Genomic DNA, 57409 nt, shown 5'->3' with positions numbered 1-57409 from the left:
GGCCTGCTGCGCGCGGGCCTCAAGGTGCTCGGCAACGTGCGCGACGATGTCGCCAAGCGCCAGGCCAATGTGATCGAGGGCCTGCTGGGCATCGGCCAGGGCAAGTTCGATCCGGCGGCGGCCAAGGCCGCGGTTCCCCGTGGCTTTCCGAGCCTCGACAGCTTCGGCCTGCGCAAGTTCGAGGACGTGTTCGACCAGCGCGTGGCCACCGCCCTGCAGCGCCTGGGCATGCCCAGCGCGGAAGAAGTGCAGGCACTGCGCGAAGAAGTGATCCGGCTGCGCGAACGCCTCGCGCAACTCGAGCCCAGGAACGCCGGCCCGCGCGGCAGCGGCAAGCGCTGAGCCTCGGCCCAGCGAAGCACCGACGCACGCAGCAGCATCAGCCGGTTGTGGCCAGTTCCAACACCACGCGCGATCGCATCCTGCAGGCCAGCCTCGCGCTGTTCAACGCGCAAGGCCTGGCGGCCGTGTCCACGCACAAGATCGCGGCCGAGCTCGGCATGAGCCCGGGCAACCTGCACTATCACTTCAAGGCCAAGCAGCTGATCGTCGAATGGCTGTTCCGGCGTTTCGAGCAGCGGCTCGAAGTGCTCGACGGCTCCTCGGGTTCGATCGCCGCCATCGACGACCTCTGGCTGGCGCTGCACCTGCGCTTCGAAGCCATCGACCAGTACCGGTTCATCTATCGCGACATGGCCTTCCTGGCCGGCGAATACCCTGCGCTCGGCCAGCGCGCGCAGGCGCTCACCGCACAGAACCTGCTGGCGGCCCAGGCGCTGTGCGAAGGGCTGGTGGCCTCGGGCGTGATCGAAACCAGCGCCGAGCAGGCCCGCATCCTGGCCTTGCAGATGGTCTTCACCACCACCTGCTGGCTCTCGTTCGAACGCCTGGTGCCGGGGCGCGATGCGCTCGCGCAGGCCGACCCGGGGTTGGCGGCGTTCTACACGCTGACCTTGATTTCCCCGTATGTTTCCAGCGAATCGAGGGCTTACCTCGATTACCTGCGGGGCAAATACCTCGGATAAAGATCGCTGTTGTCCGACGGGACGGTGAAACTTCGGTTCGCCATGCTCGTCCTATAGAACAAAGAACAGCAAGGAAAGCCGCCCCATGACCTCCGCCACCCGAGACCCCATCGCGCCGCCGTCGGGCCTGCTGCTGCTGGCCGAGGCGCGCGCACTCTGGGAAACGGGCGCCGGCATCGCCATGTGGCCGCTGCTGCAGCTCGCGCCGCGCGGCGACGGCCATCCGGTGCTCGTGCTGCCTGGCCTCGTGGCGGGCGACGGCTCGACGCTGGTGCTGCGCCGCTACCTGTGCAGCCGCGGCTACGACGCGCACGGCTGGGGCCTGGGCCGCAATTTCGGCCCGCGCGAAGGCGTGGAGGACGGCATGCTCGCGCTGCTGAAGTCGCTCTCTGAAAAGAGCGGCCAGAAGGTCAGCGTGATCGGCTGGAGCCTGGGCGGCGTCTATGCGCGGCTGCTGGCATCGGCGCAGCCGGAACTGGTGCGCAACGTCATCACCCTGGGCAGCCCGTTCTCCGGCAGCCCGCGCGCCACCAACGCATGGCGCGTGTACGAGGGCGTGAGCGGCCAGAGCTCGCACGACCCGCGCCGCATGAAGTTCGTGCAGCCCACGCGCCGCCGGTGCCCACGACCTCGATCTTCAGCCGCACCGACGGCGTCGTCGCGTGGCGCTGCAGCCTCGAGAAGCCGGGGCCGCAGGCGGAAAACATCGAGGTGGTGGCGAGCCATCTGGGGCTCGGCGCGCATCCGGCGGTGCTCTATGCGGTGGCCGATCGGCTTGCGCAGCCGGAGAACGGCTGGAAGCCGTTCAACCGCGGCCTGCTGGGGCCGCTGGTCTATCCCGATCCGGGCCGCAAGGCCTGAGTTTCCGCGGGGTCAGGCTCCGGCCCAGACGTCGAGCACGTAGCGCTGCTCGGCAATCATCCTGTCCATCCACGCCGCGCCGTCGTGGCCATGCTCTCGCGCCAGGTCGGCCAGCGTGCGCCGCACGTCGGGCTCCATGCGCGAACCGTCGCCGCACACGTAGATCACCGCGCCGGCTTCGAGCAGCTTCCACACGGCCGCGCCCTGCTCGCGGATCAGGTCCTGCACATAGACCTTGCGTTCGCCGGCGCGCGAGAAGGCCGTGTGCAGCTTCATCAGGCCGCGGTGCGACCAAGCCTCGAGCTCTTCGGCATAGATGAAATCCTGCTCGGGATGCCGGCAGCCGAAGAACAGCATCGCATCGCCCAGCGCTTCCTTGCGCTCGGCCTGCGCCGCGCGCTCCTGCAGGAAGCCGCGGAACGGCGCCAGGCCGGTGCCGGGGCCGATCATGACGAGCGGGCGCTGCGCATCCTCGGGCAGGCGAAAGCCCTCGGCCGTGGTTTCGCGGATCACGCCGTGCACCGTGTCGCCCGCTTCGGCGCGCGCCAGGTAGTTGGAGCACACGCCCTCGAAGCTGCCGTTGCCCGAAAGCGCCGGCGCGCTCACCACGCCCACGGTGACGCTGCAGCGCCCCGGCGTCATCGTCGGCGACGAAGAGATCGAGTAGTAGCGCGGCGAGAGCGGCGACAGCATTTCGAGGAACACCGCGAACGGCAGCTGGCAGGCACGGTGTTCCTCGAGCAGGTCGAGCAATGACTTGCGCCTGTGCAGCACCTCGGCCTTGTAGGCTGCCTGCGAGGCTTCGTCGCTGCCCGAGAGTGCGGCGAGTTTTGGCCTGGTGGCCGGGCACTCGGTATAGGCCGCGAGCGTGGCGATCTGCTTGCGCGTGGCCACGTCCTGCAGCTCGACATAGTCGCCGAGCAGGCGGTCGACCGCCATCACCTGGTCGACCGGCAGGGCCGTCTTGCGGCCCGGATCGGCATGCAGCCGCACATGCGCGGAGCGGTCGAACCCGAAGCGCGCCATGGCGCGCTCCACCTGGGCCGGGCTGTTGCGCGGCACCACGCTCAGGTGGTCGCCGGCGCGGTAGTTCACGCCTTCGGGCAGCATCAACTCGACGTGGCGCGTGGAGCGGCCCGCTTCGCTGTAGCTGCCGGGGTTCTTCTGCAGCTCGCGGTTCTCGATCACGCGCAGCGCCACCGCGCCCAGTGCATCGACGAGCGCGTTCTTCTGCGGCGGCGGCAGTTCCTCGAGCGTGTAGAGCGGCTCGGCCTCGGCGGGCGTATCGGCGCCGGACTGGATGCCGAAGGCCTTCACCAGCTCGGGCCAGAGCGCGTCGCTCCAGTCCTGGAAGGCGCCGTCCATGTCTTCGCGCGCATCGCCCTCGCCGCGCGGATGCACGCGCGTGGCGCCGAGTGCGTCGAGCCGCTCGTCGATGCGCCGCGGCACCGCCTGGTAGGTGGCGGCCCAGTCGGTGTTGCCGCAGCCGAACACGCTGAAGCGCACGCCATTGAGCGAATCGTCGGCCTTGTCGAGCCAGCGGTGGAACTCGGCGGCGTTGTCGGGCGCCACGCCGTTGTACGAGGCGCAGACGATGGCGACGGCGCCGTTGGCCGGCAGCCGCTCGGCGTAGTCGTCGAGCGAGGCCACCTGCGTCGAGAAGCCGCGCAGCTCGCCGGCCTCGGCCAGCTGCCGCGCCAGGTCTTCGGCCGTGCCGAGGTTGGAGCCCTGCAGCACCAGCAGCGAGGTGCCGTGGCGCGCCGCCTGCGGCTTGCGCGCGGCGGGTTTCGCCGGGGTCGCTGGCGTGGCTGCTGCCGCTTCCCCGTTGCCGCGCGGCCGCGTGGCCGGGTCGCGCAGCAGCGCCTTGATCTTCAGGCCTTCCGGCTTGATCGTGAGCGCCTCCTTGATCTTGAGCTCGTAGCCCGTGTGGTCGACGAGATCGAAGCGCTGCAGGATCATGCCCAGCGTGAGCACCGCTTCCTGCAGAGCGAACTGGCGCCCGATGCAGGCGCGCTGTCCGTTGCCGAAGGGCTTGAAGGCATTGACCGGCCGCTCGCGCTCGGCTTCGCGGCTGAAGTGGTCGGGGTTGAACTGGTCGGCGTCCTCGCCCCAGATGCCCTTGTCGCGATGCAGCGCCAGCGCATGCATGATGACCATGTTGTTCTTCTTGATCGTGTACTGGCCGCCGATGGTCGTGTCTTCCTTGGCTCGCATAGAGATTGCGGGCGCGGTCGGGTACAGGCGCAGCGCCTCTTTCAGCACCTGCATCACGTACTGCAGCCGGTTGACCTGCGCATAGGTCGGCTTCTGCGAGGTGTCGGGGCCGAACACGCTGTCGACCTCGGCCTGCGCCTTGGCCAGCGCCTCGGGGTTCTTCAGCAAAAAGTAGATCGCGAACGACAGCAGGCCGCTGGTGGTCTCGTGCCCCGCGATGAGGAATTCGATGCACTCGTCGCGGATCATCTTGTCGCTGAGTTGCTCGCCGCTCTTCTTGTCGACGCCCGCGATCATGTAGCTCAGCAGGTCGGGCTTGGTGGCAATGTCGGCCCCGCCCGCGCGGCGCTCCTCGATGATGTCTTCCACCATCTTGTGCATGAAGCGGATGTCCTTGCGCTGCTGGGCGAGCTCCTTCTTGAGCATGAACTCTTCGAGCGGCAGGCCCCGGCGGTTCTGCACCGTCTCCAGCGTGCGCACCATCGCATCGACGAAGGGATGGAAGCCCTCGCGGTAGAACGAATTGAAGCGGTAGCCGAAGCCGCACAGGCCGATGGTGTCGAGCGTGAGCGCCGTCATGTCGCGCACCACGTCCACCTCTTCGTCGAAGTTCAGCCGCTCCCACTTGGTGACCAGCTGGCCTGCGATGTCCAGCATCATCGGGTGGTAGGCCTGCATCGCGCGCTGGCTGAAGTTGGCCAAGAGGATGTTGTGCGGCTTCGACCAGGTTTCCTCGTGCGTGTCCGAAGTGAAGAGCCCGTGCGATGCGGCGCGAAGCCGCCGCAGCGCACCGCGCGTGCTCTTGTCGAAGCGCGCCTCTTCGCAGAGCTCGTCGACCAGCGCGGGCGACGACACCACGATCACCGGCATGCCCGGCATGTCGAGCCAGTAGATGCCGCCGAGCTCCTGCGCGATCTTCCACATGTCGAGCACGGGGGAGTCGGACCCGATCGACAGCAGGTTGCCGACGAACGGCTTCTTGGCAGGATGCGGGATCGGATGGAGCGAGTTTTTGCCTGCCATGGGTGTCGTGCCTTTGGAGTGGACCCGCTTCGGAGATTCCGGCGTGTGACTCCGGAGTATCCCGAGGGCACCGGTGGGGGGCAGGACGGGGTTTCCCTTAGGCCCGTTCTGGGTCTTGTTCGGTGTCTTGTTCAGGGCGCGCTCCCGCCGACGGGGTACCTTTCTCCGCGAATGTCCCCCGGCCTGCGGCCTCCTCCTTTATTTCGCTGCGCAAGGCACCCCATCGACGGGAGCGTTATGCAGAGCGGTCGTTGATCAGCTGTGCACCCAGAGCGTGCCCTGGTGCACAGGGCATCGGGTGCTCCCCGCAGCGAAATAAAGGAGGAGGGGCGTAGCCCCGGGGGACATTCGCGGAGGGGAGTACCCGGTGGCCTGTGCACGCGCCCCGAAGGACTTCAAACCAAAGCCCTCAGGGCCGAACCATCTTGCACTCAGAGCCCTGTGCCAGCTCGTTGCCCGTGTAGACAGCGTCCGTCCGGAAGCCGTAGTTTGTGCCTTCCCAGCCCGCCTTCACGGTCTTGCCATCGACCGGCGCAATGGTGTTGACCACTTGCGGCAGCAGCAGTTGATGGTCCTCGGCGCGCATGCGGATCGGGCCCACCACCGAGTCGAAGCTCATGTCCTCGAGCGCACGCGCCACCTTCACCGTGTCGGTGCTGCCGGCCTTGTTGATGGCGGCTGCCAAAAGGCGCGGCGTGAAGTCGATGCGCGGCGCGAGGAAGTCCTTGCCCGTCTTGGCCTTGTAGGCCTTGGCGAGCGCATCGGCGCGCGGCGTGTCGGCCTGCCCCGGATGCCACTCGGCCACCCAGGTCAGCTGCCCGAGTTTGGCCTGCGACACCGCCAGCACCGTGCCCGGCACCGAGCCCGCGCTGTGGTTGAAGTAGCGCAGGTTGTAGCCCGCATCGCCCGCCGCCTTGAGCAGCAGCGTCATGTCCTGGCCCCAGTTGCCGGTGATGACCGAATCGGCACCGCTTTGCTTGATGTTCGCGATGTAGGGCGAGAAGTCCTTCACGCGGCCGATGGGATGCAGCGTTTCGCCGACGAACTGCACGTCGGGCCGTGCCAGGCCCACCAGCTGCCTGCCGTAGCTCGCCCACTGCTTGCCGTGGGCATAGTCCTGGTTCAGCAGGTAGACCTTCTGCACGTCGGGCGTCTTCTTGATGTAGTTGGCCAGCGCCTTCATCTTCATCGCGGTGTTGGCCTCGGTCTGGAAGTGCCAGAAGCTGCAGCCCTTGCCCGTCATCTCGGGGTCGATCGACGAGTGGTTCAGCACGATCAGCTCCTTGCCGGGATTGCGCTGGTTCCAGCGCGCCACCGATTGAACCAGCGCGGTCACCACCGAGGAGCCCGATCCACCCGTGACGATGGCCCTGGCGCCCTGGTCGATGGCCGCCTGCAGCGCGCTCTGGCTTTCCTGCGCCGAGAGCTTGCTGTCGAACTGCAGCAGCTGCAGCTTCGTGCCGCCGAGCACGCCGCCCTTGGCGTTGATCTCCTCGATGGCGTACTGCGTGTGCGTCAGCATCAGTTCGCCCACGTTCGCGAACGGACCCGAGAGCGGGTCGATGTAGGCGATCTTGTAGGTGGGCTGCTGCTGGGCCTGGGCGCCGCCGGCAACGGCCAGCAGGCAGGCGAGGGCGACCGGCGCCAGGAGCGCGTGCATGGACTTCATTGTTCTTGTCTCTCTCGGGTTTGTGGTCAGTCTTGGGTGCGCAGGCCGATCACCCGGCTCGCCAGCTTCGTGAGTTCGGCCACCACCTCGTCGGGCGAGAGGCGTCCGTTCGGCCGGTACCAGCTGTAGAGAAAACCGGGCAGGCTGCAGGCCGCCAGCGCGGTGATCTTGGTTTCGGTGAAGTCCAGGTCGCCATCGCGGCGCGCTTCTTCGAGCAGCGGGCAGAGCAGGTCGTAGAAGTGGTGCGCGAGCTTCTTCTGCGCCGCGATGTATTCGCTCCGGTACACCTGCGGCTCGCGGTAGGGGAAGAAGGCGCAGGGGTGGTGCGCAATGGTGGCGCGGATCAGGCGTTCGATGCCTTCGAGCACCTTCTCGCTCGCGCGGCGCGGATCGCCGGCCGCGAAATCGAGGGCCGTGAAGCAATCGACCGCGGGGCGCCACGAAAGCGTCTCGAAGATCTCCTGCTTGTCGCGGAAGTAGTAGTAGACGAACGGCTTGGTCACGCCCAGCGCGCGGACGATCTGCGCCATGGTGGTGTTGGCATAGCCCTGCGCCGCAAAGAGCTGCGCCGCCGCCTGCAGGATGCGCTCGCGCTGAAGGTCGGTGCCCTGCGTGGCCGCGCGCTGGCGCCCCGTGCCCTGGGGCAGGTGCGGCTGTGCAGTGGCGGCGGCGTTGCCAGAGGGTTTGTGCCGTGTCGCGGAAGTTATACCCATGGGTAGGATTGTTGGTGCACCATGCACTCATTGGCAAGCGCTTGGCTCCTGCAGCCGGCTATCGATAACCCTGAGAAAGTGACGCCATGGAGACATTGCCCGACCGTCCGCTCGAGCCCCTGCACGAGTACCTGCGCACCCATGCGCGCGAGCGCGGCGACCGCGCGGCCTGCATCTGGTACGGCCACGCCATGAGCTGGGCGCAGCTCGACCGCGCAAGCGACGCCTTCGCGGCGCGGCTGCAGGCCCTGGGCGTGAAGAAGGGCGAGCCGGTGGTGCTGTTCCTCAACAACTGCCCGCAGTACCTGGTCGCGCATTTCGGCATCCAGAAGATCGGCGCCATCGTCTGCCCGAGCAGTCCGCTCAACAAGGAGCATGAACTGGCCTACCAGGTCAACGACCTGAAGGCGCGCGCGATCGTCGCCGCCGCGCCGCTGCTGCCGGTGGTGCGCAAGGTGCAGCCGCAGAGCGCACTCTCGCACGTGTTCGTGGTGCACTACGCCGATCTGTTGCCCGAAGAGCCCGTGCTCGACCTGCCCGCCGAACTGCTCGCCGAGCGCAACGCCCCGCGCAGCGTGCCCGCGGGATGCGAAGACTTCCTGGCAGTGATGCAGGGTGATGCCACGCCGCAGCCGGTGGCCATCGACCTCGACGACGTGGCGCTCATGACCTACACCTCCGGCACCACCGGGCTGCCCAAGGGCGCGATGCTGAGCTACGGCAATGCGCTCTTCAAGACCCGCGCGGCAGCCGACTGCAACGGCGTGGCCGGCGACGACGTGCTGCTTTCGATCGCACCGCTCTATCACATTGCCGGCATGCTGATGGGCGTGAACGTGCCGGTGCTCACGGGCGCCGCCTCGGTGCTGCTGCATCGCTTCGATCCGCGCGCGGTGCTGCGGGCCATCGCGCGCTACCGGGTGAGCTGGTGGTACAGCATCGCGCCGATGAACGTGGCCTGCATGCAGGTATCCGACATCGCGGGCTTCGACCTCTCGAGCCTGCGGCGCAATCCGGTCACGAGCTTCGGCATCACCTTCACCGAGCCGCTGGCCGCGCAATGGCGCACGCACGCGCCCCATTGCACGTCGTTCGAAGCCGCGTACGGGCTCAGCGAAACCCACACCTGCGACACCTACACGCCGCACCATGCGCCGCGCTGGGGGACGCAGGGCGTTGCGGTGCCGGGCGTGAGCATCCGCATCGTCGACCCCGACACGCAAGCCGACCTGCCTGCGGGCGAGGTCGGCGAGATCGTGCTGGCCAGCCCCGGCACCTTCAAGGGCTACTGGAACAAGCCCGAAGCCACGGCGGCCACGCTGCGCAATGGATGGGTGCACACCGGCGACATGGGCAAGCTCGATGCAGACGGCTATCTCACCTTCATCGGCCGCTTCAAGGAGATGATCAAGGTCTCGGGCTACAGCGTGTTCCCCGAAGAGGTCGAGACCATCCTCATCAAGCATCCCGCGGTGGCCCAGGCCGCGGTCATTGCGCAGCCCGATGCCGAGAAGGGCGAGGTGGTCAGGGCCTTCATCGTGCGCAGGCCCGGCGCGGTGCTCGAGGCCGATGCGCTCATCGCCTGGTCACGCGACAACATGGCCAGCTACAAGGCGCCGCGCGCCGTGAGCTTCATCGATGCGCTGCCGACCACCGGCGCCGGCAAGGTGCTGCGGCGCCTGCTGAAAGACAAAGCCTGAAAGGTTCCCTCTTGTTCTCCAAAGTCCTGATTGCCAACCGCGGCGAGATTGCGGTGCGGCTGGTGCGCGCGCTGCGCGACCTGGGCATTGCCAGCGTGGCGGTACATGCGCGCGACGATGCGTCGGCGTTGCATGTGCAGCTGGCCGACGCGGCCGTCGCGCTCGATGCGGCCGGGCCCTCGGCCTACCTCGACGTTGCCGCACTGATCGGCGTGGCGAAGGCCCAGGGCTGCGATGCGGTGCATCCCGGCTACGGCTTTCTGAGCGAACGCGCGGACTTCGCACAGGCTTGCGCGGACGCGGGGCTGGTCTTCATCGGCCCTGCGCCCGAGCAGCTCGCGCTGTTCGGCGACAAGGCGCGCGCACGTGCGCTGGCCACGCAATGCGAGGTGCCGGTGATGCCCGGCAGCGCCGGCGCGGTGACGCTCGCGCAGGCGCAGGCCTTCTTCGCCGAACAGCAGGCGCAGGGTGCTGCAGGCGTGATGATCAAGGCCATTGGCGGGGGCGGCGGGCGCGGCATGCGCGCGGTGCTGAATGCGGACGAGCTGCCCGAAGCGCATGCGCGCTGCATGTCCGAGGCCAAGGCGGCCTTCGGCGTCGAAGGCGTGTATGTCGAGCGCCTGATGCGCAATGCGCGCCACATCGAGATTCAGGTGCTCGGCGATGGCCAGGCCGTGGCCAGCCTCGGCGAGCGCGAATGCACCTTGCAGCGGCGCTTCCAGAAGCTGGTGGAGATCGCACCCAGCCCTTCGCTGTCCGATGTGCTGCGGGCCGCCATCACGCAGGCCGCGCTCCGCATGGCCAAGGCCGCGGGCTATCGCAGCCTGGGCACCTTCGAATTTCTCGTCGATGCCGAATCGGCCACGCTCCCCTTCGTCTTCATCGAGGCGAACCCGCGGCTGCAGGTCGAGCACACGGTGACGGAGGCGGTGACCGGCCTGGATCTTGTGCAGCTGCAGATGGCGGTGGCCGCCGGCCAGCCCTTGAAGACACTCGGCGTGGAAGCCGATCGCACGGCGGTGCAGCGCGGGTTCGCGGTGCAATGGCGCATCAACGCGGAGACGCTCGATGCCCATGGCAATGCGCGGCCCTCGGGCGGCACGCTTGCGCGCTTCGACCTGCCGAGCGGGCCGGGTGTGCGTGTGGATACGCACGGCTACGCGGGCCTGGCGCCATCGCCGCACTACGACACGCTGCTTGCCAAGCTGATCGTGCATTCGCCGTCGCCGCACTTTGCCGATACGCTGCGGCGCTCGCTGCGCGCGCTCGACGAATGCCACATCGACGGCATCGCGACCAACCTTGCATTGCTGCGCGCCATTGCCACGCGGCCCGAGTTCGCGACGCAGGCGGTGCACACGCGCTTCGTCGAGGCTCATCTGGGCGACCTGCTGGCCGCCGCGGCATCGCTTGAAAGGCATGCGAAGAAGATCGCACCTGCCGATGCGCAGGCAGCGGCAATCGAAGACGATGCGGACAACCTGACGATCAAGGCCCCGATGCCCGCGAAGCTGGTGCAGTTCGAAGTGGCGGTGGGCGATGTGCTCCCTGCCGGCGCACAGCTCGGCGTGCTCGAAGCCATGAAGATGGAACACCTGCTGCATGCGCCCGTCGCCGGCCGCGTGGTCGCGCTGCTGGCCGAGCCTGGCGACTACCTCGTCGAAGGCCAGTCGCTGGTGCGGCTGGAAGCGGTCGATGCGCAGGCGGTGGAAGCCGAGGCGCGCACCGACCACGACCTCGACGCGATCCGCCCCGATCTGCAGAAGGTGATCGACCGCCATGCGCCGACCCTGGACGCCAACCGCAAGTTGGCCGTCGACAAGCGGCATGCGCAGGGCGGACGCACCGCGCGCGAGAACATCGCCGACCTGTGCGACACCGCCTCCGACCCCGGCAACTTCATCGAATACGGCGCGCTCGCCATCGCCGCGCAGACGCGCCGCCGCACGCTCGAAGACCTGATCGCCAACACGCCGGCCGACGGCATGGTGACGGGCCTGGGCAGCATCAACGCGAAGCAGTTCGAACCCGAGGCATCGCGCTGCGCCGTCCTGGCCTACGACTACACGGTGCTGGCCGGCACGCAGGGCATGCGCAACCACCACAAGACCGATCGGCTGCTGGCGGTGGCGCACCAGCTGAAGCTGCCGGTGGTGCTGTTCGCCGAAGGCGGCGGCGGGCGGCCGGGCGATACCGACATGCCGATCGTCGCGGGCCTCAACAACCACACCTTCAGCCAGTTCGCGGCGCTGTCGGGCAAGGTGCCGGTGGTGGGCATCGTGCATGGCCGCTGCTTCGCGGGCAATGCCGCGCTGCTGGGCTGCGCCGACGTGATCATTGCCACGCGCGGCAGCAACATCGGCATGAGCGGTCCCGCGATGATCGAGGGCGGCGGCCTCGGCAGCTTCGCGCCCGAGCAGATCGGGCCGAGCAGCGTGCAGTCGCGCAACGGCGTGATCGACATCCTGGTGGAAGACGAAGCGGCGGCAGTGGCTGCCGCGAAGCAATACCTTTCGTATTTCCAGGGGCCGGTTTCCGACTGGCAATGCGCCGATCCGCGCGCGCTGCGCCACGTGGTGCCCGAGAACCGGCTGCGCGTGTACGACGTGCGTGCCGCGATGCGCGGCGTGGCCGACACCGACTCGCTGCTCGAACTGCGCGCCGGCTTCGGCGCGGGCATCGTCACCGCGCTGGCGCGCATCGAGGGCAAACCGGTGGGGCTGATGGCGAACAACCCGCACCACCTGGGCGGCGCCATCGACGTGGAGGCGGCCGACAAGTCGGCGCGCTTCATGCAGCTGTGCAATGCGCACGGGCTGCCGATCGTCTCGCTGTGCGACACGCCCGGCTTCATGGTCGGTCCCGAGATCGAGGCGCAGGCGCAGGTCCGCCATGTGTGCCGCATGTTCATGGTGGCCTCGCACCTGCGCGTGCCCTTCTTCGCGGTGGTGCTGCGCAAGGGCTACGGCCTCGGCGCGCAGGCCATGACGGCCGGCGGCTTCGATGCGCCGGTGTTCACGGTGGCCTGGCCGACCGGCGAATTCGGCGCGATGGGGCTCGAAGGCGCGGTGCGCCTGGGCTACCGCAAGGAGCTGGCCGCGGTGCCCGAAGGCGCGGAGCGCGACGCGCTGTTCAAGAAGCTGGTGGCGCAGCAGTACACCAACGGCGAGGCGATCCACATGGCGCAGACGCTCGAGATCGATGCGGTGATCGATCCCGCCGAAACCCGCACCTGGCTGGTGCGCGGGCTCGCATCCGCGGGACGTTCCACGCAGGCGGCTTCGCCCTATGTAGACACTTGGTAACCATGCACTGGACCTTGTCACATGCGATGGCAAGGGGGCTCCGTAAACTGAGTCGCTTTGCGCATGAAACTGGATTCGCATTGGCTCTCTGCTCTTCGCCAAGGTGCGCTGCGGAATTGGATGGCCGCGGTCGGCTGCCTGCTGCTCGTCGTTGCAGTGGCCGTGCAGGCCGTTCAACCCGCTGCCGATGCGCAGCAGCAGCCGAGGCAGCCCGTCGAGGCGCACTGGGTGGCCGGCTGGGCGGCTGCGCCGGTGGATTTCCGCGAGCTCAGTGCGAATCCATTTCTCACGGCTGCGGCACCCCGGCCCGGCGGTGATGCGTTCCGCGGGCAGACACTGCGGCAGCAGTTCGAGCCTGCATTGAGCGGCGAGCGTGTGCGCATCCGCTTTTCGAATCGATTCGGCAAGACGCCCCTGCACATCGCCGAAGCCAGCGTGGGGCACGGCACCGGTGGCGGCGCGGTGTCGCCAGCCACGCTGCGCAAGCTGCGCTTCGGCGGGCGCGGCAGCACGGTTGTGGCGCCGGGCGCCGAAGCCTGGAGCGACGGTGCCGACCTGAAGGTCCAGGCCGGACAGGCGGTGGCGGTGAGTGCCTTCTTCGACCGCCCCGTGCCCTTCGCGACGATTCACCTGCGGTCGCCCGACACCAGCTGGGTGGCCGGCGGCAATGCCGTCGCAACGCCCAGGCTGCAGGATGCCGCGCCCTTGCCGCTGAACCACATCGTGACGGGCCTGGACGTGATGACCACGCAGCCCGTGCGCACGGTGGTGGCCTTCGGCGACTCGATCACCGCGGGCGGCGGCGAGGCCGGCGACGGGTCGTATCCCGAATTGCTCGCAACGCGCCTGCGCAACAGCCCTTCGGCGGCGCAGGCGGTCTCGGTGCTCAACATGGGCATCGGCGGCAACCGCTTGCTGGTTGACGGCATCGGGCCCAACGGCCTCTCTCGTTTTGCGCGCGATGCGCTCGGGCAGAGCGGCGTCACGCACGTGATGGTGCTGCTGGGTACCAACGACATCGGCCGCAGCGTGTTCGTGCTGCCGGGTCGGCCGACGCCGGAGCACGAGGTCGCAACGGCGGAGCGCATCACCGAGGGCCTGCAGCAGTTGATCAAGCAAGCCCGCGCCAAGGGCGTGAAGGTGCTGATCGGCACCGTGCCGCCGTTCAGGAACACGCCCTACTGGACGGAGGCGACCGAGGCCATGCGCGGCGAGGTCAACCGCTGGATCCGCAGCCGCCAGGACGTGGACGGCGTGATCGATTTCGACGCCGTGCTGCGCAACCCGGCCGACCCGACGACGTTCAATCCCCTCTACGACAACGGCGACCACCTGCATCCCAACAAGGCGGGCTATGCCGCCATGGCTGCGGCCATCGATCTTCGCGAACTGCAGGAGTAATCGCAGGAGTGAGCGCCAACAAGGGCGCTGCTTTGGCGATACACCTCTACACAATGTCCCGTCGAGTGCTTACAGGCGCTTCACATGGCTTGGTCAGCATGAAGGCTCCAACCACTCATGAGGGGACACCCATGAAAAAACTCGCAATCACCCTTTCCATCGCTGCCTCGCTGCTCTCGATGGGAGGCGCACTGATGGTGCCGACCGCCGCCCAGGCGCAGCCTGGGGTATTCGTCGACGTGCCGCCGCCGCCGCCCCGCTTCGAGCGCCCTCCGCCGCCGCGCCGCGGCTACGTGTGGGCCCCGGGGCACTATGAATGGCGTGGTGGACAACATGTGTGGGTCAGGGGCATGTATGTGCGCGCCCGCCGGGGCTATGCCTACCGTCCGCCGGAATGGCGCGAGCGCGACGGCCGCTGGGAATACCGCCGCGGCGAGTGGGACCGCGATCGCGACGGCGTGCCGAACCGCTACGACCGCCGTCCGGACAATCCGAACCGCAACTGATCCGCGGTATTCCTGAACGGGCTCCGCGCTATCGAAAGACGACCGTGCGATGCCCGTTCAACAGCACGCGGTGCTCGCTGTGCCACTTCACCGCTCGGGCCAGCACCTGGCTCTCGGTGTCGCGGCCGCGGGCCGTGAGGTCTTCGACCGTGTCGGTGTGGTCGGCGCGCGCCACGTCCTGCTCGATGATCGGGCCTTCGTCGAGGTCGGCCGTCACGTAGTGGGCGGTGGCGCCGATCAGCTTCACACCGCGGTCGTGCGCCTGGTAGTAGGGCTTGGCGCCCTTGAAGCTCGGCAGGAACGAGTGATGGATGTTGATGGCCCTGCCCGCCAGGCTCTTGCACAGGCCGTTGCTCAAGATCTGCATGTAGCGCGCGAGCACCACGAGCTCGGCGCCTTCGGCCTCGATGATTTCCAGCTGCCTGGCTTCGCCCTGCGCCTTGGTGGCGGCCGTCACGGGAATGTGATGGAAGGGCACGTTGTAGCTGGCGGCCAGCTGGTAGAAGTCGCGGTGGTTCGAGATGATCGCGCGCACGTCGATGGCGAGCAGCCCGCTCTTCCAGCGGAACAGCAGGTCGTTCAGGCAGTGGCCTTCCTTGCTGACCAGGATCACGGTCTTCATGGGCTCGGCCGCGGCATGCAATTGCAGGCTCATGCCGAAACCGGCCGCGAAGGTGGCGAGCTGTTCGCGCAGGGCCGCCTCGGTGTGGTCGCCGCAGGCGAAGCGCACGCGCATGAAGAACAGGCCCGTGTCGTGGTCGTTGTACTGGGCGGCTTCCTCGATGTTGCCGCCGCGTTCGAGCAGAAAGCCCGAAACGGCATGCACGATGCCCGTCCGGTCGGGGCAGGAGAGGGTCAGGATGTAAGCGGGCGTAGTGGTCGTCATGAGGGGCACGATTGTCGCAGGGGTGCCAGAATGCCGTTTTTTGGTGCGCGTTAAGCAGGAGCAATCGATGGCTTATCAGGACTTCAACATGGGCAACCAGTGGCTGCCCTTCACTCCCAACCGCCACTTCCAGAAAGACCCGCGCGTCTTCGTGGCCGCCGACGGCATGGAGTTCACCACGCACGACGGCAAGAAGGTGATCGACGGCATCTCGTCGCTGTGGTGCGTGGGCGCGGGCCACAACCGCAAACCGATCAACGAGGCGATCAAGAAGCAGCTCGACACGCTCGACTACGCCACCGCCTTCCAGGTCAGCAACGACAAGGCCTTCAAGGCGGCCGAGATGATCGCCGCGCTGGCGCCCGGTGACCTCAACAAGGTGCTGTTCTGCAATTCGGGCTCCGAGGCGGCCGACACCTCGATGAAGGTGGCGCTGGCCTACCACCGCGCACGCGGCGAGGGTCACCGCAACGTGTTCATCGGCCGCGAGAAGGGCTACCACGGCGTGGGCTTCGGCGGCATGTCGGTGGGCGGCATTCCGGGCAACCGCAAGGTGTTCGGCTCGGCCTTCCTGCCGCGCGTGGACCACATGCGCTTCATCCACGACCCGGTGAACCATGCCTACATCCACAACGAGGAGCCGGTGTGGGCCGAAGACCCGCTGGTCGAGCTCGAAACGCGCATCCTGCCGCTGCACGATCCGAGCAACATCGCCGCGATCATCGTCGAGCCGGTGGCCGGTTCGGCCGGCTGGTACCTGCCGCCCAAGGGCTACCTGAAGCGCCTGCGCGAGATCTGCGACAAGCACGGCATCCTGCTGATCTTCGACGAGGTCATCACCGGCTTCGGCCGCATGGGCACCAACTTCGCGTCGGACTACTACGGCGTGGTGCCCGACATGCTCAACTTTGCCAAGTGCGTGACCAACGGCGTGATTCCGCTGGGCGGCGTGATCTGCCGCGACAAGCTCTACGACGCGATGATGAAGACCGACGCGCCCGAGCACGTGGTCGAGTTCTTCCACGGCTATACCTACTCGGGCCATCCGGTGGCCTGCGCCGCGGCCATTGCCACGCTCGACCTGTTCAAGCAGGAAAACCTGTTCGCCCGCGCCGGCGAAATGGGCACGGTGCTCGGCGATGCGTTCCACAGTGCCTTCAAGGGCCTGCCGAACGTGATCAGCATCCGCAGCCTCGGCCTGGCCGCAGCGGTGGAGCTCGCACCCATCGCGGGCGCGCCGGGCAAGCGCGCCTACGACATCTTCCTGGACTGCTTCCACAACGGCGCGCTGGTGCGGCCCGCGGGCGACGTGCTGGTGATCGCGCCGCCGTACATCGTGGAGAAGCAGCACATCGACACGCTGGTCAACACGCTGGCGGATTCGATCAAGAAGTTTGCCTGAGCCGGCGCGTGGTCTTCAAGGCGAAGGCCGCGGCGCTGGAATGCGCATGTCCGCGCAGTAGTCCTTCGGCGGCAGCGCGGCCGTGCGCCAGACGGCGTCGTAGGCTTCCTTGCCTTCCTCCTCGCCCGGCGATTCCCCGGCCTGCAGCCGCACGGTCTTGACCGACACCTCGGTCGGCAGGTGCTGCGGCACGCCCAGCACCTTGGTGGCATGGCCCGCGCCGCTGATCAGCAGCACCGTCTTGCCCGGCTGGCGGGCCTTGACGATGGCCTGCGCCATGGCGCGGTCGCGTCCCACCTGGATGCGCGTCATCGGTACGATCTGGGGCTCGGGCAGCAGCTTGCAGTGGCCTTCGCGCACGGCATCCTGCTGCGCGGTGTAGGCCTCGCCATTGAGCTGCACGTCGAGCGAGACGTCGGCCATGGCGTTCTTCATGCGCGCGCGCGGCAGGTTGGCGCCGATGACCGGCACGCCGGCGCGCACCGCGGCCATCACCGCCGGGCCGTAGCTCTGCCAGGGCCAGGCCTTGTCGTTCCAGGCCAGCGAGCCCCGCACCTGCACCTCGGTGGCTGTTGGGCCGAGCAAGACGGCGCCCGTGCCTTCCTCTGCCATTTCGAGCACCAGCGCGGCCAGCTTGCCCTGGGCCGCGAGCGCCTCGACGGTCTCGCGCTCGATGGCATGGTGCTCGGGCGCGTCGTGCTGTTCGCCGAGGATCAGCACGTCGGTGGGCAGCAGCGCGGCGACGCGCCGCGCTACCGGCGCATCGGGATTGTTCTGGAGGGCCGTGCAGGCCGAAAGAGCCAGAGCCGCCAGCAGGGGGCAGAGGCGCCGGAAAGCCCGGGAGGAGGGAAGTCGTCGCATCGCGCCATACTATGCGTTGGCGCTCGCACGCAGCGCCCTCCAATTCCGCTTCTTCCTGTCGTGTCTTTCCGCTTTCTGGTTCGCGTGCTGGCCACGCTGTTGCTTGCACTCGCCGCGGCGCAAATCTGCCTCGCCCTGCACACACCCCTGCCGTGGATGATCGGCCCGCTGCTGGCGGTGTCGCTGGCGTCGATTGCCGGCGCGCCTACGGCCAGCTTCACGCCGCTGCGCAACGCCGGGCAATGGACCATCGGCACCGTGCTGGGCCTTTATTTCACGCCGCAGGTGGTGGCGCTGGTGGCTGGCGTCTGGTGGGCCATTGCGCTGGCCATTGCCTGGGCTCTGCTGCTCGGCTGGGGCTTCGGGCGCTGGCTGCACGGACTGCATGCCCAGCGGATGCCGCATGTGCCGGCCAGATCCATGAGAGCCACGACTTACTTCGCAGGCGCCATCGGCGGTGCCTCCGAAATGACGCTGCTGTCCGAATCGGCCGGCGCGCGCACCGACCTCGTGGCCGCGGCGCACAGCTTGCGGCTCGTGGTGGTGACCATCGCCATTCCGTTCGCGATGCAGTGGAGCGGCCTGCACGGGCTCGAAGTCAATCCGTCCACGGTGCGCGAAGTGAATGCGGGCGGACTCCTGCTGCTCGCGCTGGCCACGGGTGCCGGCGGGCTTGCAATGCGTGCGCTGGGCCGCACCAATCCCTGGTTCATGGGGCCGCTGGTAGTGGCGATGGCTTTCACCGTTGCGGGCCAGTCGCTGTCTGCGGTGCCCGGCTGGATGTCGAACACCGCGCAGCTCGTGATTGCGGTGAGCCTGGGCGTGCGCTTCAGCCGCGAGTTCCTGCACACGGCGCCGCGCTGGCTGGGATCGGTGGCGCTGGGCACCGTCGGCATGCTGGTGCTGTGCGCGGGCGCCGCCTGGCTGCTGGCCTGGGCGACGGGGCTGCATCCCGCCACCATGATCCTGGGCACCTCGCCGGGCGGCATTGCCGAGATGTCGATCACCGCCAAGGTGCTGCAGCTGGGCGTGCCGGTGGTGACGGCGTTCCAGGTCTGCCGGCTGGTGGCGGTGCTGCTGCTGGTGAGGCCGATGTACCGATGGATTTACCAACGGAAATGAGCGGCGGGCGCTGAAAAGACGCAAAAAAAGCGCCTGTCGGGCGCTTTTTTGATCGGGCGGGCGGAGGACCCGGGTTTTCAGTGCACCAGCACCGGCGTGTGCGCCAGCTCGGCATAGCCCTCGAGCGTGTCTTCGACCTCTTCCTGCGTGGGCGTATTGAGCTGCCAGGCGGCAATCTGCTGCTGGAACAGTTCGGCCCAGGAGCCGTCGAGGTAGACCTCCTTGCCCGAGCGCTTGTCGACGATCTCGAAGCCGTGGCGTTCCAGCACCGGGACATTGGGCTGGTCCGGTGTGTCGCTTTCGTTCGGCTGCACGTGCACGACGACGAAGGACTCCGAGTCATAGAGCATGTTCATTGCGGGGCCTGTGAGGATGTCGATGGCGTTCATGAGGGTTAGATAGCAATCAACGCGCCAGTTTCAAGAAGGGTTGTCGCATTGCGGTCACAACGGTGTTTCTTTACTTGTTTTGTACTATCAGCTGGACGGCCCCGCGGGAAGGGATTCGCGCAACTGCATGTCGGCGAAATCGCCGTTGGGCTGTGTCTGTTTCATCCGTACCGGTAGGTACCCCAGCGCCGGCGCGAGCCAGATTTCGATCTTGTCGTCGAACTCGCGCCGCGGGCTGCGCGTGAGCTTGCGCACCGCGTAGTCGCCCGCCGGCACGCTCATCTGCTCCTCGCCCTCGATGTTGAACACCCAGACGCCCGCATCGCGCGGCCCTGCCGTCTGGATGGAAATGCGGCTGCCGGCCGGGTAGCGGCCCGGGTCGCCCGCCAGCATGCCGCCCAGCTGCATCACCACGCTGAGCCGGTCCTGCGCGCCGGGCAGCAGGGGAACGCTGGGCGCGTTGTTGCTGAACATGATCTGGCCCTGGTCGCGCAGGAAATGCGAGGCGAGCTCGCCCTTGCGGCTCTCCGAAAAGCGCGCCGGCTCGATGCCGGTGGGGCCGATCCGGCCAGTGCTGTGCTGGCTGCGGATGGTCTTGAACAGGAATTTGAGCGACAGCCGGGCGTCGTAGCTGCTGCCATCCTGCAGCCAGGCCAGGTCGCCGAAAACACCCTGCATCGGCGAGGCGCCCTGCTGGCCGGTGACCGCGAAGGCGAGCTTGACCGAACCGGGGATGCGCAGCGCCTCCGGCCCGACGACGTTGCCCGCCGCGGCGCTGGCAGCGCCCGCGGCTTCGCCGTTCCCGGTGCCGGCGTTGGCCGAGCTGCCCGCGCCGCCCGGTGCGGCGCCTGCCGGGGCGCTGGCCGCCTGCTCGGGAGCGGGTGCTCCTGAATCAGGAGCATTCTGCGCTGTGAGCTCGGGTGTTTCCGGCGGGGGTTGTTCTGAAACCTGGGGCGCTGGCGCCGGCTCGGGCGTCACCGCCGGCTTGGGCCTGGAGGGCTCGCGCGGCCGCCGCGGCTTGGCGGGCGGCGGCGGCTTGGCCTCGGCCATCGGCGGCGCGGCAGCCGGCGCGGCCGGCTTTTCCGCGGCCGGCGGCGCGATCACGATGGTCCGGGTGATGAACTTGTTCGCGAGCGGCGAAGGGTCGGGGCCGATGGCCGTGGGCGCGAGCCCCAGCAGCAGCACGTGGGCCAGCGCCACCGCCAGCGTCAGCCCGGCCAGCGCGCGCCACGACGGACGCCCTGGCGGGATGGCAGAGGACGGCAGCGGGGAGGCGACAGACGTCGGCATGAGGTGGTGGAGTGGGCACCAACGCCGAGGTTCACCAGAAGCACCTCGGTACACTGCCGCCCGTTCAACCAGTTTAGTGGGCGCGGCGCCGGCTCTCATGTTCGCGCCGTGTCCTTCATCACGCATTTGCCATCATGAAACTCGCCACCCTGAAGGACGGCTCGCGCGACGGCCAGCTCGTCGTCGTCTCGCGCGACCTCACGCTCGCCCACTACGCCACCGGCATCGCCAGCCGGCTGCAGCAGGTGCTGGACGACTGGGGCTTCATGAGCCCGCAGTTGCAGGACCTGTACGACGCCGTCAACACCGGCCGCGCGCGCCATTCCTTCCCGTTCGACCCCGCCCAGTGCATGGCGCCGCTGCCGCGCGCCTACCAGTGGGCCGACGGTTCGGCCTACCTGAACCATGTCGAGCTGGTGCGCAAGGCGCGCAACGCCGAAGTGCCCGAGAGCTTCTACACCGACCCGCTCATGTACCAGGGCGGCAGCGACGACTTCCTGGGCCCGACCGACGACGTGGTGGTGCCCAGCGAAGCCATGGGCATCGACTTCGAGGCCGAAATCGCGGTCATCACCGGCGACATCCGCATGGGCGCCACGCCCGACCAGGCGCTGGACGGCATCCGCCTGCTGATGCTGGCCAACGACGTGAGCCTGCGCAACCTGATCCCGGCCGAGCTGGCCAAGGGCTTCGGCTTCTTCCAGAGCAAGCCGGCCACCGCCTTCAGCCCGGTGGCCGTGACGCTCGACGAGATCGGCGAAGCCTGGCAGGGCGGCCGCGTGCACCTCACGCTGCAAAGCAGCTGGAACGGCCGCAAGGTCGGCATGTGCGATGCCGGCCCGGAGATGACCTTTCACTTCGGCCAGCTCATCGCCCACATCGCCAAGACACGCAACGTGCGCGCCGGCAGCATCGTCGGCAGCGGCACCGTGAGCAACAAGGGCGTGGAAAAGAACGGCCAGATGGACTGGCCCAAAGGCTATTCGTGCATTGCCGAAAAGCGCTGCATCGAAACCATCCAGGGCGGCGAGCCCGTGACCGAGTTCATGAAGTTCGGCGACGCCATCCGCATCGAGATGAAGGGGCTGGACGGCCGCTCGCTGTTCGGCGCGATCGACCAGGAGATCGTCTCGGCGGCCGGTCGGCCGAAGGTGGCGCCGGTGTCGCTGGTCAATCCAACGGAAGTTTCGGAAGATTGACAAGGCGCGAGAGACACTGGCCCCGTGAGCGGTGCAGATTGCTTTGCCACGAATAACTGCTCATGGCCTGTTCCCGCTGGGCTCAGTGAAGGCGCGGCACGACATAGATCACCGCATAGATCGGCAGCCAGGAAAGCACCACGAAGTACCAGTAGAGCGCGTTCTCGCTCACGTCGACGAAGCGCTGGCCTTCCATGGGGCCGGTGAAGAGAAGCACGTCCAGCACGGCGGTGTCGTAGGTGTCGGTGAGCAGATGCACCGTGTGCAGGCAAAGCAGCGTCCAGACGACGGAGCCATAGGCATTGCTGTCCCAGCGCGTATGGAGCGCCGCGAACTCGAAGCCCCGCAGTCCGCCGGTGCTGCCCGGCGCCCGCGTGACGCGGAGTTTCACGGGCATGACATTTCTGAGCGCATCGATGCCCACGGGTGACACCGAATGTCATCCGCCGCGCCCCGGCGTGCTGAATTCGGCCGTGCGGCGAATAGGAAAGAATGCGTCCGGAGATTGGGCACGCATGTTGCTGTAACAAATACTGACAACAACCCGACTCCGACATGCATCGATCAAACAGCGAAAACAACAGCCATCCCCTGGACCGCCGGGCATTCTGCGTGGGCGCCGTGAGCCTCGTCGCCCTGGGCACCACTGCGTGCGGGGGTGGCGGTGGCGGAGGTGGCGCGGTGGGGGGCAGCTTCGGTGCGCTGGGCAGTGCGGCGCAGGATGCCTCGGCCCTGCCGGCCGCCCCGGCTCCCGCTTCCACGACCGATGCTCCCGCGCCTGCGCCTGCTCCCTCGGACCCGCAGGCGCGAAAGTTCGTGCATCCCGGCCTGCTGCACACCGAGGCCGACTTCGAGCGCATGCGCCTGAAGGTCGCGGCCAATGCGCAGCCCTGGATCGCCGGGTGGAATGCGCTCACCTCCAACGGCCGCTCGCAGCTCGGCGCCAAGCCGCGGCCGCTGGCCACCGTGATCCGCGGCGGCGATGGATCGAACTTCGCGCAGATGTACATCGACATCGCGCGCGCCTACCAGCTCGCGCTGCGCTGGAAGGTGTCGCAGGACACGCGCTATGCCGACCTTGCCGTCGAGTTCCTCAACCAGTGGTCGTCCACGCTGACCTCGATCCAGGGCAATGCCGACCGCTTCCTGGCGGCGGGCATCTATGGTCAGCAGTTTGCGAACGCGGCCGAGATCATGCGGTCCTATCCGGGATGGGCGGCGAGCGACCTCGCGCGCTTCCAGAACATGATGCTCACGGTGTTCTATCCGCTCAACCACAGCTTCCTCACCAACCACAACGGCGCCGAGATCACCAACTACTGGGCCAACTGGGACCAGTGCACGATCGGCTCGATCCTGGCCATCGGCGTGCTGTGCGACCGGGCGGACATCTACGACGAGGCGATCAGCTACTACAAGGCGGGCCAGGGCAACGGCGCCGGCCTGCAGGCGGTCTACCACGTGCACCCCGGCTACCTGGGCCAATGGCAGGAAAGCGGCCGCGACCAGGGCCACTGCACGCTCGGCATCGGCCTGGCGGGCGCGTTCTGCGAGATGGCGTGGAACCAGGGCGACGACATCTACGGCTACGAGAACAGCCGCTTCCTTGCCGGCGCCGAATACGTGGCGAAGTCCAACCTGCGCGACGGCGCCGGCAACTTCTACACCGTGCCGTTCCTCACCAGCGCCAACCGCCAGGGAACGAAGACCGTGCTGTCGGACGGCCTCGGCCACCAGCGCGGCATCTGGGAAAGCGTCTACAACCACTATGCGAACCGCCTGGGCATTGCCACGCCCTACACCGCGCTGCAGGCCGCGCAGATGCGGCCTGAATCGGACGGCAACAATGGCGACCAGCTCGGCTTCGGAACCCTGACCTACACGCGCGATCCGATCGCGACGCCCGTGCGGCCGAGCGGGCTCACCGCGTGGGTGCACGGATCGCAGGTCGAGCTGTCGTGGTGGGGCTGCGCCGGCGCGCTGAGCTACTCGGTCAAGCGCGCCACCGTTTCGGGCGGACCGTACACCACCGTGGCCACGGGCATCGCCGACACGCTGACCTTCACCGACAGCACTGTCACGCCCGGCACGGTGTACCACTACGCGGTGGTTGCGGTGGCCGCGGCCGGAGAAGGCGACCCTTCCGACGAAGCCAGGGCCGCGCTCAAGGCCGAGCTGCTGATGCAGCGCAGCTTCGGCGAAACGCAGAGCGCGGCAGATTACGCCAACCTTCCCGTGGGCCTGGTGAAGGGCGTGGCCGACTTCACCATCGCATGCCGCGTGTACCTGGACAGCCTCGCGACCTGGTCGCGCGTCTTCGACTTCGGCTCCGGCGAACGGCGCTACATGATGCTCACGCCGCGCAGCAGCGCCGGCACGGTGCGCTACGCCATCTCTCCGGTCCACGGCTACGACATGCAGATGATCGAGGGATCGTCGCCGCTGCCGACCGGCCGCTGGGTGCATGTGGCGGTGACCTTGTCCGGCACGCTCGGCACGCTCTATGTCGATGGCGCGGTGGCCGGCAGCAATGCGCAGATGAGCTTCGCACCCTTCGAACTCGGCGAGACGACGCAGAACTTCCTCGGGCGTTCGCAGTATCCGAACGATCCGGCGCTGCCCGGGCGCCTCGACGATTTCCGCGTGTACCAGGGCGCGCTGAGCGCGGCGGAGATTGCGGCGCTGGCCTAGCGCCGATGCGCGCGGGTGGGGTCCGGGTCCAGCCTGGCCTCAGGCCGATTTGCCGAGACTGCCATCGGACACCAGGTGGGCCAGGAACTCCTGCGCTGCCGGCGACAGTGCCGCCCGGTCGGCCACGCAGACCCAGAGCTGCCGGTGTGCCCAGTCATCGTCCAGCGGGAGCACGATCAGGCCCATGCGCGCTTCGTAGTGGACCGCGATGCCGACCGGAACGATGGCCAGGCCCAGGCCTTCGCGCACCAGGTCGCATCGCGCCTCGGTATTCGACACCTGCGCGCGCACGCGCAGCGGGCGCGGCAGCGGCGGAGAGATCAGCTGCATGAACTCTTCGAGGCTGTGCCGCGGAAAATAGCCCACGAAGTCATAGTCGAGTGCGTCTTCCAGCCGCAGCTTCTCCCGCATGCACAGCGGATGGCCCACCGGCACCACGAGCCCGACGCGGTCCGTGCGATAGGGCAGCGACACCACGCCGGGGGCCGGATGCGCGGCATGGTAGACGCCGATGTCCGCCTCGCCGGCGGCCACGATGCGGGGAATGTCGTAGCTGAAGGCCTCCATCAGGTCGACGCGCGCCTCGGGCACACGGCGCGAGAAGCTGCCGATCTCCGAGGGCAGGAACTGCTGCACCGCGGACGAGTTGGCCACCAGGCATATCCTGGGCACGCCGCTGGCCGAGCCGCTTCCGCGCGAAAGACTCTTCTCTTCGATGGAGGCCATGAGGATGTCGAGTGCTGCGATGTCTATGGCCCAATTCTCGGCCTGTTGCGGTGCGCCGCCCAGCGGGGCCGGATGGCGTGCGGGAATAAAGAGCCGCTAGACCGCCCCGTGCGCCTCCACGTACAGCGCATAGAGCGAATGGCTGCTCGCCATGTAGAGGCGGTTGCGCTTGGGCCCGCCGAACTCGAGGTTGGCGCAGCGCTCCGGAAGGCGGATGAAGCCGATCGGTTTGCCTTCGCGGTTGAAGATCTTCACGCCGTCCATGTCTTCGGATCTGGCGAGCGGCAGGTGGGCTTTCAGGCCGCCGCCGACGTCGGTGGGCTCGGGCGCGAACGCGCCGCTGAAGCCCCAGCCGCACCAGAGGTTGCCGTCGCGGTCGACGCGGAATCCGTCGAGCGCACCGGGGCCGTCCGCGTCGATGAGTTTGGTCTTGTTCGACACGCTGGCGCCGTCGGCTGCAACGTCGTAGCTCCAGATGCTGCGGTTGGGCGTGCCCTTCCACTCGACCACGTAGAGCTTTTTCTCGTCCGGCGAGAACGCGAGGCCGTTCGGGTTCACGAGATCGGTGATGACGGCGCCGAGCTGGCCGTCCTTTGCGATGCGGTAGACGTTGGTGGTGGCCTGCTCCGGCGTGGCCTTCGAGCCTTCCCACTCGCCGTTGATGCCGAAGGTCGGATCGGTGAACCACACGCTGTCGTCGGACCTGACGACCACGTCGTTGGGCGCGTTGAGCCTCTTGCCCTCGTAGCTGTCGGCCAGCACGGTCATGCGGCCGTTCTTCTCGGTGCGCACCACGCGGCGCGTGACCGAATGCTCGCAGGTGACCAGGCGGCCCTGGCGGTCGCGCGTGTTGCCGTTGGCGTAGTTGGCGTTCTGCTTGTGCACCGTGAACTTGCCGGTCTTCTCGTCGTACTTCATGAGCCGGTTGTTCGGGATGTCGCTGCACAGCAGGTAGCCGCCCTCTGGAAAGTACACCGGCCCCTCGGCCCAGCGCATGCCGGTGCCCAGCTGCTCGACGGTGCTGCTGTAGATGCGGTACTTGGCAAAGCTCGGGTCCAGGATCAGCACCGAGGGGTCCGGGTAGCGCTGGTTGGGCTTGAAGTCGAAGGACTGCGCACCGGCCAGCCCGGCGAAGCTGGCCAGTCCGGAGCCTGCAGTCTTCAGGAAGCGGCGGCGCGGCTCGAGGCTCTTGTTCTGCATCTGTGAATCTCCTTTTGTCGTTGTGGAAAACCGGCGGACGCCAATCTTACGTATCCGCCGGCCACAAGCGGCCATCGCCGCGCGAAGTGCGACATGGCTTACTTGCGGTCCCCGAGACTGCCGACACGGCCCACCCGCCGTCCGCCTAAGCTGGGATTTGCAGCGAGCTTCCGATCCGACTCTGCTGCAGAAGGGACATCCAATGACTCAGGTTCATGAAGTGATGACGCGTGGCGTTCGCACTGTGGCGCCGGGCGACACCATCTTGCAGGCGGCGAAGGCCTTGGAAGAACTCGAAGTGGGCGTGCTGCCGGTCTGCGACGGCAACCGGCTGGTCGGCGTGGTGACCGACCGGGATATTGCCGTGCGCGGCGTGGCCCGGGAGATCGACCTGAACGCATCGCCGGTCAGGCAAATCATGACCGCCGATGCCTACTGGTGCTATGCCGACGACACGGTCGACGAAGCGCTCAGCCAGATGAGCGCGGTGCAGATCCGCAGGCTTCCGGTGGTCGACCGCGACAAGCGCCTCGTGGGCATCCTGTCGCTGGGCGACGTGGCGGCCAAGGGCGAGGCCGGTGCGGCGGCTGACCCGCTCGGAAAAATATCGGAGCCCGCGCGGCCCAGGCACTTGTAGCGCGGGTCGGCAGGCAGGCTTTGCTCAGGCGCTCTGCGCCCGGGGCTGGGCCGGCGCCCGTCGGCGGATCTCGCTGTGGAGCGCGCGCTGTCCGGCGGCCAGCGCGAGTTCATAGGTGTCCGCCGGATCGAAGGCGTCCCGGAGTATCTTGGGATTCGCTCCGTCCGCATCGGTTTCGAGCAGGCGCCAGACAAATGAACCGAGGGCTGGCTCCTCGATGATGAGTTCGATGGGTTGGGTCATCCATTCAACTTGCATGAACCCGCGCGAAATGTATGTAGGCCGAATTCGAATGCTGCCGGCCCGCAGTCGATGGAGCGCTTGGGTCAGGGCTTCCTGCCTGCGCCTTCCGCTCTCAGGCGCAATGCATTCGTGATGACCGATGCCGAACTCAGGCTCATCGCCAGCGCCGCGATCATCGGCGACAGCAGCCAGCCCGTGAACGGGAACAGCACGCCCGCGGCCAGCGGCACACCGAGCGCGTTGTAGACGAACGCGAAGCCCAGGTTCTGCTTCATGTTGGCAATGGTCTTCTCCGAGACGATGCGCGCCTGCGCAATGCCGCGCAGGTCGCCCTTGACCAGCGTGACCTGGGCGCTGTTCATTGCCACGTCGGTGCCGGTGCCCATGGCCACGCCGACGTCGGCCTTGGCCAGCGCGGGTGCATCGTTGATGCCGTCGCCCGCCATCGCGACGATGCGGCCTTCGCGCTGCAGCTTCTCGACCAGCGCCAGCTTGTCGGCCGGCTTGACTTCGCCATGCACTTCGTCGATGCCCAGCCTCGCGGCCACGGCGCGCGCGGTGGTCAGGCCGTCGCCCGTGGCCATGATCACGCGCATGCCCGATGCCTTGAGCGCCGCGAGCGCTTCCACGGTGGTGGCCTTGATCGGATCGGACACGGCAAGCAGGCCGGCAAGCTTGCCGTCGGTGGCCAGGAACATCACGCTGGCCCCTTCGGTGCGCAGCGCCTCGGCCTGCGGCTTGAGCGCGTCGACCGGCACGCCCAGCTGGTCCATCAGCGCGGTGTTGCCGAGCGCCAGGCGCCGGCCGCCGACGCTGCCGCTCACGCCGATGCCGCTCTCGGACTCGAACTCGTCGGCCGCGGCCAGCGGGAGCTTGCGCTCGCGCGCCGCCTGCACGATGGCGTGCGCCAGCGGATGCTCGCTCCCCTGGTCCAGGCTTGCCGCAAGGCGCAGCACCTCGTCCTCGGTGAAGCCGGGCAGGGCCACCGCGCGTTCGAAGCCCGGCTTGCCTTCGGTCAGCGTGCCTGTCTTGTCGACGATGAGCGCGTCGACCTTGCGGAAGTTCTCGATGGCGGCCGCATCGCGGAACAGCACGCCCTGCGTGGCCGCCTTGCCGGTGGCCACCATGATCGACATCGGCGTGGCCAGGCCGAGCGCACAGGGGCAGGCAATGATGAGCACCGCCACCGCATTGATGAGCCCGTGGGTCCAGCTCGGCGCCGGCCCGAAGAAGCCCCAGGCGAAGAAAGTCAGCACCGCGATGCCGATGACGGTCATGACGAAGTAGCCGGCCACGCGGTCGGCCATGCGCTGCATCGGCGCCCTGGAACGCTGGGCCTGCACCACCATCTGCACGATGCTCGCGAGCACGGTCTGCGAGCCGACCTTTTCCGACTGCATCACCAGCGCGCCGCTCGTGTTGAGCGTGGCGCCGATGAGCTTGTCGCCGGCCCGCTTGGTCACGGGCAGCGGCTCCCCCGTGAGCATGGATTCGTCGACCGCGCTCGCGCCCTCGACCACCACGCCGTCCACCGGCACCTTTTCGCCGGGCCGCACGCGCAGCCTGTCGCCGACATGCACGTGCGCGATCGGAACGTCTTCTTCAGCGCCATCGGCGCCGATGCGCCGCGCTGTCTTGGGCGCAAGGCCCAGCAGCGACTTGATGGCCGCCGAAGTCTGCGAGCGTGCCTTGAGTTCGAGGATCTGGCCGAGCAGGGTGAGTGAAATGATCACCGCCGCCGCCTCGAAGTACACCGCCACGCGGCCCATCGACATGAACGAATCGGGAAACACGCGGGGTGCCACCGTGGCCACCACGCTGTAGGCGAAGGCGGCCGCGGTGCCCAGGCCGATGAGCGTCCACATGTTGGGGCTGCGGTTGGCGACCGATTGCACGGCACGCACGAAGAAAGGCCAGCCCGCCCACAGCACGATCGGCACCGAAAGAACCAGTTCGATCCAGCTCTGCGTGGCCATCTCGAACCACTGCAGGCGGTGCCCCGCCATTGCGAGCACGGCGACCGCGATGGTGAGCGGCAGCGTCCAGAGGAAGCGCCGCTTGAAGTCGCGCAGCTCGGGGTCTTCGCCTTCGTCGAGCGTCGGCATTTCGGGCTCGAGCGTCATGCCGCACTTGGGGCAGTTGCCCGGATGGTCCTGCCGGATCTCCGGATGCATCGGGCAGGTGTAGATGGTGCCGGCGGGCGCAGGCGCGTGCGTGTGTGCATGCGGCGCGTGGGGGTCTTCGTGATGCTGGTGCTGCGGTGCCCCGGAATGCGCGTGGTTCATCGAATGCTCCAACGAGAAAACAGGAAGATGCTGCGCACCCTGCGCAGCGCATCGCCAGTTTCCAGGTTGACACCGTGTCAAGGTCAAGGCCGGCGCGGCGCCCGGCCGCGCAGCCTTCTCAGACGGCCGAGACCGCGGCGGCCGGCGCGCTGCTGCCCGCCCCGGGCGGCGCCGTGACGATCGAGGTGAGCGCAGGTTCGGCCGCGCGCAGCGATGCGAGGTCGGGCCGCGGGCGGCGCAATTGCGCGTCGGCCGCAAAGGCCTTTTCCATCGCATGTGCCGCGCCCAGCACCTGGTGGTCGGCCCTGAAGGCACCCACGATCTGCAGCCCGAACGGCATGCCCGCATGGTCGAGGCCGCAGGGCAGCGAGAGCGCCGGGTGCGTGGTCAGCGTGACCACGTAGGTCAGCGCCAGCCAGCGGTAGTAGTTCGCCTGCTTCTCGCCGTTGATGGTGTCTGCGTACAGCTGCGTCCACGGAAAGGGCGACACGGGCGTGGTGGGCGAGAGGATCAGGTCGTAGTCGGCGAACGTGGCCTGGAAGCGCTTGATGAGCCGGGTCTGCTCGGCCTGGGCCCAGGCGCTGTCGAGCAGGCTCATCTGCGCGCCCATCTCGTAGTTGGCGCGGGAGTTGGGGCCCAGGCTGGCCGGATCGCGCTGGTAGGCGGCGTGCATGCCGGCCACGAAGGCCTCGGCGCGCAGCACGTCGAAGCAGCGGTGCGCTTCGCCGAGATCGAGCTCGACTTCGTCGCAAGACTTGAACAGGTGCCGCATGGCGCCGATCTTGCGGCGCATCGTGGCGCGGATGGCTTCGTCCACGGCGCAGGCGCCGAAGTCTTCGGTCCACGCCACGCGCAGCCGGCTGAGGTCGACGTCGGCCGGCTTCAGGAAGGACAACGGATCGAGCGGATAGCTCAGCGGGTCGCCCGCGTGCATGCCGGCCGAGGCGGCCATCTGCAGGCAGGCGTCCTCCACCGTGCGGCCCATCGGGCCAACCACCGAGATCGGCGTCCAGCCCAGGAGCTTGCGCACGCTCGGCACGATGCCCGGCGAAGGCCGGAAGCCCACCACGCCGCACTTGGCAGCCGGAATGCGCAGCGAGCCGCCGGTGTCGGAGCCGGTGCACACGGGCAGCATGTCGCAGGCCAGCGCGGCCGCCGAGCCGCCGGAGGAACCGCCGGCATTGAGGTTCGGATTGAAGGGGTTGCCGGTGGCGCCCCACACCTCGTTGCGCGAGTTGGCGCCGGCGCCCATTTCGGGCACGTTGGTCTTGCCGGCCACGATGGCGCCGGCCTTGCGAAGGCGGGCCACCAGCTCGATGTCTTCCTGCGGCACGTGGTCGCGGAAAATCGCGGAGCCCCAGGTGGTGAGCAGGCCTTCGGTGGGCTCGAGGTCCTTCACGCCGAGCGGCAGGCCGTGCAGCAGGCCCAGTGCATCGCCGCGCATCACGGCGCTCTCCGCCGCCCGGGCCTCGGCCCTCGCGCGCTCGAAGCAGGTGGCGGTCACGGCGTTGACAAAAGGATTCACGCGCTCGATGCGCGCAATGCAGGCTTCCAGCAGCTCGACCGGCGAGATCGCCTTGCTGCCGATGAGCCGGCGCAGTTCGACGGCGGAGTGTTCGATCAATTCGGTGCGAGTGCTCATGTCGGTTGTTGTTCCATCGGGCTCAGTCCAGCGCACCCGCGGAACGGGCTCCGCCCGGCCGCCGGGTGCGCCCCCCAGTGGGGGGAGGCGCCGAAGGCGCTTCGGGGGGCGTCATTAAGGGCCTGTTAACGCCATGGAAGGCGACCCCTTCCATGGCGTTAACAGGCCCTAATCTGCTGTGATGTTGGCGCGCGCAGCAATGGCGCGCATCAGCGGCAATTCCTTGGCGATCAGTTCGCTCACCGCGGCCGAATTGCTGTAGCCCGGCTCGAGGCCCTGGGCACTGAGCTTGGCGCGCGTGTCAGCGTCGGCCATGGTCGCAGCCAGCGCCTTTTCGAGCTTGGCCTTCACGTCGGCGGGCAGGCCCTTCGGCGCCACCAGAACCAGCCAGGTGTCGGTGTTGACTTCGGGATAGCCGCTCTCGGCCATGGTGGGCACGTCGGGCAGCAGGGCCGAGCGCTTGGCCGTGGTCACCGCGATGGCCTTGATCTTGCCGCTCTTGAGCTGGGGAACGGCCGCGCTCACGGTGTCGATGCTGAACGGAACCTGCCCGCCCATCAGGTCGGTCATGGCCGGAGCGCTGCCCTTGTAGGGCACGTGCGTCATCTTGAGGCCGGCGGCATGCAGGATGGTTTCGCCGGCGAACTGCGAGGTGGTGCCGGTGCCATAGGACGCGTACGAATACTTTCCGGGCGAGGCCTTCACGTAGTCGACGAACTGCTTGACGGTCTGCACCGGCACTTCGCTGTTCGCAAGCAGGATGAGGCCGACCCGCCCGGCCAGGCCGATCGGCTCGAAGCCCTTGACCGGGTCGTAGGGCAGGTTCGGGCGGATGGCGGGATTCACCGTGAAGGTGGTGCCCGAGCTGATCAGCAGCGTGTAGCCGTCGGGCGCCGCCTTGGAGACATAGCTTGCGCCAATCACCGTGCCGGCGCCGCCGCGGTTTTCGATGACCACGGGCTGGCCGAGTTCCTTGCCCAGGCGCTGGGCGATCACGCGCCCGTTCACGTCGGTGGCGCCGCCGGGCGGAAAGGGAATCACGAGCGTGACCGGGCGCGACGGAAAGCCGGTGTCGGCGGCCAGGGCCGCGAGCGGCGCCAGGCCAAGGCAGGACAGCAGCACCATGCGGGCCAGTGCGGGGAGGCGTTTCATGAAGGACTCCTGGAGAACAGACAGCGGGGATGCAGCTTCATCCTAGGAGCGCCATCGCGCTGCCACAAGCGCAATGTTTAGAATTGTGGATTGCCGATTCGGCAATCGACCGACACGCGTCGCCCCGCTGCGACAAGGAAGAAACATGTCGCTTCATGCGCTGCAGGAGACCGCGGTCCGCTACTTCCTGGAGGTGGTCAGGACCGGTTCGGTGAAGGAGGCTGCGCTCAAGCTCAACGTGGCGCCTTCCGCCGTGAGCCGGCAGGTGGCGCGCCTGGAGCGCGAGCTCGACACCCTGTTGTTCGACCGGCACGCGCGCGGCATGGTGCCCAATGCGGCCGGCGAGCTGCTGGCCGCGCATGCCAAGCGGGTGCAGCAGGACATCGAGCGCGTGGCCGGCGAGATCCAGGGCCTGCGCGGGCTGCGCAGCGGGCGCGTGCGCGTGGCGAGCACGGAGGGCTTCGCGTTCGACTTTCTTCCCACGCTGATCTCGCGTTTTCGCGCCAGGCACGAAGGCATCCGCTTTCATCTCGAGGTCTGCCCGCCGAGCGAAATTCCCGGCCGCATCCGCGACGGCGAAGCGGACGTGGGCATCACGCTGAGCGCGGTGCCCGAGCCCGGCATCCGGATCGAGCTGCGCCATCCGAGCCCGATCCTCGCCGTGATGGCCAGCGACCATCCGCTGGCGGCGCAGCGGCAACTCTCCCTGCGCCAGGTGGTGGCCTATCCGCTGGGCCTGCCGCCGCGGGACAGTTCCATCCGGCAGCTGCTCGACATCAGCTGCAGCAGGCAGGGACTGCAGTACGTGCAGGCCATGTCGAGCAACCATGCCAATGCGCTGGTGAGCTTTGCGGCCGCGGGGGGCGACACCATTGCCTTCTATGGCGAGCTGTCGATCCGCACGCAGCTGAAGTCGAAGGCGCTGGTGGCCATTGCGCTGAAGGACCGCGAAATGAACGAGCGCCATCTCGAAGTCGAGACGCTCGCGGGCCGGTCATTGCCCGATGCAGGCAAGGCATTCGTGCGGTTTTTGACGGATGCCATCCAGGCCACGGCCTGAGGGCGGCCGCCCGTGCGCTACACTCCGCGCCGCTTGCAGCGGGCCTGAGCCGCTGCGCCGTCATTGGCAACATGACGAGAACAAACCAAAGGAAATTTTCAAGTGAACCGTATCGAACTGGTCGAAAAGATCGCCACCGCCCACAACGTCAGCAAGGCCGAAGCCGCCCGCATCCTGGAGACCGTCACGGGCTCCATCGTCGCCGCAGTGAAGAAGGGCGACCCCGTGCAGCTCATCGGCTTCGGCACCTTCAAGCAAGTGGCGCGCGCCGCGCGCACCGGCTTCAACCCCCAGGCCGGCGCAAAGATCAAGATCGCCGCGCAGAAGGTGCCCAAGTTCGTGCCGGGCGCAGCGTTCAAAGCCGCCATCGACCCCAAAGCTGCAAAGCGCAAGGCCGACAAGGCAGCCGCCAAGCCTGCAGCCAAGAAGGCAGCGCCGGCCAAGAAGGCCGCACCCGCCAAGAAGGCAAGCAAGAAGTAAATGGCTCGCGGCCGCAAGGCTGCCTCCATGCAAGAAAACGGCCTTGGGGCCGTTTTTTTATTGATGCAGCGTGCCCAGCCGCGCAAGGATCAGGTCATGCAGCGTCTGCGCCGCCACCGACAGGCTTCCCTCCCGGCGCTGCACCAGGTAGATGGTGCGCGTGAGGCCGGGCAGCGGCAGCGGGCGCGTCACCAGCGTTTCGCGCCGGAAGTGAAAGAGCGTGAGCTCCGGCACCACGCTGATGCCGATGCCGGCCTCGACCAGCCCCATCACCGTGGCCAGGTGCTCGACCTCGAACACCGCATTGAGCCGCAGCGGGTGCAGCGCCGCGTCGAGCGACTGGCGCACGCTGCTGTTGCGCGCCATCTGGATGAAGGGCCATGGCGCGAGCTGCCGTGCCGTGAGCCTGGCGGCGCTGGCGAGCGGATGGTCCTTGCGGCAAACCAGGTGAAAGCGGTCGTCGCAGAGCTTGCGGCCGCGCAGGTCGCTGGCCGCTGCCGCGCCGGCACCCGTTGCAGCGAGCGCGAAATCGGCCTGGTGGCTGCGCAGCTGGGCAATGCAGGCGTCCGACAGCGCATCGTGCAGCTCGACCGTGATGCCGGGCCAGGCCTGCATGAACTCCGCCAATATGGCCGGCAGCCAGCCCGCCGCCAGCGAGGGCAGGGCCGCCACGCTGACGCGGCCCTTGCGCCGCTGGGCGTGGTCGGCCAAGTCGCCGATGGCGCCCTGCATGTCGTCCAGCAGCCGCCGGGCCGAAGGTTCGAACAGCCGGCCCTCGGGCGTGAGCTGCACGCTGCGCGTGTCGCGGTCGAACAGCCGGGCGCCGAGCGTTTCCTCGAGCGTGCGGATCAGCGCGCTGAAGGCGGGCTGCGACAAATGGCAGGTCTGGGCCGCGCGCGTGAAGTTGCGCTGCTCGGCCAGGGCCGTGAACGCACGCAGTTGGCGGCTGGAAAGCTCGGGCGCTGGCATCGGTCTGGAGTCTGGAGGAATGGGCCGGAAATCGGGGCCTGCGGATGGTATTCCTGTGCCCTGTACGCAACGTGTTTTCGCGATTCCGACCGGCGGGGCGCCGAAACGGCCTTTTTGTAAAAAAATTGTGACTTAAGGCCCAATTCGGCATCATGATCCGGGCCATGAGGACCGGCGAAGCATCTTCCGCTTGGCAACGTGCGCTCTGGACGCATATTGCCGCTCTTTTTCTTGTTTTCGCTGCCACGCACAGCGAGGCTCAGCAGCAGCCGCCGTCTGCCCAGCGGCTGCGGATCGTGGGCGGGCTGGCGAGCGTGAGCCAGTACACGCTCCATGAAGAGCGCTTCTGGAGCCAGGACCTGCGCCGCCTGAGCGGCGGAAAGTACAGCGCGAGCATCGTGCCGTTCAACCAAGCCGGCGTCCCGGGGCAGGAGATGCTCAATCTCATGCGGCTGGGGGTCATTCCATTCGGTACGGCGCTGCTCAGCCAGGTCAGCAACGAGTACCCGGAACTGGGCATGCCCGACATCGCCGGACTGAATCCCGACATGGCCACGATGCGGCGGGTGATCGCGGCCTTCCGGCCCTACCTCGACAAGACGCTGCGCGAACGGCACGGCGTCGAGCTTCTCGCGGTGTATGTCTATCCGGCCCAGGTGATCTTCTGCAAGCGGGCGGTGAAGCAGCTTTCGGACCTCGCGGGGCGGCGCATCCGCGTTTCGGGCAGCAGCCAGGCCGACTTCGTGCGGGCGCTCAACGGCGTGCCCGTCCACACCGAATTTGCGGAACTCATGGCCAACATGCAATCGGAAAATACGGAATGCGCGATCACCGGTGCGATGTCCGGCAACACGCTGGGCCTGCACAAGGTGGCAAGTTCGCTCTACACGATGCCCATCAACTGGGGCATCGCGGTATTTGGCGCCAACACGGACGCATGGAACGCGCTTCCGGCGGACTTGAAGGCCCTGTTGAAGACAGAGCTGCCGAAACTGGAGGCCGCGGTGTGGAGCGAATCGGAGCGCGACACCGGAAACGGCATTGCGTGCAACACGGGCGCCGAGACATGCATGAAGGGCACCAAGGGCGCCATGGTCGAGGCACACCCTTCGGCGGATGACGAGAGGCGCAGGCGCGAAATCTTCGCCACCAGCGTGCTGACCCGGTGGGTGCAGCGCTGCGGGGCCGTGTGCGCGGAGGTCTGGGACCAGACCGCCGGCCCGGTCGTGGGAATCAAGGCGCCTGTCGGGCAGTGACCAAGTCGCAGTCCAGCCGGCTCACCGGCTTCGTCTATGGCGTTGCGGCGCTGTTTCTCGTGGCCGTGCTCACCATTGCCGGACTGATGGCATGGCAGACGCGCGAGAAGGACATTGCCGACAGCGAAGCCCAGGCCGTGCGGTTCGTCGCCACCTCGGAGGCCGCGCTCAACCGCAGCCTGCTGGGGGTGAACACGCTGCTCGCGGGCGTGGGACAGTCTCTGCGCAGGTCCACCCAGGACAGCATCGCGGCCGACATCGGGCAACCCGAGACTGCGCAACTGATCGAGACCAGCATCCGCCAGAATCTTCTGGCGCGGTACGTCGCCTTCCTGTCCCCCGAGGGTGCGGTCATCGGCTCTTCCGGCCGGCGGGGGGCCAAGCTGGCGCTTCAATTGCCTCAGGGATTCCTGCAGGAAGTTCTGGGCAGCCCTGCATCCGCGCTGTCGATCAGTGCACCCTCGATCAGCCCGGAGAGCTCCCAGCAGGTGCTGTACTTTGCGCGCGTGCTCCCGCTTGCGGACGGCGGCAAGGTGGTGGCCGTGGCCGAGGTGCAGGTCTCGATGCTCACCACCATCCTTGCGCAGGGCGCCAGCATCCGTGGACTCGAAGTCACGCTGGAGCGCGAGACCGGGCTGTTGCTGGCCGGCATGCCGCCGCGCGATGCCCTGGCCGGGCGGGTCATCAGCCCGGCCTTGACGGACCAGGCCATCGACGGACGTCCGCGGCGCATGCTTTCCCGGCTCAGCGGCGCTCCCGCCATCGTGGTTGCCCGGCCCACGCTGCATCGAAACCTGCTGATCGTTGCCGGCATTCCGCTCGAGGTCGCGCTCGCGGACTGGCGCGGGGAGCGCAATGTCATTCTGGCGACGGCCCTGGCCTTCACGCTGATGATTCTCGCCGTCAGCTATTTCGCCCTTGCGCAACTGCGGCGGCAGTGGCGCGCGCGCGCCGAACTGATGCGTTCCAAGGCCACGCTGGACCAGGCGCTCGAATCCATGGTGGATGGCTTCGTCCTGCTCGATCCCGATGACCGCGTCGTCACCTGGAACCGCCGTTTTGTGGATTTCTTTCCCTGGGCGGAGCCCCTCTTGGCCCCGCTGGTGCCGTTCCAGCAGATCGCACAGCAGAACTCGCGCCACTTGCTGACGCAGAACGAACAGGAGCTCACGCTCCTGAACGGCCAGGTGATCGTTGCGGTGAACAGCCCCACGCCGGACGGCGGCCTGGTGTGCGTCTACCGCGACGTGACCGAGAAGAAGCGCCACATCGCCGACATTCTCGAAGGCAAGGCGCAGCTGCAGGCCACGCTGGACGCCTTGCCCGACGTGCTGATGGACGCCGGCATCGACGGCCGGTGCTACAGCTTCCATTCGCCGCGCCGCCCCAAGCCGGCGTTCAAGGTGCGGGAGCCCGTCGGCAAGCTGATGTCGGACCTGCTGCCGGCGAATGCTGCGGCCGAGGTGATGGTGGCGCTGCGCGATGCCTTCGAAACCGGGTTTTCCACCGGGCGGCAATTCGAGATCAGAACGGCCAGGGGCGCCACGTGGTTCGAGATTTCCGTCTCCCGCAAGGTGATCGGCGAAGGCGCCGCCGCGCGGTTCATCGTGATCCTGCGCGACATCACCGAGAGCAAGCTGGCAGCCCGCGAGATCGAGCATCTGGCCTTCTACGACAGCCTGACCGGCCTGCCCAACCGCCGGCTCCTGCTGCATCGGCTGCAATCCACCATCGACTCGAACGTGCGCCGCTCGCGGCATGGTGCGCTGCTGTTCCTGGACCTGGACGATTTCAAGACGCTCAACGATGCGCTCGGAAACGCCACCGGCGACGCACTGTTGAAGCAGGTCGCCCTCCGGCTCCAGGACAACCTGAAAGAGGGCGGCACGGTCGCACGGCTTGGAGGCGACGAATTCGTGGTGCTGCTGGACAACCTCAGCGACGACGCCGGCGTTGCCGCGATGCAGACCAATGCCGCCGGCGAGGCCATCCTCGCGGCACTGAACGGCTCCTTCCAGCTTGCGGACCATCAGTACCACAGCACCTGCAGCATTGGCGCCGTGGTGTTCGGCGCCACGCAGCAGTCGCTGGAGGACCTGCTGAAGCAGGCGGACATCGCCATGTACTACGCCAAGTCGGCGGGCGGCGACGCGCTGCGCTTCTTCGAGACTTCGATGCAGACCGCCATCACCGCCCGCGCCACGTTGGAGAGCGAACTCCACGCGGCGCTGGCAGGCGAGCAGTTCGTGCTGCACTATCAGTCCCAGGTGACGTCGGAGGGCCACATCGTGGGCGCCGAGGTGTTGATCCGGTGGCAGCATCCGGTGCGGGGAATGGTGCAGCCCGGAGGTTTCATCGAACTGGCGGAAGAAACCGGTCTGATCGTGCCGATCGGCATGTGGGTGCTGGAGACCGCATGCATCCAGCTCGAGCGCTGGAGCCATGATTCGAGGCGCCGGCACCTGCGGCTGGCGGTCAATGTCAGCGCGCGCCAGTTCCGCACCGACGACTTCGTGGACCGCGTTCGCGACGTGCTCGCAAGGACCGGCGCCGACCCCACGCGGCTCGAACTCGAGCTCACGGAAAGCCTGCTGCAGGACAAGGTCGGCGAGACGATCAGCAAGATGCAGGCGCTCGCGGCCCTGGGCGTGCGCTTTTCCATGGACGACTTCGGCACCGGCTTCTCGTCGCTCTCCTACATGACCCAGCTGCCGCTGAACCAGATCAAGGTCGACAAGTTCTTCGTGCAGAGCATCGGCATCGATCCGAAGGTCGAACTGATCATCCAGGCCATCATCGGAATGGCCCGCAACCTCGATCTCGAAATCGTGGCGGAAGGCGTCGAGACGCAGCAGCAGTTCGAATTTCTCCAGGTGCACGGCGCAATGCTGTGCCAGGGCTATCTGTTCAGCAGGCCTGTGCCGCTCGACCAGTTCGACGCGCAGCTGGATGTCGAGATGGCGAACTGAACGCGCGCCGCGCGAAGAGCCGTCGAGCGCCTGAGGCTCGCGGCACACCGTGCGTACGGTGCGCAATCTGGACCTTGTCCTACGCGAAAAGCAACCATTGCTGGCCTAAATTGCCACTACCGTTTCGCGGCCGGCATCGCAGGCTGTGGCACCGATCGCGCGGCCACTGAAGGGAAAGAGCAATGGCAGATCACGGCGGTGGGAGTGCACCCCTGAACCAACGCACTCTGGCCGACGCCGATTTCCGGCTGATGGTCGATTCGGTCACCGACTACGCCATCATCGTTCTCGATCCTGGCGGCATCGTCATCAGCTGGAACGAGGGCGCCCGAAAGCTCAAGGGATACGACGCCCCGGAGGTTCTGGGGCGGCACTTCTCTCTTTTCTATCCGGCCGAACTGCTGGAGCAGAACCGGCCCGAACACGCACTCGAAGCGGCACGCCGGGATGGCCGCCTGGAGGAAGAAGCCTGGCGCCTGCGCAGCGACGGCACGCGCTTCTGGGCCAGCGTGGTCATCACGCGGATCACCGGCGCGAGCGGAGAAGTCCGCGGCTTCTCGCTGATCACCAAGGATCGCAGCGAGCACCGCCGCCAGGACGAGATGCTGCGCATGAGCGAGGAGCGGTTCCGGCTGCTGGTCGAAGGCGTGAAGGACTATGCGATCTTCATGCTCGACCCAGGCGGCCACATCGTGAGCTGGAATCTCGGCGCGCAGAAGAACAAGGGCTACGAGGCCTCCGAGATCATCGGGCAGCACTTCTCCAGGTTCTATCCGCCGGAGGTCGTCGCCGCCGGATGGCCGGAGCAGGAGCTGCGCAACGCGCTGCGGGACGGGCGCTTCGAGGACGAAGGCTGGCGCATCCGCAAGGACGGCAGCCGGTTCTGGGCCAGCGTGGTGATCACCGCGCTGCACGATGCCACCGGCAGGCATCGCGGCTTCGCCAAGGTCACGCGCGACCTGACCGAGCGCCGCCGCGTGACCGCGCTGGAAGACGAAGGGCGCCGCGTGACGAACTTCCTTGCGATGCTCGGGCACGAGCTGCGCAATCCGCTGGCGCCGATCTCGAACGCGCTCGAACTCCTCAAGCGCGAGAAGACGGAGTCGGCCGCGGTCGTGCACACCCGCGACATCATCGGCCGGCAGCTGCGCCAGATGACCCGGCTGGTGGACGACCTGCTCGACGTGGGCCGCATCACGAGCGGCAAGATCCAGATCGAGAACAAGCCGGTTCGCCTGCGCGACGCCATCGCCGAGGCCGTCGAGGCGGTGCGTCCGCTGATCGAGGGCAAGTCGCAGACATTGCACCTCGAGGCGCAGGACGCGGATCCCTGGATTGCCGGGGACAGGGCGCGCGTCATCCAGATCCTCAGCAACCTGATCCACAACGCGGCGAAGTTCACCGGGAACGGCGGCAACATCCGCGTGTCGCTCTCGCGAACCGCAACGGAGGCGGACATCAGCGTGCGCGACGACGGGCCCGGCATACCGCCGCAGGACCTGCAGCGGATCTTCGACCTGTTCGTGCAGGGCGAGCAGAACCTGGCAAGGACGCAGGGCGGGCTGGGCCTGGGGCTGAGCCTGGTGCAGCAGCTGACCACGCTGCACGCAGGACGCGTCAGCGCGTTCAGCACCGGCAGGCCGGGCGAGGGCAGCGAATTCGTGGTGCAGTTCCCGACCACGCAGGCGCCGGTCGCCATGCTCGAGGCGCAGCCGCGTCCGGTGGGCGAGCAGCGCGTGCTGGTGGTGGACGACAACGTGGATGCGGCCGAGACCATGGCCATGCTGCTGGAAGCGCTGGGCTACAAGTCCAGCGTCGTGCATGGCGGACTGGCCGCCATCGAGGCGGTGAAGGCGCAGGACCCGGATGTGGTGCTGCTGGACATCGGCCTGCCCGACCTGAGCGGCCACGAAGTCGCCCGGCGTGTGCGGGCGGAGATGATCAACCCGCCGCCGCTGATCGCCATCACCGGCTACGGGCAGGCCAGCGACCGGGACACCAGCCTGGAGGCGGGTTTCCGGGCCCATCTGACGAAGCCGGTCGACGTCGACAAGCTCTCGGCGCTGCTCGAACACCTGCTGGAGCCGCCTCGCTTCAAGGCGGCGTGAAGCCAGCCGAAGCTAGGCCTGCGGCGGCTCCACCGGCAGCGCGCGCTTGTGGGCGCTCCTGCGATGCGTGGCAAGAATGATCTCGCGCGCCGCGGCGGGCACCGGCTTGCCTTCGAGGAAATCGTCGATCTGTTCGTAGCTGACGCCGAAGGCGTCCTCGTCGGGCTTGCCCGGCACCAGCGATTCGAGATCGGCCGTCGGCACCTTGAACACCAGCTCGTCGGGCGCGCCGAGCCGCTGCGCGATGGCGCGCACGCGGCGCTTGTCGAGGCCGGTGAGCGGCGTCACGTCGGCCGCGCCGTCGCCGAACTTGGTAAAGAAACCCATCAGCGCCTCGGCGGCATGGTCGGTGCCGATGACGATGCCGTCGTGCGCGCCGGCCACCGCGAACTGCGCAATCATGCGCTGGCGCGCCTTGATGTTGCCGAGCACGAAGTCTTCATGCGCCGCGTCGCGGAAGGCCAAGTCGCCGCTCTTGAGCGCCGCGAGCATGCCGTCGGCCGCCGGGCGGATGTCGACGCTGAGGATGCGGTCCGGCCTGATCACCGCGAGCGAGGCCTGTGCCTCATCCTCGTCCTTCTGCACGTCGTAGGGCAGGCGCATCGCGATGAAGGTGGCGCCGTAGCCTTGCGCACGCAGCCGCTCGACGGCGCGCTGCGCGAGGCAGCCGGCCGTCAGCGAATCGACGCCGCCGCTGATGCCGAGCACCAGCGCCTTGAGGCCGGTGCTCTGCAGGTAGTCCGCGAGGAACGCGGTGCGCCGCTCGATTTCCGCGGCGGCATCGAAGACGGGTGCGACATGCAGCGCCGCGATGATCTCGCGCTGGGTGGCGTCGACGGGAGTCAGGTCCTGATCCATAAAGCGATCCTTGCTGGCCTAGAAATCCACCAGGCTCAAGCCGATGCTGAGCACCGTGCGCTTGCGGTTGTAGTCCACCAGCGTGTCGCCGTAGCCGTGGAACAGCTGCGTGTGGAAGCGCAGGTTGCCCTTGGTCGAATCGCCGATGGCCTTGAGCCATTCGAGCCGCACCGAACCGCGGCCGCTCTCGCGCAGGTTGTTGCGCACCGTGAAGCCCAGGGTGTTGTCGCGGTTGAAGTTCCAGCGGCCCGTGACTTCGGCGCGGCCGATGTAGTTGGAGATGTCGGGGTTGTCGTCCTTTGCCGCCTCTTCCGAAACCCGCTGCCAGATGCGTCCGGTGATGGTGAAGCGGTCGTCGAGTTCGGCGCCGCCCATCAGGTAGACGCGGTTCCAGCTGCGCGACAGCGGCAGGCTCTGGCCGTTCGACTGGTGCACCAGCCCCACGCCCGCGTAGCGCCAGCGCCAGCCGCCGGGCAGGTTGAAGTCGAGCGGGTAGACATACATCACCTCGGGCTCGTGGTCGGTGGTGCGGAACGGCCGCGAGATCGAGCCGTTGAACAGCTGCCAGGTCGACTGCTGCGAGTACGCGAACCACAGCGAATCTTTCTTGGCCGGCTCGTTCTGCGTGAGCAGGCCCTGTGCGATCTTGGTGCGCACCGACAGGCCGATACGCATCTCGTTGGCCTGGTAGGCCACGGCGCTGCCGGAGTGGCCTTCGGACGGCGAGGTGGGCGTCTCGGGCTTGCGGGTGGCGGCCGAGACCGACACGTTCAGCGGCCGATAGCCGCGGAAGCCGAAGGTGCCGCAATCGGTGCCGTTCTCCAGCTCCCAGAAGCGCGACAGCGCCGAGTACTGGCGGTCGCGGCAGCCTTCGTTGGTGTCGACCGAAATCACGCGCGTGGCCGGTATGGAGGCGTCCACCGGCGGTGCCGGCTGCGTGCTGGCCAGCACCGGCGGCGCCACGGGCACCGAAACCGAAGGCAGCGTCTGCTGCTGGGCCCAGCGGTCGAAGCAGGCCAGGCGCGCTTCGTTGCTGTTGCCGAGCGCGGCGCATTGCTGCCACGTCAGCTGCGCGTCGGCCAGCGGGCTGCGCGGCCGGTCGACGGCTTGCGCATGCGCGGCCGCAGCGCCGCCGAGGCAGGCCGCGAGGGCGGCCAGCCCGGAGAAGATGGGATGTGTTCGTTGGATCATTGGTTTCCTTGCGTCCCTTCCGTTTTGTTCAGCACGAACGGATGTGTGCTTTGGTCTGCGGCGTTGCGCCACGTGCCCCTGAATTCCCGGCCGCAGGAGCCGGGTTGCAGGGTGCCGGCCCAGACGCCGCTGATCGCGCGGCCGTCCAGCGATTCGTCGATGGAGAGCGCGCCTTCGTCGTCGATGTCGCCCGCGAGCTGCGCCACCGAAGGCCTTGCGGTGCCGCCCGCGCTGCGCGTGATGGTGCCGCGCACGCCGGCGTATTCGGGATGCTTGCCCAACTGCACCGCGGCCACGGCGGGGGAGCCGTCGAAGCGAGCTTCCCAGCGGCCGTAGAGCGACTGCAGCGGCAGCTCGCGCGCATCGGCGGGGCAGTCGGGCGTGCCGCCCTGCGGGGTGGCGCAGCCCGTGATGGCCAGTGCCGCGAAGACGGTCAGCAGCGCTTTCATGGCGCCGCCGCCGCCGCCGCTTTCGCAGCCGCGCTGTCCTGTGCCTTTTGCGCGAACTCGGCGCGCAGCGCCTTGAGTTTCTCGCGCGGGTCTTCCCGGGTGGTGGTCTTGTCGAGGCCCATCTCGGCGATGAAGCGGCTCGGCACGCAGGGCACCATTTCGCGGCCCTGCTTGCGCTTCTTGGTCCAGCTCACCGCCAGGCTGCGCTGTGCGCGCGTGATGCCCACGTACATGAGGCGGCGCTCTTCCTGCAGCCGCTGCAGCGTCTCGTCGCTCACTTTGAGCTGCCGGCCGTTGTCGTCTTCGAGCTTGAAGGGCAAGAGGCCCTCGGTCACGCCGATCAGCATCACGTGCGGCCATTCGAGGCCCTTGGAGGCATGCAGCGTCGACAGCGTGACCACGTTCTGGTCCTGCTCGCGCTCGCTGATGGTCGACAGCAGCGAGATGGTCTGCGCCACCTCGAGCAGGCTCTTGCGCTCGGTCTCGATGTTGCTGTCGGCGCCCGAGGCATCGTCGATGGTGCCGCCCGCGCGCAGCGACATCCAGTCGACGAACTCCATCACGTTGGTCCAGCGCGCGGCCGCAGCCTGCTCGCTGTCCTCGCCGTCGTAGAGATGCTTCTCGTAGTCGATCTCTTTCAGCCAGTCGAGCATGAAGGTGCGCGAGGCCTCGGCGCCCATGGTGCGGCGCGCGCGGTATTCGAGGTCGTTGATGTAGCGGCCGAACTCGTGGATGCCTTCGAGCGTGCGCTTTGGCATCACGCTCGGCAGCGAGGGGCTGAAGAGCGCCTCGAACAGGCTCAGCTTGTACTGGCTCGCAAAGGTGCCCAGGCTCGCGAGCGTGGTGTGGCCGATGCCGCGCTTGGGCGTGGTGATGGCGCGCAGGAACGCGGGGTCGTCGTCGTTGTTGACCCAGAGGCGGAACCAGCCGCACAGGTCCTTGATCTCGGCGCGGTCGAAGAAGCTCTGGCCGCCCGAGACCTTGTACGGGATCTGCGCCTTGCGCAATGCCTGCTCGAACACGCGCGCCTGGTGGTTGGCGCGGTAGAGGATGGCGAAGTCGCGGAATTCCTTGTATTGCTTGCCCTGGGGTCCCTGGATGAGGGCCTCGCCCGCGCGCAGGCTGACGATGCGCGCCACCGCGCGCTCGGCCTCGTGCGCCTCGGAGTCGGCATCGACGATGCGCACCGGCTCGCCTTCGCCGAGTTCGGAGAACAGCGTCTTCGGAAACAGCTTGGGGTTGGGGCCGATCACGTTGTTGGCCGCGCGCAGGATCGCGCTCGTCGAGCGGTAGTTCTGTTCGAGCTTGATGACCTTGAGCGCCGGATAGTCCACCGGCAGCTTGCGCAGGTTGTCCAGCGTGGCGCCGCGCCAGCCGTAGATCGACTGGTCGTCGTCGCCCACCGCGGTGAAACGCCCGCGCTCGCCGGCCAGCGCCTTCAGCACTTCGTACTGGGTGGCGTTGGTGTCCTGGTATTCGTCCACCAGGATGTGGCCCAGCGCGGCCTGCCACTTGGCGCGCACCTCGTCGAAGTCGCGCAGCAGCTTGAGCGGCATGCCGATGAGATCGTCGAAGTCGACGCTCTGGTAGGCCGTGAGCCGCTCTTCGTAGCGCGCCATGATGCGCGCCGTGATGCGCTCGTTGTCGTCCGCCGCGGCCGCTTCGGCCTGCGCGGCGGTCAGGCCCATGTTCTTCCACTTGCTGATGGTCCACTGCCAGATGCGCGCGGTGGCGGTATCGGTGGTGCCGCCCGCGTCCTTCAGAATCTTGGTGACGTCGTCGCTGTCGAGGATGCTGAAGGCCGGCTTCAGGCCGAGCACGGCGCCGTCTTCGCGCATCATGCGCACGCCGAGCGCGTGGAAGGTGCAGATCACCACATGCTTCGCCTCGCGCCCAATCAGTCCCTTGGCGCGTTCGCGCATTTCGCTCGCAGCCTTGTTGGTGAAGGTGATGGCCGCGATGCGCTTGGGCTCGAGCCCGGCCTGGATCAGCCGGCCGATCTTGTGCGTGATGACGCGCGTCTTGCCCGAACCCGCGCCTGCCAGCACCAGGCAGGGGCCGTGCAGGTAATTGACAGCTTCTTGTTGCGCGAGATTGAGACCGGAGGACATGGGGAATGGGAACGGAAGGCCGCGGAGGAACGGCTGGCGCAAAGCGGGCAATGATACGGGGCGCCGTCCGCAGCCGCGGCGCCAGAGTTCACGATGCGGGACGCGGCGACAATCGGGGGGTGCTGCCTGTATTTCTCGTAACTTTTCCTTTCTTCGCGCTGATCGCGGCTGGCTATGGCGCCGCGCGCGCCCGGGTCCTGCCACTGGATGCGATTCCCGGCCTCAACACCTTCGTGCTGTACTTCGCGCTGCCGTGCATGCTGCTGCGCTTCGGCGCCGGCACGCCGATCGGGCAGCTGCTCGATGGCAGCGTGGCGCTGGTCTGGGGCGCGAGCGCGCTGGCCGTGGTGGTGGGCGTGGTTGTCTTTACCCGCAACCAGCGCATCGGCTGGAACGACGGCGCATTCGGCGCGCTGGTGGCGGCCTTTCCGAACACCGGCTTCATGGGCGTGCCGCTGCTGGTGGCGCTGCTGGGTGCGCAGGCGGCGGGGCCGATGATCATCACCATCGCGTTCGACCTGGTCGTGACCTCTTCGCTGTGCATTGCGCTGTCGCGCCTCGACGGCGCCGGCGGGCATCATGGGCCGCGGCAGGCGGCGCGCCAGGCGCTGCGCGGCGTGCTGGTCAATCCGATGCCGTGGTCGATCCTGCTGGGCGTGCTGCTGTCGGCAGCGCGCTGGCGCCTGCCGGGGCCGGTGGAGCACACCATCGCCATGCTGGCCGATGCGGCCTCGCCGGTGGCGCTCTTCACCATCGGCGCGGTGCTGGCGCGCTCGGCGCTGCTCGCGCGCGAGCACGGCGCCAGCGCGGCGGTGGCCGCGGCCATGGGCACGACGTCGAAAATCCCACCGCGCGCGCCGCTGGCCGACGTACTGCCGGTGGTGGCCGTCAAGCTGCTCGTGCATCCGGTGCTGGTCTGGGTGCTGGGGCAGGGCGCCATGGCCCTCGGCCTGCCGCTTTCTTCTTCGGCGCTGATGGTGATCGTGCTGGTGGCGGCGCTGCCGAGCGCCAGCAACGTCTCGATGCTGGCCGAGCGCTTCGGGGCCGACAACGGCCGCATCGCACGCATCATCCTGTGGACGACGGTGGCGACCTTCTTCAGTTTTCCGTTTGCGGTCGGCCTACTGCGCTGAGCCCGTGCGTCAAGGCGTCAGCACGCCGAGCTTGAACGGATCGGCATCGGGCAGGCGCTCGCACTTGGAGAAGTCGCGGCCCTGGGTGCCATCGCAATAGAACGCGTTGTAGATGCGGCCGAAGAGCGTCGGGCTGGCCGTGAACAGCACGCCATGCTCGGGCTGCCAGTTGTCCCCGGCCGTCCCGGAGGCGCGGGTTTCCGTGGCCTGGAGGGGTGCGGCAGCCGCGATGGGCGTGAATTCCGCCAGCGTCTTGTGGGCTTCGTCGCCGCGCCAGCGCACCGCAAGCTCGGCCGCCGTGGGCCTTGCCGCCACCGGCAGCAGCACGCCATTCACCTGCAGGCCGTAGCCGAAGCGATGCGCCTTGCCGGCCAGGAAGGCATAGGCGCAGGCGGCCATGCACTGGCCGCGGATCTCGGTATCCACGCCGCTGGCGCGGATGGCGTCGGCAAAGGCGCCCGCCGCCTCGGCGGTGCCGCCAAACGAATCCTCGAACACCACGGTGCGCACGGTGCCCTTGCCCAGGTGCTCGGTAAAGGTCTTCATTGCGCTGCCATCGAGCATGCCCGACACCAGGAGCCGGCTGCCCTGCAGGTCGAGTTCGGCCGCCGAGCATGCGAGGCATGCGAACAAGAGAGCCGCAACCAGAGATGAAGGCAGTTTCACGACAGAAAACCCCGCGGAGCCGGAACGGGCTTCGCACAGCGACAGCTTGCGCAATGCACGGGGGTGCAGTCAACGTTTTTTTCGCATTATTTCCGCCGCCGCGTAACGGCCGTAAGGCATAGCTACTGCTACTACTTCAGATGAATACTTGAGTTTGCACAATGCCTGATAGAGTGTTTACGAAATCAAAGTATGGATGGGCAGCACGATGACAATACTTATTCGTATCCTGCTGTGGCTCGCCTGGGTTGCCGGTGTGAGCTGGTTCTGGAATGCCGGCATGCTCGGCGCCGGCACCTCGCTCGCGCTGGGCGCCCTGAGCCTGGTCGTGTTCGCATGGCCCGCGAGCAGCGCGCGGCGCCGCAGCACCGAATTGCGCTACGTCGACGTCGGCAAGGAGCCTGCGGGCCTGCACTGACCGCCGCAAGCGCGCGGCCCCGGGGAGAAGGCCGCCCCTAGATGCTGTGCGGATCGACGTCGACCAGCCAGCGGATCACGCCCTTGCCTTCCGGCGTGCGCCGCAGCGCGTGCAGCAGCGGCTGCCACTGCGCCAGCAGGCGCTGCAGCGCGGCGCGCGAGGGGCTTTCGATCAGCATTTGCGCTCTTTCCACGTTGGCAACGCGCTGGATCGCAAGCGGCACCGCGGGATAGCGCACCACCCGGTCGGCACCTTCAAGCGCATCGGCGGCCGCACTTGCCGCGTTCAGGAAAGCCTGCGCGGCTTCCTGCGTGCGCGCGTCGGCACGCAGCAGCGCCTGAAATGCAAAGGGCGGCATGCCGGCGGCGGCGCGTTCTTCGAGTTGCTGCCGCGCGAAGGCCGTGTAGTCGTGCTTTCGCAGCGCAGAAAAAAGCGGATGCTGCGCATGGTGCGTCTGGATCCACATCTCGGCCGTGGCGCCCTGCGCCGCCAGGTAGGCGGCGTCGCGGCCCGCGCGGCCGGCCGACTGCATCAGCAGGCTGAATAGGCGCTCGGGCGCGCGGAAGTCGCTGGAGAACAGCGCGCCGTCGGGGTTCACCGCCGCCACCAGCGTGATGCGCCGGAAGTCGTGCCCCTTGGCAATCATCTGCGTGCCCACCAGCACGTCCACCTCGCCCGCATGCACGGCCGCGAGCTGCGATTCGAGCGCGCCCTGCTTCCTGGTGCTGTCGGCGTCGATGCGCGCGATGCGAACTGCGCTGCCGTCGGGCCGCGTCACGGCGGCGAACAGTTCCGCGAGGTGTTCTTCGAGCCTTTCGGTGCCGCGGCCCACGGGCGCGATGTCGGGGTTGCCGCAGGACGGGCAGGCGCGCGGCACGCGTTCGGTGAAGCCGCAGTGGTGGCAGCGCAGCGTGCGGTCGATCTTGTGGAACACGCGGTAGGCGCTGCAGTGCGGGCATTCGCTTTTCCAGCCGCAGTCGGCGCAGGCCAGCACCGGCGCATAGCCGCGGCGGTTCAGGAACACCATGCTCTGCTCGCCGCGCGCAATGCGCTGGCCGATGGCCTCGAGCAGCGCGCCCGAGAGCACGGTCTTGGGCGGCTGCAGGTTCATGTCGACCAGCCGCACCGTGGGCAGTTCGCCGGCGCCGATGCGTGAAGGCATGGCCAGCCGCAGGTAACGCCCGCCCGGGTCTTCGCCCTGGGCGGGGCGGCTCTGGTGCCAGCTTTCGAGCGAGGGCGTCGCCGAGCCGAGGATGACCTTCGCGCCCTCGCGCTGGCCGCGCCAGACGGCGAGATCGCGCGCCGAATACCGCGCGCCTTCCTGCTGCTTGTAGCTGGGGTCGTGCTCCTCGTCGACCACCACGAGCTTCAGGCCCGGCATCGAGGCGAACACCGCCATGCGCGTGCCCAGCACGATGCGCGCGGCGCCGCTGTGCGCCGCGAGCCAGCTCGCGAGCCGCTGCGGGTTGGTCATGCCGCTGTGCAGCGACACCACCGCATCGTCGCCGAAGCGCGCCTTGAAGCGGGCTTCGAGCTGCGGCGTCAGGTTGATCTCGGGCACCATCACCAGCGCCTGCGCGCCAGGGTCGCCCGCGAGCAGGTCGGCCACGCAGCGCAGGTAGACCTCGGTCTTGCCGCTGCCGGTGCTCCCGACCAGCAGGAAGGTGCCGGCTTCAGCCTCGATGCGGTCCAGCGCGGCGGTCTGCTCTGCGCTCAGGGCCACCGGGTGGGCGGCTTCGGCCGTCTCGGCCACCGGCCCCGTCGTCGTCTTGCGCTTGAGCCGGCGCGCCAGTTGCGTGCCGCTCAGGTCGCGCAGCTGCGGCGGCAGGGCGGCCAGGGCGATTTCGCCGATCGAGCGCTGGTAGTAGCGCGCGGCAAAGGCCACGAGGTCGCGCCAGGCGTCGCCGAGCGGGGCCAGCGCGTCCAGCGCGGCGCCCACCGGCTTGAGCGCCATGTCGGGCTCGGCGCCGTCCAGCGCGCTTGGCTCGTTCCAGACCACGCCCAGCACCTCGCGCCGGCCCAGCGGCACCCGCACCAGCGTGCCGGGCACCAAGGGGGCGGGGCTGGCGTAGCTCAGCAGGTCGCCAAGCGCTGCATGGGCGGGCGTCTGTACCGCGATGTCGAGCCGCCAGCCCGTCGCAGCGGGCACGCTCGCTGGTGCTGCGATGGAACCAGCCGCTGGCGCTGCTGTTGTTCCGGAGGCGGGGCTGACGGTGGGAATGGGTGTCCTTGTTGGCAAGGTTTGTTAATACGACTTTGAACAAAGTCGCTTAAGTTGTTGATTTTCCAGTGCTTTGGGAGCCATCCAGAGTTTCTGTGGATAACTTTGTTGACAACCGGGCTCGACAGGCCGGCGAGCCTTGAAAATCAAGCGTCTGACTGGATTGCCCTCAAAAAAAGCAAAGTTCAATTTCTATATAAATCAACAACTTAGCTGCGCTATTGGTTTAGGAGCAAAGAGGGGAGCCCTACAGATAATCTTGCGCAGTGCAACACGTGTTTTGTGCATAAGTCCGTGTTCCTACACCGTTTTTGTGCTTGACAAACGGCTGCAAATCGATTTTCGGAGGGGCTGGAACGCCTCGCTGCGCACCCGCCGCCTCGTTACCGATTTTTAATTTTTGCGCAGGGCGCGTGATTGTGCGTGCACGGCCTGCACGAGCGCAGCCACATGGTCCGGCGGCGTGAACTGGCTGATGCCGTGGCCCAGGTTGAAGATGTGGGTGGGACCGTTGGCATCGGGGTTGGTGTGCGGCTTGCCGAAAGCCTGCAGCACCTTCGCCACTTCGGCCTCGATCTGCGCGGGCGGCGCGAACAGCACATTGTGGGTCGATGTTGCCCTGCAGCGCCTTGGCCTTGGCGTCGCTGCCTTCGCCGACCAGCCGGCGCGCGGCCGAAAGGTTCACGGTCCAGTCGACGCCGAGCACTTCGCAGTCGAGCTCGCGCATGGCTTCGAGCCACGGGCCGCCGCCCTTGGTGAAGACGATGCGCGGCACGGGCTGGCCGTCGGCGCCGTTGCGCTTGAGGCCGGCCAGCACCCGCGCCGTGTAGGCGAGGCTGAATTCCTGGAAGGCGCCGTCGGCCAGCACGCCGCCCCAGCTGTCGAACACCATCACGGCCTGCGCGCCGGCGTCGATCTGCGCATTGAGGTAGGCGGCCACCGAATCGGCATTGACCGCGAGCAGGCGGTGCATCAGGTCGGGGCGGCCGTAGAGCATGCTCTTCACGAGGCGGTAGTCGCTCGAGCCCGCGCCTTCCACCATGTAGCAGGCCAGCGTCCAGGGGCTGCCCGAAAAACCGATCAGCGGCACGCGGCCGGCCAGCGCCTTGCGGATCGACGCCACGGCATCGAACACGTAGCGCAGCCTGGCCATGTCGGGCACCTCGAGTGCAGCCACGGCCGCCTCGTCGCGCACCGGGTGGGCGAAGCGCGGGCCCTCGCCGGCCTCGAACGACAGGCCCAGGCCCATGGCGTCGGGCACGGTGAGGATGTCGGAGAACAGGATGGCCGCATCGAGCGGATAGCGCGCGAGCGGCTGCAGCGTGACTTCGGTGGCGTAGTCGACGTTGGTTGCCAGCCCCATGAAGCTGCCGGCTTTGGCGCGGGTGGCCACGTACTCGGGCAGGTAGCGTCCAGCCTGGCGCATGAGCCAGACGGGCGTGTGGTCGGTGGCCTGGCGCCAGCAGGCCCGCAGGAAAGTGTCGTTTTGCAAGGGGGCGAAGGGCATGCCCCGATTGTCGCAGGGGCTAGACCACCGGCACCCGCTGCGCATCCGCCGGGTCCACGTTGCGCCGGTACAGCACCAGCGTCGCCACCAGCCCGCAGAGGGCGGCGGCCGTCATCCACAGGCCGGGCGCGCTCTTGTCGCCGGTCATCTCGATCAGGCCGGTGGCAATGGCCGGCGTGAAGCCGCCGAACAGCGCCGTCGCAAGGCTGTACGCGAGCGAGAAGCCGGCGGTGCGCACGTTCACCGGCATCACCTCGGTCAGGGCCACCACCATCGCGCCGTTGTAGCTCGCGTAGAGGAACGACAGCCACAGCTCCACTTCGAGCATGCGCCCGAAGCTCGGCGCGCCGACCAGCCACTTGAGCGACGGGTACGCGGTGAGGATGGTCAGCACGGTGAACAGGATCAGCAGCGGCTTGCGGCCCACGCGGTCGGACAGCGCGCCCATCACCGGCAGCCAGATGAAGTTGGAGATGGCCACGCACAGCGTGACGACGAGCGCGTCGGTCGTGCTCAGGTGCAGCACCGACTTGCCGAAGGTCGGCGTGTAGACCGTGATCAGGTAGAACGACACGGTGGTCATCGACACCAGCATCATGCCGGCCACGACGAGGCCCCAGTTGGCCACCATCGACTGGAAGATCTCGCGCGCGTCGGGGCGGTGCTTGCGCGCCATGAACTCCTCGGTCTCCTGCAGCGAACGGCGGATGATGAACAGCACCGGCACGATCAGGCAGCCGACGAAGAACGGAATGCGCCAGTAGAAGTCGCCGATCTCCTGCGCACTGAACGTCACGTTGAGCCAGTAGCCGAGCGCGGCCGCCACGATGATCGCCACCTGCTGGCTGGCCGACTGCCAGCTCACGTAGAAGCCCTTGCGCCCCGGCGTGGCCATCTCCGACAGGTAGACCGACACACCGCCCAGTTCCACGCCGGCCGAGAAGCCCTGCAGCAGCCGCCCGACGAGCACCAGCAGCGGCGCCGCGAAGCCGATGGTGGCGTAGGCCGGCACGCAGGCGATGAGCAGCGTGCCGATGGCCATCAGTGCGAGCGTGGCGATCAGGCCCTTGCGGCGGCCCACGCGATCGACATACGCGCCCAGGAAGATCGCGCCCAGCGGCCGCATCAGGAAGCCCGCGCCGAAGGTCATGAAGGTCAGCATCAGCGAGGCAAATTCGTTGCCCGCCGGAAAGAAGGCCTTCGAGATTTGCGTGGCGTAGAAGCCGAACAGGAAGAAGTCGAACATCTCCATGAAATTGCCGCCCGTCACGCGCAGCACGGTGGCGAACTTCGAGGAGGAAGAGGGAGCAGCAGTGCTCGAAGAAGAGGCACGGGCAGCCGTGCCCGGTTGCGCGGCGGAGTGCGCAGGATTCATCTCGTTGTCCCCTTGGGCGATGTGGTTCGCCCAAGGGTAGGCCGGGGTTCCCGACCGCCGCCTGACCGCGCGAGTCAGGTACCTGTCATTGCCGGCCTGGCTTCTTCAGCTCTTGTACTTCACCGAGCAGCCGTAGGGCCGCGTCGCCGCCGTCGAGATCGGCTTGCCGCCGAAGGCTTCGCCGAGCGCCTGGTTCACATAGTTGGTCGCGGTCTTGATGTCGTCGGGCCGGGCCGACGCGATGCTGTCGATGCCGCCGGCATACACCAGCATGCCCTTGGGATCGATGATGAAGATGTGCGGCGTGGTGCGTGCGCCGTAGGCCTGGCCGATCACGCCGTCTTCGTCCATCAGCACCGCGGTGGGCGCGGCCTTTTGCGACTTCATCCAGGCGTCGAGCGCGGCGGGCTGCAGATAGTCGCTGGCCGCGCGTTCGGTGGAATTGACCGACAGCCAGACCACGCCCTGGGCCGTGGCGGCCTTCTGCGTGGCGGGCATGTTGCCGCTGTTGTAGTGCTTGCGCACGAAGGGGCAGCCCGGGTTGGTCCATTCGAGCACCACGAACTTGCCGGCAAAGTCGGACAGCTTGTGCTTGGCGCCGCCGGTGTCCACCGCAACGAAGTCGGGCGCCTGCTGGCCCACGGCGGGCGCCGCGAAGGCATGGTTGCCCATCAGGAAGGTGGCGCCCAATGCCACGGCTGCGGCCACCACGGCGCGGCGCGAGGCGCGGCTGAGGGCGGCGCGGGCATGGCGCGCGGCGCGAATGGAACGCGAGTCGGACGATGGCGAAAGTGTCATGGCCAGCTGGAACTCCAAAAGAAAAACGAACAACGGCGACAGCTTAGGGCGCTTTTCTCATGTGCATGTGACAACCCATGTCAGGCTGGGGGTCAAAGCGCGGCAAGCGCTGCGCGCACTTCGGCCTTGCCCAGGATCTCGGTCAGCACGACCGGCGCCTTGCCGGGCGCCTGCAGCACATACAGCGGCACGCCGCTGCGGCCGAGCGCGGTCAGCGCGGCGGTGATGGCGGGGTCGCGGCGCGTCCAGTCGGCGCGCAGCATCGCAACCTTCTTGCTGTCGAAATCGGCCAGCACCTCGGCATCTGCGAGCGTGGCCTTCTTGTTGTACTGGCAGGTCACGCACCAGGCGGCCGTGAAGTCGATGAACACCGGCTGCCCGGCGCCCGTGAGCTCGGCCACGCGTTCGGCCGACCAGGGCTGCCAGCGCTGCCCCGCGGTGGCAGCCAGCCTGGCCGGCTCCACCGTCTGCAGCACGTTGCGGCCGATGGCGGCGGCCAGCACCGCAGTGAACGCGACCACCGCCGTGGCAATGACCAGCCGTGTGCGGCCGCGCAGCGTCAGCGCCCAGACGACGGCGGCCATGCACACCAGCAGCGCGAGCAGCGTGCCCGCGCCGTCGATGCCGCTTTGCTGCCCCAGCACCCAGACCAGCCAGGCCACGGTGGCGAACATCGGAAACGCCAGCAGCCGGCGCAGCGTGTTCATCCACGGGCCGGGCCTGGGCAGCAGCAGCGCCACGGCCGGAATGAAGCCGGCCACCAGGTACGGCAGCGCCAGGCCAAGGCCCAGCGCGGCGAACAGCAGCAGCGCCTGGGCGGCGGGAAGGCCGATGGCCAAGCCGAGCGAAACGCCCATGAACGGCGCGGTGCAGGGCGAAGCGATCACCACCGCCAGCACGCCCGAAAGAAAGTCGTTGGCGATCGGATGCTTGGCCTGCGCCGAACAGAGGGACAGGGGCGCCGCGCGGCCGAACTCGAACACGCCTGCCAGGTTGAGCCCGATCAGCGTGAACAGCGCCGCCAGTGCCGCCACCACGGCCGGCGACTGCAGCTGGAAGCCCCAGCCGAGCTGCGCACCGGCCGCGCGCAGCGCCAGCATGGCGCCGCCCAGCGCGAGCACCGAGAGCATCACGCCCGCGGTGTAGGCCAGGCCTGCCCTGCGGTGCGCGCTGTGGTTGCCGGCCTGCCGCGCAAAGCCCAGCAGCTTGATCGCGAGGATCGGGAAGACGCAGGGCATGAGGTTCAGCAGCAGTCCGCCGAGCAGGGCGCCGAGCAGCGCGGCCATCAGCGTGACCGTGGGTTGCGGCGGCAGGTCCGAAGCCGGCGAGGAAGGAGCGGTGGCCGCATTGGCGGCAAGGGCCGCCTGCAGCGCGGGCGAAACCTCCGCGCGTGGCGCGGCGGCGGGCCAGCTGCCGCTGACGGGCGCCTCGGCGCGCCAGGCCACCGGCTGGCCCGGCTGGCGGTCGGCCTCGGCCAGCGCCACCACCAGCGGCAGGGTCGTCGGGCTGGCGCTGCGCTGGTCGGCCAGCGGCAGCGTGGCGGTCCAGGTGCCGCCTTGCCAGCTCTGGGTCCAGTCCTTGCCGGGCTCCGCGGCGGTGCGGATCAGTTCGGGCGTTTCGGGGAAGAAGCCCAGGGTCTTGCCGTGCGCCGAGGCGGGCAGGCCCTCGAGGCGCACCTGCAGGCTGTTGCCGCTGACCTCGACGGCGCCCGGCCCGCCCAGCGGCAGCGGTTGCGCGGCCTGGGCGGCGTCGAACTCGGCCTTGTGCAGCGCGGTCGAGCCCTGCAGCGGCAGCGCGAGGGTGAATTCGCCTTCCTCGGGGATGCATTCCTTGCGGCACACCAGCCAGCTCGCCTTGAGCCGGACGTCGAGCGTCGATGCACCAGTGCCAAGGGCCAGCGGCGGCTTGAAGTTGCTCGACACCTCGAGCGGCACCGGCAGCAGCACGGTGCCTTCGTAGCCGTAGTTGGCAAGGTTGCCGACCGGAATCTTGCGCGGCACCGGCCAGGCGATGTCGCCGGCGGCCACGCCGCTCGGCAGCGTCCAGTTCAGCTCGGTGGGCAGGCCGGAATCGCCGGCGTTCTTCCAGTAGGTGTGCCACTCGGGTTGGTGGGTGATCTGCAGCCCGACCCAGACCGGTGCGCCCGGCGCCACGCCCTCGGGCGCATGCGCCACCAGCTCGGCGCGCACGTGGGGGGTGGTGACCACCGCTCCCGGCCTGGATGCCAATTGGGCCGCAGCCGGCATGCAGGCAGCGGCGGCTGCTACCAGAAAGGTAGCGATGTGAAAGCGGAAAAGGATCATGCCGTCAGTCGGAGCAGGGGAGCGGTGCGAAGTTCCGTCGGTTCAGGCCGCCCAGCCCAGCACCACGCGGCGGCTGTTGGCGCTCTTTTTCTCGATCTTGGTGACCATCACCGCGCCGATCTCGGCGGTGTTTGCAACATGCGTGCCGCCGCAGGGCTGGAAGTCGATCTGCGCCCCGCCTTCGCCGCCGATGCGGATGGTGCGCACCGTGCCCGTGCCGCGCGGCGGCTGCACGCTCATGCTCTTGACCAGCGCCGGGTTGGCGTCGAGCTCCTCGTCGCTGATGGCGCCCACGGTCAGCGGATGCGCGGCTTCCACCAGCCGCGCGAGGCCCGCGGTCAGCGCTTCCTTGTCGAGCGGATCGGTCATGTGGAAGTCGATGCGCGCATAGTCCGGCGTGATCGAGCAGCCGTTCACCGGCACCGGCACCAGGTGGCACAGCAGATGGCTCGCGGTGTGAAAGCGCATCAGCCGGTGGCGGCGCTCCCAGTCGAGGCGCGCGGTCACGGCGCTGCCGGGTTCGAGCGCGGCGAGCAGTTCGGCCTGCCCGGGCGCCGGCACGTGAACGAACTCGCCGGTCGGTTGGCCTTCCTCGTTCTTCGCCTTGCGGGTGTCGGCAATGGCCACTTCGCGGCCGTCGGCCAATGCCAGCACGCCGGCGTCGCCGGCCTGCCCGCCGCCCAGCGGATAGAACACGGTGCGGTCCAGCACGATGCCGGTGTCGTCGATGCGCAGGATGCGGGCTTCGCAGGTGCGCAGGTAGGCGTCGGCGCGGAACAGGTCGTCGGTCATGCGGCCGATGGTAGCGGCGATGCGTGAATGGGGTGCGCCCACGCCAAAAAGCGCCCATGGCCGACAGTCCATGCGGGCGCCGTCCTCATGATTTGCCGGAGAAACGCGGCCCATGCCGCAACAACCAAGGAGAGCGAATGAAGGTACCGAGCATCGCCATGTCGTCGATGGCCTCCATGGCCGCGGTGATTGCAGCGCTGGCACTGGCCGGCTGCGGCGAAACCGCCAAGCTGGCGCCCGAGGCCACCACCGGACCGCGTCCGCAGCTGGCCGAGCCTCACAAGACCCTGATTCCCACCGTCAACGTGGCAACGGCGGTCGGCTGGACCGATGCTGCCGCCCCCAAGGCCGCCGAAGGCTTGCGCGTGAACGCGCTGGCGCGCGGGCTGGACCATCCGCGCTGGGTCTACACGCTGCCCAACGGCGACGTGCTGGTGGCCGAAAGCAACAAGCCGCCCAAGCCCGAAGGCAGCAGCGACGGCGGCAGCGGCCCGATGGGCAAGATCCGCAATTGGTTCATGGGCAAGGTCATGGGCCGCGCCGGGGCCAACGTGCCCAGCCCCAACCGCATCACGCTGCTGCGCGACGCCGATGGCGACGGCG

At 68.0% G+C, this 57409-nt stretch carries 44 protein-coding genes and 2 pseudogenes (2 of these 46 running past the window's edge); 20 read left to right on the top strand and 26 right to left on the bottom strand.

Annotated elements, in window-relative coordinates; translation table 11 throughout:
• The 3 genes from QFZ47_RS09745 to QFZ47_RS09735 form a co-directional block, all read left to right on the top strand.
• Nucleotides 1-342, top strand: the 3' portion of a protein-coding gene (locus QFZ47_RS09745) for a phasin family protein (RefSeq protein ID WP_307655449.1). The gene continues 189 nt to the left of window position 1, outside the view; only the last 342 of its 531 coding nucleotides appear in the window; the start codon falls outside the window, past its left edge; it ends in the stop codon at nucleotides 340-342.
• A gap of 47 nt (nucleotides 343-389) precedes the next feature.
• Nucleotides 390-1025, top strand: a complete 636-nt coding sequence (locus tag QFZ47_RS09740; protein WP_307655448.1) for a TetR/AcrR family transcriptional regulator — start codon at nucleotides 390-392, stop codon at nucleotides 1023-1025.
• Nucleotides 1026-1110: 85 nt separating this feature from the next.
• Nucleotides 1111-1929 carry an esterase/lipase family protein gene (locus QFZ47_RS09735; RefSeq protein WP_307655447.1) on the top strand — a complete coding sequence of 273 codons (819 nt, stop codon included), beginning with the start codon at nucleotides 1111-1113 and terminating at the stop codon, nucleotides 1927-1929.
• Here QFZ47_RS09735 and QFZ47_RS09730 read toward each other — a convergent pair.
• The 3 genes from QFZ47_RS09730 to QFZ47_RS09720 all read right to left on the bottom strand — a co-directional run bounded on the left by QFZ47_RS09730 (nucleotide 1899) and on the right by QFZ47_RS09720 (nucleotide 7505).
• A complete protein-coding gene (locus QFZ47_RS09730) occupies nucleotides 1899-5123 on the bottom strand; it encodes a bifunctional cytochrome P450/NADPH--P450 reductase (protein WP_307655446.1) in 3225 nt (1074 codons plus the stop codon). The two genes, QFZ47_RS09735 and QFZ47_RS09730, sit on opposite strands and share 31 nt — an antisense overlap.
• Before the next feature lie 409 nt (nucleotides 5124-5532).
• Nucleotides 5533-6792, bottom strand: coding sequence for a branched-chain amino acid ABC transporter substrate-binding protein (locus QFZ47_RS09725; RefSeq protein WP_307655445.1), 1260 nt, complete (start codon nucleotides 6790-6792; stop codon nucleotides 5533-5535).
• A gap of 26 nt (nucleotides 6793-6818) precedes the next feature.
• Nucleotides 6819-7505 (bottom strand): TetR/AcrR family transcriptional regulator, encoded by a 687-nt coding sequence (locus QFZ47_RS09720; protein WP_307655444.1) that lies wholly within the window; start codon nucleotides 7503-7505, stop codon nucleotides 6819-6821.
• A gap of 86 nt (nucleotides 7506-7591) precedes the next feature.
• On the opposite strand from QFZ47_RS09720, the gene QFZ47_RS09715 reads away from it, so the two are divergent.
• The 4 genes from QFZ47_RS09715 (at nucleotide 7592) to QFZ47_RS09700 (ending at nucleotide 14417) form a co-directional block, all read left to right on the top strand.
• Nucleotides 7592-9205 carry an AMP-binding protein gene (locus QFZ47_RS09715; protein ID WP_307655443.1) on the top strand — a complete coding sequence of 538 codons (1614 nt, stop codon included), beginning with the start codon at nucleotides 7592-7594 and terminating at the stop codon, nucleotides 9203-9205.
• 11 nt (nucleotides 9206-9216) lie between these two features.
• Nucleotides 9217-12510 carry a carboxyl transferase domain-containing protein gene (locus QFZ47_RS09710; protein ID WP_307655442.1) on the top strand — a complete coding sequence of 1098 codons (3294 nt, stop codon included), beginning with the start codon at nucleotides 9217-9219 and terminating at the stop codon, nucleotides 12508-12510.
• Nucleotides 12511-12630: 120 nt separating this feature from the next.
• Complete coding sequence (locus tag QFZ47_RS09705) at nucleotides 12631-13911, top strand: GDSL-type esterase/lipase family protein (protein WP_307655441.1); 1281 nt, start codon at nucleotides 12631-12633, stop codon at nucleotides 13909-13911.
• 131 nt (nucleotides 13912-14042) lie between these two features.
• On the top strand, nucleotides 14043-14417 hold the full coding sequence (locus QFZ47_RS09700; RefSeq protein WP_307655440.1) for a hypothetical protein: 375 nt from the start codon (nucleotides 14043-14045) through the stop codon (nucleotides 14415-14417).
• Between the two features lie 28 nt (nucleotides 14418-14445).
• Here the strand turns inward: QFZ47_RS09700 and purU are convergent, their stop codons facing one another.
• On the bottom strand, nucleotides 14446-15303 hold the full coding sequence (purU, locus tag QFZ47_RS09695) for a formyltetrahydrofolate deformylase (protein ID WP_307655439.1): 858 nt from the start codon (nucleotides 15301-15303) through the stop codon (nucleotides 14446-14448).
• A 67-nt stretch (nucleotides 15304-15370) separates the two neighbouring features.
• On the opposite strand from purU, the gene aptA reads away from it, so the two are divergent.
• On the top strand, nucleotides 15371-16705 hold the full coding sequence (gene aptA, locus QFZ47_RS09690; RefSeq protein ID WP_307655438.1) for an omega-aminotransferase AptA: 1335 nt from the start codon (nucleotides 15371-15373) through the stop codon (nucleotides 16703-16705).
• A 15-nt stretch (nucleotides 16706-16720) separates the two neighbouring features.
• Here the strand turns inward: aptA and QFZ47_RS09685 are convergent, their stop codons facing one another.
• Nucleotides 16721-17566 (bottom strand): ChaN family lipoprotein, encoded by an 846-nt coding sequence (locus QFZ47_RS09685; RefSeq protein WP_307655437.1) that lies wholly within the window; start codon nucleotides 17564-17566, stop codon nucleotides 16721-16723.
• A gap of 60 nt (nucleotides 17567-17626) precedes the next feature.
• On the opposite strand from QFZ47_RS09685, the gene QFZ47_RS09680 reads away from it, so the two are divergent.
• Nucleotides 17627-18688 (top strand): AbrB family transcriptional regulator, encoded by a 1062-nt coding sequence (locus QFZ47_RS09680; protein WP_307655436.1) that lies wholly within the window; start codon nucleotides 17627-17629, stop codon nucleotides 18686-18688.
• A gap of 77 nt (nucleotides 18689-18765) precedes the next feature.
• Here QFZ47_RS09680 and QFZ47_RS09675 read toward each other — a convergent pair whose 3' ends face one another.
• Complete coding sequence (locus tag QFZ47_RS09675) at nucleotides 18766-19077, bottom strand: BTH_I0359 family protein (RefSeq protein WP_124958830.1); 312 nt, start codon at nucleotides 19075-19077, stop codon at nucleotides 18766-18768.
• 87 nt (nucleotides 19078-19164) lie between these two features.
• Nucleotides 19165-20367: a DUF3108 domain-containing protein gene (locus QFZ47_RS09670; protein ID WP_307655435.1), complete on the bottom strand. Its 1203-nt coding sequence runs from the start codon at nucleotides 20365-20367 to the stop codon at nucleotides 19165-19167.
• A 134-nt stretch (nucleotides 20368-20501) separates the two neighbouring features.
• Here QFZ47_RS09670 and QFZ47_RS09665 point away from each other — a divergent pair, with 134 nt between their 5' ends.
• On the top strand, nucleotides 20502-21566 hold the full coding sequence (locus tag QFZ47_RS09665) for a fumarylacetoacetate hydrolase family protein (protein ID WP_307655434.1): 1065 nt from the start codon (nucleotides 20502-20504) through the stop codon (nucleotides 21564-21566).
• Nucleotides 21567-21648: 82 nt separating this feature from the next.
• Here the strand turns inward: QFZ47_RS09665 and QFZ47_RS09660 are convergent.
• Nucleotides 21649-21915: pseudogene (locus QFZ47_RS09660) on the bottom strand (cytochrome c oxidase subunit 3 family protein); the annotation flags it as partial.
• Between the two features lie 206 nt (nucleotides 21916-22121).
• Between QFZ47_RS09660 and QFZ47_RS09655 the strand changes: the two are divergent.
• On the top strand, nucleotides 22122-24257 hold the full coding sequence (locus QFZ47_RS09655; protein ID WP_307655433.1) for a LamG-like jellyroll fold domain-containing protein: 2136 nt from the start codon (nucleotides 22122-22124) through the stop codon (nucleotides 24255-24257).
• A 39-nt stretch (nucleotides 24258-24296) separates the two neighbouring features.
• Here the strand turns inward: QFZ47_RS09655 and QFZ47_RS09650 are convergent, their stop codons facing one another.
• Both QFZ47_RS09650 and QFZ47_RS09645 read right to left on the bottom strand, forming a co-directional pair.
• Entirely contained in the window at nucleotides 24297-24983 is a 687-nt protein-coding gene (locus tag QFZ47_RS09650) for a LysR substrate-binding domain-containing protein (protein WP_307655432.1), read from the bottom strand.
• Between the two features lie 96 nt (nucleotides 24984-25079).
• Entirely contained in the window at nucleotides 25080-26183 is a 1104-nt protein-coding gene (locus QFZ47_RS09645) for an SMP-30/gluconolactonase/LRE family protein (protein WP_307655431.1), read from the bottom strand.
• A 202-nt stretch (nucleotides 26184-26385) separates the two neighbouring features.
• Between QFZ47_RS09645 and QFZ47_RS09640 the strand changes: the two genes are divergently transcribed.
• Nucleotides 26386-26820 (top strand): CBS domain-containing protein, encoded by a 435-nt coding sequence (locus QFZ47_RS09640; protein WP_307655430.1) that lies wholly within the window; start codon nucleotides 26386-26388, stop codon nucleotides 26818-26820.
• Between the two features lie 24 nt (nucleotides 26821-26844).
• On the opposite strand, the gene QFZ47_RS09635 is transcribed toward QFZ47_RS09640, so the two are convergent.
• From QFZ47_RS09635 to QFZ47_RS09620, 4 genes are all read right to left on the bottom strand, one after another.
• Nucleotides 26845-27063, bottom strand: coding sequence for a hypothetical protein (locus QFZ47_RS09635; protein WP_307655429.1), 219 nt, complete (start codon nucleotides 27061-27063; stop codon nucleotides 26845-26847).
• 83 nt (nucleotides 27064-27146) lie between these two features.
• On the bottom strand, nucleotides 27147-29348 hold the full coding sequence (locus QFZ47_RS09630; RefSeq protein ID WP_307655428.1) for a copper-transporting P-type ATPase: 2202 nt from the start codon (nucleotides 29346-29348) through the stop codon (nucleotides 27147-27149).
• 118 nt (nucleotides 29349-29466) lie between these two features.
• Entirely contained in the window at nucleotides 29467-30990 is a 1524-nt protein-coding gene (locus tag QFZ47_RS09625; protein WP_307655427.1) for an amidase, read from the bottom strand.
• A 168-nt stretch (nucleotides 30991-31158) separates the two neighbouring features.
• The gene (locus QFZ47_RS09620) at nucleotides 31159-32142 is read right to left on the bottom strand and encodes a Bug family tripartite tricarboxylate transporter substrate binding protein (protein WP_307655426.1); all 984 of its coding nucleotides are present in this window, start codon (nucleotides 32140-32142) and stop codon (nucleotides 31159-31161) included.
• Nucleotides 32143-32287: 145 nt separating this feature from the next.
• On the opposite strand from QFZ47_RS09620, the gene QFZ47_RS09615 reads away from it, so the two are divergent.
• On the top strand, nucleotides 32288-33202 hold the full coding sequence (locus tag QFZ47_RS09615) for a LysR family transcriptional regulator (protein WP_307655425.1): 915 nt from the start codon (nucleotides 32288-32290) through the stop codon (nucleotides 33200-33202).
• Nucleotides 33203-33304: 102 nt separating this feature from the next.
• Nucleotides 33305-33682, top strand: coding sequence for an HU family DNA-binding protein (locus QFZ47_RS09610; RefSeq protein ID WP_209537345.1), 378 nt, complete (start codon nucleotides 33305-33307; stop codon nucleotides 33680-33682).
• Nucleotides 33683-33739: 57 nt separating this feature from the next.
• On the opposite strand, the gene QFZ47_RS09605 is transcribed toward QFZ47_RS09610, so the two are convergent.
• On the bottom strand, nucleotides 33740-34651 hold the full coding sequence (locus tag QFZ47_RS09605) for a LysR family transcriptional regulator (protein WP_307655424.1): 912 nt from the start codon (nucleotides 34649-34651) through the stop codon (nucleotides 33740-33742).
• Between the two features lie 164 nt (nucleotides 34652-34815).
• On the opposite strand from QFZ47_RS09605, the gene QFZ47_RS09600 reads away from it, so the two are divergent.
• The 3 genes from QFZ47_RS09600 to QFZ47_RS09590 all read left to right on the top strand — a co-directional run bounded on the left by QFZ47_RS09600 (nucleotide 34816) and on the right by QFZ47_RS09590 (nucleotide 40984).
• A complete protein-coding gene (locus QFZ47_RS09600) occupies nucleotides 34816-35907 on the top strand; it encodes a TRAP transporter substrate-binding protein (protein WP_307655423.1) in 1092 nt (363 codons plus the stop codon).
• Nucleotides 35904-38876 carry a bifunctional diguanylate cyclase/phosphodiesterase gene (locus tag QFZ47_RS09595; RefSeq protein ID WP_307655422.1) on the top strand — a complete coding sequence of 991 codons (2973 nt, stop codon included), beginning with the start codon at nucleotides 35904-35906 and terminating at the stop codon, nucleotides 38874-38876. The genes QFZ47_RS09600 and QFZ47_RS09595 overlap by 4 nt, the downstream gene beginning before the upstream one ends.
• Before the next feature lie 182 nt (nucleotides 38877-39058).
• Nucleotides 39059-40984: a PAS domain-containing hybrid sensor histidine kinase/response regulator gene (locus tag QFZ47_RS09590; protein WP_307655421.1), complete on the top strand. Its 1926-nt coding sequence runs from the start codon at nucleotides 39059-39061 to the stop codon at nucleotides 40982-40984.
• Nucleotides 40985-40996: 12 nt separating this feature from the next.
• On the opposite strand, the gene nadE is transcribed toward QFZ47_RS09590, so the two are convergent.
• The 4 genes from nadE to QFZ47_RS09570 are packed head-to-tail and all read right to left on the bottom strand — an operon-like array spanning nucleotide 40997 to nucleotide 45593.
• A complete protein-coding gene (gene nadE, locus QFZ47_RS09585) occupies nucleotides 40997-41842 on the bottom strand; it encodes an NAD(+) synthase (protein WP_307655420.1) in 846 nt (281 codons plus the stop codon).
• A gap of 18 nt (nucleotides 41843-41860) precedes the next feature.
• Nucleotides 41861-43033 (bottom strand): phospholipase A, encoded by a 1173-nt coding sequence (locus QFZ47_RS09580; protein ID WP_307655419.1) that lies wholly within the window; start codon nucleotides 43031-43033, stop codon nucleotides 41861-41863.
• Nucleotides 43030-43482 (bottom strand): hypothetical protein, encoded by a 453-nt coding sequence (locus QFZ47_RS09575; protein WP_307655418.1) that lies wholly within the window; start codon nucleotides 43480-43482, stop codon nucleotides 43030-43032. The genes QFZ47_RS09580 and QFZ47_RS09575 overlap by 4 nt, the downstream gene beginning before the upstream one ends.
• A complete protein-coding gene (locus QFZ47_RS09570) occupies nucleotides 43479-45593 on the bottom strand; it encodes an ATP-dependent helicase (RefSeq protein ID WP_307655417.1) in 2115 nt (704 codons plus the stop codon). The genes QFZ47_RS09575 and QFZ47_RS09570 overlap by 4 nt, the downstream gene beginning before the upstream one ends.
• A gap of 119 nt (nucleotides 45594-45712) precedes the next feature.
• On the opposite strand from QFZ47_RS09570, the gene QFZ47_RS09565 reads away from it, so the two are divergent.
• Nucleotides 45713-46726: an AEC family transporter gene (locus tag QFZ47_RS09565; RefSeq protein ID WP_307655416.1), complete on the top strand. Its 1014-nt coding sequence runs from the start codon at nucleotides 45713-45715 to the stop codon at nucleotides 46724-46726.
• A gap of 9 nt (nucleotides 46727-46735) precedes the next feature.
• Here the strand turns inward: QFZ47_RS09565 and QFZ47_RS09560 are convergent, their stop codons facing one another.
• On the bottom strand, nucleotides 46736-47290 hold the full coding sequence (locus QFZ47_RS09560; RefSeq protein WP_370880630.1) for a hypothetical protein: 555 nt from the start codon (nucleotides 47288-47290) through the stop codon (nucleotides 46736-46738).
• A 310-nt stretch (nucleotides 47291-47600) separates the two neighbouring features.
• Between QFZ47_RS09560 and QFZ47_RS09555 the strand changes: the two genes are divergently transcribed.
• The gene (locus tag QFZ47_RS09555) at nucleotides 47601-47810 is read left to right on the top strand and encodes a hypothetical protein (RefSeq protein ID WP_307655414.1); all 210 of its coding nucleotides are present in this window, start codon (nucleotides 47601-47603) and stop codon (nucleotides 47808-47810) included.
• A 37-nt stretch (nucleotides 47811-47847) separates the two neighbouring features.
• Here the strand turns inward: QFZ47_RS09555 and QFZ47_RS09550 are convergent, their stop codons facing one another.
• The 6 genes and pseudogenes from QFZ47_RS09550 to QFZ47_RS09525 all read right to left on the bottom strand — a co-directional run bounded on the left by QFZ47_RS09550 (nucleotide 47848) and on the right by QFZ47_RS09525 (nucleotide 56806).
• The gene (locus QFZ47_RS09550; protein WP_307655413.1) at nucleotides 47848-49959 is read right to left on the bottom strand and encodes a primosomal protein N'; all 2112 of its coding nucleotides are present in this window, start codon (nucleotides 49957-49959) and stop codon (nucleotides 47848-47850) included.
• A 465-nt stretch (nucleotides 49960-50424) separates the two neighbouring features.
• Nucleotides 50425-51538, bottom strand: a pseudogene (hemE, locus tag QFZ47_RS09545) (uroporphyrinogen decarboxylase).
• A gap of 19 nt (nucleotides 51539-51557) precedes the next feature.
• Nucleotides 51558-52913, bottom strand: coding sequence for an MFS transporter (locus QFZ47_RS09540; protein ID WP_307655412.1), 1356 nt, complete (start codon nucleotides 52911-52913; stop codon nucleotides 51558-51560).
• 105 nt (nucleotides 52914-53018) lie between these two features.
• Nucleotides 53019-53711 carry a redoxin domain-containing protein gene (locus QFZ47_RS09535; protein ID WP_307655411.1) on the bottom strand — a complete coding sequence of 231 codons (693 nt, stop codon included), beginning with the start codon at nucleotides 53709-53711 and terminating at the stop codon, nucleotides 53019-53021.
• Nucleotides 53712-53803: 92 nt separating this feature from the next.
• On the bottom strand, nucleotides 53804-55957 hold the full coding sequence (locus QFZ47_RS09530; protein ID WP_307658915.1) for a protein-disulfide reductase DsbD family protein: 2154 nt from the start codon (nucleotides 55955-55957) through the stop codon (nucleotides 53804-53806).
• 99 nt (nucleotides 55958-56056) lie between these two features.
• The gene (locus QFZ47_RS09525; RefSeq protein ID WP_307658914.1) at nucleotides 56057-56806 is read right to left on the bottom strand and encodes an alanyl-tRNA editing protein; all 750 of its coding nucleotides are present in this window, start codon (nucleotides 56804-56806) and stop codon (nucleotides 56057-56059) included.
• Nucleotides 56807-56943: 137 nt separating this feature from the next.
• On the opposite strand from QFZ47_RS09525, the gene QFZ47_RS09520 reads away from it, so the two are divergent.
• Nucleotides 56944-57409: the start of a PQQ-dependent sugar dehydrogenase gene (locus QFZ47_RS09520; RefSeq protein ID WP_307655410.1), read on the top strand. 896 nt of this gene lie beyond the right edge of the window; 466 of the gene's 1362 nt are visible here — the first part of the coding sequence; the start codon lies at nucleotides 56944-56946; the stop codon falls past the right edge of the window.

This window comes from Variovorax paradoxus, assembly GCF_030815975.1.
Classification (GTDB): domain Bacteria; phylum Pseudomonadota; class Gammaproteobacteria; order Burkholderiales; family Burkholderiaceae_C; genus Variovorax; species Variovorax paradoxus_N.
Note: the sequence above shows the minus strand (reverse complement) of the source record. Positions and strands in the feature narration are given on the sequence as shown.

Bases quoted from the DNA above. Each gene is read 5' to 3' on its own strand.
- QFZ47_RS09730 (WP_307655446.1), bottom strand. From the start codon at position 5,123: ATGGCAGGCAAAAACTCGCTCCATCCGATCCCGCATCCTGCCAAGAAG.
- QFZ47_RS09590 (WP_307655421.1), top strand. From the start codon at position 39,059: ATGGCAGATCACGGCGGTGGGAGTGCACCCCTGAACCAACGCACTCTG.
- QFZ47_RS09525 (WP_307658914.1), bottom strand. From the start codon at position 56,806: ATGACCGACGACCTGTTCCGCGCCGACGCCTACCTGCGCACCTGCGAA.
- QFZ47_RS09675 (WP_124958830.1), bottom strand. From the start codon at position 19,077: ATGAACGCCATCGACATCCTCACAGGCCCCGCAATGAACATGCTCTAT.
- QFZ47_RS09620 (WP_307655426.1), bottom strand. From the start codon at position 32,142: ATGAAACGCCTCCCCGCACTGGCCCGCATGGTGCTGCTGTCCTGCCTT.
- QFZ47_RS09575 (WP_307655418.1), bottom strand. From the start codon at position 43,482: ATGAAAGCGCTGCTGACCGTCTTCGCGGCACTGGCCATCACGGGCTGC.
- QFZ47_RS09615 (WP_307655425.1), top strand. From the start codon at position 32,288: ATGTCGCTTCATGCGCTGCAGGAGACCGCGGTCCGCTACTTCCTGGAG.
- QFZ47_RS09655 (WP_307655433.1), top strand. From the start codon at position 22,122: ATGCATCGATCAAACAGCGAAAACAACAGCCATCCCCTGGACCGCCGG.
- QFZ47_RS09700 (WP_307655440.1), top strand. From the start codon at position 14,043: ATGAAAAAACTCGCAATCACCCTTTCCATCGCTGCCTCGCTGCTCTCG.
- QFZ47_RS09635 (WP_307655429.1), bottom strand. From the start codon at position 27,063: ATGACCCAACCCATCGAACTCATCATCGAGGAGCCAGCCCTCGGTTCA.
- QFZ47_RS09530 (WP_307658915.1), bottom strand. From the start codon at position 55,957: ATGCCGGCTGCGGCCCAATTGGCATCCAGGCCGGGAGCGGTGGTCACC.
- QFZ47_RS09725 (WP_307655445.1), bottom strand. From the start codon at position 6,792: ATGAAGTCCATGCACGCGCTCCTGGCGCCGGTCGCCCTCGCCTGCCTG.
- QFZ47_RS09715 (WP_307655443.1), top strand. From the start codon at position 7,592: ATGGAGACATTGCCCGACCGTCCGCTCGAGCCCCTGCACGAGTACCTG.
- QFZ47_RS09705 (WP_307655441.1), top strand. From the start codon at position 12,631: ATGGCCGCGGTCGGCTGCCTGCTGCTCGTCGTTGCAGTGGCCGTGCAG.
- QFZ47_RS09640 (WP_307655430.1), top strand. From the start codon at position 26,386: ATGACTCAGGTTCATGAAGTGATGACGCGTGGCGTTCGCACTGTGGCG.
- QFZ47_RS09720 (WP_307655444.1), bottom strand. From the start codon at position 7,505: ATGGGTATAACTTCCGCGACACGGCACAAACCCTCTGGCAACGCCGCC.
- purU (WP_307655439.1), bottom strand. From the start codon at position 15,303: ATGACGACCACTACGCCCGCTTACATCCTGACCCTCTCCTGCCCCGAC.
- aptA (WP_307655438.1), top strand. From the start codon at position 15,371: ATGGCTTATCAGGACTTCAACATGGGCAACCAGTGGCTGCCCTTCACT.
- QFZ47_RS09580 (WP_307655419.1), bottom strand. From the start codon at position 43,033: ATGATCCAACGAACACATCCCATCTTCTCCGGGCTGGCCGCCCTCGCG.
- QFZ47_RS09670 (WP_307655435.1), bottom strand. From the start codon at position 20,367: ATGCCGACGTCTGTCGCCTCCCCGCTGCCGTCCTCTGCCATCCCGCCA.
- QFZ47_RS09570 (WP_307655417.1), bottom strand. From the start codon at position 45,593: ATGTCCTCCGGTCTCAATCTCGCGCAACAAGAAGCTGTCAATTACCTG.
- QFZ47_RS09685 (WP_307655437.1), bottom strand. From the start codon at position 17,566: ATGCGACGACTTCCCTCCTCCCGGGCTTTCCGGCGCCTCTGCCCCCTG.
- QFZ47_RS09600 (WP_307655423.1), top strand. From the start codon at position 34,816: ATGAGGACCGGCGAAGCATCTTCCGCTTGGCAACGTGCGCTCTGGACG.
- QFZ47_RS09560 (WP_370880630.1), bottom strand. From the start codon at position 47,290: ATGCTCGATGGCAGCGCAATGAAGACCTTTACCGAGCACCTGGGCAAG.
- QFZ47_RS09535 (WP_307655411.1), bottom strand. From the start codon at position 53,711: ATGACACTTTCGCCATCGTCCGACTCGCGTTCCATTCGCGCCGCGCGC.
- QFZ47_RS09555 (WP_307655414.1), top strand. From the start codon at position 47,601: ATGACAATACTTATTCGTATCCTGCTGTGGCTCGCCTGGGTTGCCGGT.
- QFZ47_RS09665 (WP_307655434.1), top strand. From the start codon at position 20,502: ATGAAACTCGCCACCCTGAAGGACGGCTCGCGCGACGGCCAGCTCGTC.
- QFZ47_RS09645 (WP_307655431.1), bottom strand. From the start codon at position 26,183: ATGCAGAACAAGAGCCTCGAGCCGCGCCGCCGCTTCCTGAAGACTGCA.
- QFZ47_RS09735 (WP_307655447.1), top strand. From the start codon at position 1,111: ATGACCTCCGCCACCCGAGACCCCATCGCGCCGCCGTCGGGCCTGCTG.
- QFZ47_RS09650 (WP_307655432.1), bottom strand. From the start codon at position 24,983: ATGGCCTCCATCGAAGAGAAGAGTCTTTCGCGCGGAAGCGGCTCGGCC.
- QFZ47_RS09630 (WP_307655428.1), bottom strand. From the start codon at position 29,348: ATGAACCACGCGCATTCCGGGGCACCGCAGCACCAGCATCACGAAGAC.
- QFZ47_RS09540 (WP_307655412.1), bottom strand. From the start codon at position 52,913: ATGAATCCTGCGCACTCCGCCGCGCAACCGGGCACGGCTGCCCGTGCC.
- QFZ47_RS09605 (WP_307655424.1), bottom strand. From the start codon at position 34,651: ATGCCAGCGCCCGAGCTTTCCAGCCGCCAACTGCGTGCGTTCACGGCC.
- QFZ47_RS09625 (WP_307655427.1), bottom strand. From the start codon at position 30,990: ATGAGCACTCGCACCGAATTGATCGAACACTCCGCCGTCGAACTGCGC.
- nadE (WP_307655420.1), bottom strand. From the start codon at position 41,842: ATGGATCAGGACCTGACTCCCGTCGACGCCACCCAGCGCGAGATCATC.